We start from the raw sequence: 55,615 nt of genomic DNA on the forward strand, positions 1-55,615 counted from the left end.
GTAGAGTATAAAGGCAAAAGCGCGCTTGACTGCGAGACAGACACGTCGAGCAGGTACGAAAGTAGGTCTTAGTGATCCGGTGGTTCTGTATGGAAGGGCCATCGCTCAACGGATAAAAGGTACTCCGGGGATAACAGGCTGATACCGCCCAAGAGTTCATATCGACGGCGGTGTTTGGCACCTCGATGTCGGCTCATCACATCCTGGGGCTGAAGCCGGTCCCAAGGGTATGGCTGTTCGCCATTTAAAGTGGTACGCGAGCTGGGTTTAGAACGTCGTGAGACAGTTCGGTCCCTATCTGCCGTGGACGTTTGAGATTTGAGAGGGGCTGCTCCTAGTACGAGAGGACCGGAGTGGACGAACCTCTGGTGTTCCGGTTGTCACGCCAGTGGCATTGCCGGGTAGCTATGTTCGGAATAGATAACCGCTGAAAGCATCTAAGCGGGAAACTAGCCTCAAGATGAGATCTCACTGGGACCTTGAGTCCCCTGAAGGGCCGTCGAAGACTACGACGTTGATAGGTTGGGTGTGTAAGCGCTGTGAGGCGTTGAGCTAACCAATACTAATTGCCCGTGAGGCTTGACCATATAACACCCAAGCAATTTGCTGACCTGAGAAGGCACCAGATTGCGGTGTGTGAAGACGACACAAGTCGAAAATTCGAAACGAAACACACAAATCTATCGCATACCCATTCGCTGGAGCGTGAACCTGAAAAGGCCCACGACCTGGCTACCGAATTTCTTGACGACCATAGAGCATTGGAACCACCTGATCCCATCCCGAACTCAGTAGTGAAACGATGCATCGCCGATGGTAGTGTGGGGTTTCCCCATGTGAGAGTAGGTCATCGTCAAGATTAAATTCCGAAACCCCTATCTGCGTATGCAGGTAGGGGTTTTGTTTTGTCCGTAGGAAAGTGGCTTTCAGTTAAAGCACAAATTTGCACAGTTATTTTCGATCCATGACACTAGAATAGGTCCAACTTTTTCGGAGCCAGAGCCTTTATGCCAGATCCGGTTGACGCCCCAGGGCTGTCAGAATTACCGCTGGACGACTTGGTAGCGTGTCATGAGTGCGACTTGCTGATGCGCAAGCCCGAACTCGCCCATGGCGAGAAAGCCCTCTGTCCGCGTTGCGGCTACGAGCTCTACGCCCATCGCCATAACGTCGTACAGCGCAGTCTCGCCTTGGTTCTCGCCGCACTGTTGTTGTATATCCCTGCGAACTTTTTACCCATCATGCAGCTCCATCTACTCGGGCAGTCGTCGGATGACACTGTCTGGACTGGTGTTGTTGGCCTGTTCGATACCGGAATGCAGGGCGTTGCAGTCGTGGTGTTTCTCTGCAGCATGGGAATCCCGCTGCTCAAGTTGCTCTGCCAACTGGTTGTGCTGCTGAGTATTCGTTTTGATATCGGACGCAGTTACGGCCTGTTGCTCTACCGCATTTATCACCATTTACGCGATTGGGGGATGCTCGAGGTCTACCTCATGGGCGTACTGGTGGCGATCGTCAAACTGGCAGATATGGCAGCAATTACCGTCGGACTTGGCCTGGCGTGCTTTATCGGTTTGTTGTTGGTTCAGGTCTGGTTGGAGGTTGTGATGTCGCCCCATCAGATCTGGCAGGCTTTATCAGGAGAAGATGCCCATGCGGGCGATTGATGCAGGCATTCTGATTTGCGCCGAATGCCATGAATTGAACAAGCAGGAAGCCGACACCGATGAGCAGGTCTGCACCCGTTGCGGTGCGCTGGTTCACGCCCGTCGTCCGAACAGTGTGATGCGTACCTGGGCGCTGCTGGTGACCGCCGCGGTTCTCTACATCCCGGCCAACGTGTTGCCGATCATGACCGTCAGTTCACTGGGGCAGGGCGATCCCAGCACGATCATGTCCGGTGTGATCCAACTGGTTCAACACGGCATGATCCCCATCGCCGCCGTGGTTTTTATCGCCAGTATTCTGGTACCAACGTTCAAATTGGTGGGCATCGGACTGCTGCTGTTTTCTGTGCAGCGCCGCCAGCCACTGTCGGCTCGCCAACGTATTTGGATGTATCGCTTTATTGAGTTCATTGGCCGCTGGTCGATGCTCGATATCTTTGTGATCGCCATCCTGGTGGCGGTTGTGAATTTTGGACGGCTTGCCAGCGTCGAAGCCAATCTTGGCGCCATCGCTTTCGCCAGTGTGGTGATTCTGACAATGCTTGCCGCAGTAACTTTCGATCCCCGACTGATTTGGGATAACACGGAGTCGGACGACGACCATGACTGATTTGCCTACAGCGAAAACCCGACCGGCCTCGAACTGGTCTGCTATCTGGGTACTGCCCCTGATCGCCCTGATCATCGGTGGCTGGCTTGGCTGGCGTGCCTACAACGAGACCGGCATCGAGATTCAGGTGCGTTTCGAAAGTGGTGAAGGCATTCAGGCCAACAAGACCGAAGTCGTCTACAAAGGCATGTCGGTGGGTAAGGTGAAGACCCTCAAGCTCGATGACGAAGGCAACTCTAAAGGCGTGATCGCCACCGTCGAGATGAATAAGGACGTGGAGCCATACCTGCGGACCAGCACCCGTTTCTGGCTGGTCAAGCCGAGCGTGACGCTGGCCGGCATCACGGGCCTGGAGACGCTGGTCTCGGGTAATTACGTGGCGATAAGCCCGGGCGAGGGTGAGCCGACTCGCAAGTTCAAAGCCTTGGCCGAAGAGCCGCCGCTGTCGGACGCCCAGCCCGGTCTACACCTGACCATCAAGGCAGATCGTCTCGGTTCACTCAATCGCGGTAGCCCGGTGTTCTATAAGCAGATCAAGGTCGGCCAGATCAAAAGTTATCTGCTGTCAGAAGACCAAAGCACCGTCGAACTGAAAGTTTTCATCGAGCCCACCTACGCCAAACTGGTGCGCAAACACACGCGTTTCTGGAACGCTAGCGGCATCAGCATCGACGCCAACCTGTCAGGTGTGAAAGTGCGCAGCGAGTCCCTGGCCAGCATCGTCGCTGGCGGTATCGCGTTTGCCACGCCGGAGAACCGCAAGGACAGCCCGCCCACCGACCCGAGTCTGCCGTTTCGTCTCTACGAAGATTTCGATGCAGCCGCCGCCGGTATTCGGGTCAAGGTCAAGCTCAGCGACTTCGAAGGAATGCAGGCGGGTCGCACACCGGTTATGTACAAAGGCATCCAGGTCGGCAATCTGAAAGCGCTCAAGATCGATCCAGATCTATCCAGTGCCACCGCCGAATTGACCCTCGATCCTCTGGCTGAAGATTACCTGGTCGAAGGCACCCAGTTCTGGGTAGTCAAACCGTCGATCTCGCTTGCCGGTATCACCGGGCTCGAAGCGTTGGTCAAAGGTAACTACATCGCCGTGCGTCCGGGAGACAAAGGCGCCGCACCGCAGCGCGAGTTTGTCGCACGGCCGAAGGCACCGCCGCTCGACTTGCGTGCGCCAGGATTGCACCTGGTGCTGTTCACTGAAAACCTCGGTTCACTGGAGGTCGGCAGCCCGATTCTCTACAAACAGGTCAAGGTTGGTTCGGTCCAGAGCTATCAGTTCTCACGCACCAAAAAGCAGTTGGTGATTGGTGTTCACATCGAGAAGGAATACGAAGGTCTGGTCAACGCCTCGACACGGTTCTGGAATGCCAGCGGCATTACGCTCACGGGTGGTCTGACGGGTGGAATCCAGGTCAAAAGTGAGTCGCTGCAAAGCCTGATGGCTGGCGGCATTGCCTTCGAAACCCCGGAAGCCAAGGCACCGTTGCAGAAGCGGATTCCGCGTTTCCGTTTGTTCGCCAGTCATGATGAGGCGACGCAAAAAGGTGCCGTGGTAACGATCAGGGTTGATCGCGCCGACGGGCTGCGCAGTGGCACGCCGATTCGATTCAAAGGGCTGGATGTCGGCAAGATTGAAGACGTCGACCTCAGCGATGACCTGCAATCGGTGCTGCTGACTGCACGAATCACCGAAGTGCCGGAGCGTATCGCTCGGGTCGGCAGTCAGTTCTGGGTCGTCAAACCTGAACTGGGTCTGATCAAGACGTCCAACCTCGAAACGCTGGTCACTGGTCAATACATCGAAGTGCAACCGGCCGCGAAAAACCTCGGCCCGCAGAAAAACTTCGTGGCCCTGACCAGTCCGCCGGAAACCGCTAAACAAGAGGCCGGATTGAGTCTGGTGTTGAGCGCTGCCCGGCGTGGTTCGCTGAAAACAGGTGTGCCGGTCACTTATCGCGAAATCACCGTGGGCAAGGTGACAGGCTATGAACTCGGCCAGACGGCGGATCGTGTGTTGGTGCACATCCTGATCGAGCCGAAGTACGCACCGTTGGTGCGCAGCGGCACGCGTTTCTGGAACTCCAGTGGTTTTGGCTTTGATTACGGCTTGTTCAAAGGGGCGACGATGCGAACCGAATCGCTTGAGACGCTGATTCAGGGCGGCATCGCTTTCGCCACGCCGGACGGCGAGCGCATGGGCAGTCCGGCGCGAGCTGAGCAAACGTTCCCGCTGTTCGATAAGTTCGAAGACGAATGGCTGACCTGGGCACCGAAGATTTCAATCGGTAAATAGCGGGAAATTATTTGGGTGTCTGTGATGGCGCTTTCGCGAGCAGGCTCGCTCCCACAGGGATGTGCTGTGAACGCAGAATGTGTGTCTGGCACTTATCCAATGTGGGAGCGAGCCTGCTCGCGAAGAGGCCCTCAAATTCACTGAAAGGCACCCATGAAAAAGGCCGCGATCCATTGGATCGCGGCCTTTTTTATGGCTGTCGATTAACGCAGATCAGACCGCATCCAGCTCCGGTTCATCTGCGGCAACGGTAACGGCAGCCTTCACTTCATCGTGACGACGAATGTACTTCCAGTCCGCCTCGTCGATGTAGATCCCGTTCGGCCCGCTGCCGCCTTCCAGGTCGATGGCGACACTGGCGCAGACCTGCGGCTTCACACTCGCCAGGATCGGTACGAAGCCCAGTTGCAGGCTGGTTTCCAGCAACGCTGCCTGGTTCTTCTCGTCGATGTCCGCTGCTTCGTCGAGGTAGTACGGCAGGCGCACGCGACCGGCCTGGTCACGGTCCATCAAGTGCAGCAACAAGTACATGTTGGTCAGCGCCTTGATGGTCATGGTGGTGCCGTTGGATGCCGCGCCGTCGATGTCGGTGTGAATCACCGGCTGGCCGTTGACCTTGGTGATCTCGAACGCCAACTCGAACAAGTCCTTGAGGCCGAGCTGGTTGTGGTTAGCCGCCACCAGACGCGCCAGGTATTCCTTGGCTTCTTCGTTCTTGTTGTCCTGATCGGCGCTTTGGCTCAGGTCGAACACGGAGAGGGTTTCACCTTCTTCGTACTGACCGGCGCTGTGGATGATCTGGTCGATGTGCTTGAGCGCTTCCTTGTTCGGCGCCAGCACGATGCGGAAGCTTTGCAGGTTGGAGACCTGACGTTTGTTGATCTCGCGGTTGAACAGCGCCAGTTGATGCTCAAGGCTGTCGTAGTCGCTGCGGATGTTGCGCAGGGTCCGGGCGATGTCGGTAACGGCCGCACGACGGGCCTTGCCAAGGGTCAGGGCTTCGTCGGTACGGTGCGCGTACGCGTTGATCAGCAGTTGCAGGCGACGCTCCATGTCGTCTTCGCTGTCGAACTTGGCCACACCCTTGAGGCGCACCTGCGCATACAGCGCCTCGATCTGACCGTCGCTGCGCTGCAAACCCTGCCAGCTGTCCTGATAGTCATTGAGCAGCGGCAGCAGGTTGTCCATGGAATCGTCGATCGGGTCCATGAACGGCGTACCGAACGGCAGGTCTGCGGGCAACAGCTGACGGCGACGCAGGGCGTCGTCGAGGGTGCGTTGCTTGGCTTCCATGTCGCCGATCTGCCGGCCGACCAGTTGCAGCTTGGCCGACAGCTGCTGGACGCGTTCGGTGAAAGCGTCGCTGGAGCGCTTCAACTCGTCCTGCGCCGCTTCCATCTGCGCCAGTTGTTCCAGCTTGTCGCCTTCCTCGGCGCTCAGGGTTTGCGCGCGGCGGAAATCTTCCAGCGCTTTCTGCGCATCCAGCACTTGCTGGTACAGCGCTTCGGTCTGGGTCTTGCTCGCGGCGCGGTCGGCGGCCACGGCTTGTTGGGTTTTCAGTTGCTTGAGTTCTTTGTCCAGACGCTCTTTCTGATCGCGCAATGCCGCGCGGTCAGCCAGGGCTTGCAGGGCCGGCGGCTCGATGTGCGAGATGTCGATGGACAGGCCCGGCACTTCGAAGCGCTCACCCTTGAAGCCGTCGAGAATCAGTTCCATGGATTTGACCCACTGACCGTCCTCGTCCAGCGTAATGCCGTGTTCACCCAACGGCAGGCTGAACAATGCGCTGTTGAACAAACGCATCAGGCGCTCGACATCCTGTTGCGAGAATTCCTCGCGCAGACGGGCGTAGCTGTTGTTGTCGGCGTGATCGAGTTGCTGCTTCACCGACTTCAGGCGTTTTTCCAGATCCCGCAGACGCTCTTCCAGATCTTCGGCGCTGAACTGCCGCGACTGCGCCAGCGCACCGGCCAGTTCATCGTGCGCGTCCTTGGCTGCGAGCAGTTGTTGCTCAAGGACTTTGACGTCAGTGACCAACGCGAAGCGATGCTTGAGCACCGACAATTCGCCGAGCCAGCGCTGGATGCCAGTGATTTCCCGCTCCAGACGCATCAGCTCTTGAGTGCCGCCACGCTGATCGTTTTGCAGCGCGTCTTGCTCGTTGCGGTAGTGTTCGGCCTGAATCGTCAGCTCTTCCTTGCGCGCACTGGCGTAGTCCGACCAGGTGCCGAGCAGGGAGTCGAGCAGCGGCGAGATCCGGTGCAGTTTGCCGCGCAGGATATTGCGCTGAGTCACGCCTGCCGCAAGGGCTTCGACCAATGGGCCGGCAGTGACCAGCGAGTTGTAGTCCTGCTCCATGCGTCGTACATCGCGGAACGCTTCTTCGCACGCGGCGATGTAGTCGACGCTACCGGAGCGCAGGCTGTGTTCGAAGGCATCGAGGAACAATTGCTTGAGCTTGGCTGCGGTGATTTCGCGCATGTGCAGCAGGTTGATGAACAGTGCGCGGAAGGTCTTCAGGCTCTGCTCGCTGGTGGAACGCAGCGGGATCAGCGTCAGGTCCAGCGGAATCGACGTGTGACCGCCCACCAGCAAACGACGCAGTTCATCCGGCTTGAGTTCGTAGGCTTTCAGGCCTTCACGCTCAAGGTTCGTGAACAATTCTTTCTGGCGCAGGCAGGTGTCGTTTTTCTGGTAATGGGCCAGATCCAGTTTGCCGGCGTAGGCAAAGAACTGGTGACCGAAGCCACCGCCCGGGCCGCGACCGACCACACCAATCACATGTGGACCGTGAGGCAGCGAGACTTCGACCAGGATGTAACTGGTGTCAGAGGCGAAGTAGAAACGACGGGATTGTTCCAGGCTGTACTTGCCGAAACTCATGTCCGACATGCGCGCCAGGATCGGGAACTGCAAGGCGTTAATCGATGCGGATTTGCCGAGGTTGTTCGCGCCGTAAACCGACAACGGTTCTTCCAGCGGGAACAGGCCGAGGCTGTATCCGGCGGTGTTCAAAAGGGCAAAGCGGCGAATGCCGTAGCGTTCCTTGCTCATGCGTCGGTCTCCTGTTCTTCGGCAATGGCGCGGGCCATGGCGTCTTCTTCGCTTTCTTCAGCGAAGTCGCTGAGATCGAGCGGGTCATCGGTTTCCAAAAGCTTTTCGTCGCTGTCGTCATCGATCAGCACGGGCACCGGCAATGGCAACACGCTGTGCAGGCTGGCGGCCAGGTCACGGTCTTGCTGGACCGACAGGCAGACATCGAGGAAGCGGTGCATCGGCGGCAGGAAACGGTAGATGCCGTTTTCTTCACCGGCAAAACCGAGCTGGGTCATGCGGCGCATGATTTTTTCTTCGAGTTCTTCGACGGTCTGCACTTCGGCCTGGATAAACAGGTCGCGGTATTTCTCCAAAAGCGATGGCAATTCATCGCGGCCGAGGCTGCCACCGTCGAGCACGGCGACCGGGTCACGGCCCTGATCGGCCAGGTGCTCGACGAGGATGAAGGTGAACAGTGCCAGACGTTGCGCGGTCTTGTTCACCGCCGCCGCCGCGAGGTCCGGCACGAAGTAGTAGAAACCACGGGTGTCGCAGACCAGTTCAAAGCCTAGTGCCTTGAACAGCGTGCGGTACTGGTCCTGGAAGTTCGACAGTTGCGCGTACAGCTCCGGGTCGCGGCGGCTGACGTGGTAGCCCTTGAACAGCTCGCGAAAGATCGGCGCCAGCTGGGACAGTTCGTGTAGATCAAGATGCATGTGGGGTGCTCGCAGAATCCTCGGCGGTGTCGCGGGCCGAGAGCAGGGCGAAAGAGCGCAGGCTGACCTGGTGCTCGTGAGTGTGGTAGTCGCGGCGTTCCAGACGTTCGCGTGTGAAGCGCTTTTCCCGCGACAGGCGCGAGAACCAATAAAGCAATTCGTCGGTAGCGCCGTCCGGCTCCTGCTCCAGCAGCCAGGTCATCAGGTCCGGCATCGGCAGGGCGTCTTCGCAACGTTCGAGCATTTCCCGAACCGTGCGTGGCGCGCGTGGCGCTTCGCCTTTCTGCGTTTTGTGGGCCTTGGGGAAGCGCGCCGGTTTCGGCTCGAAACGGGCCAACGCGTAAACGTAGGCTTCGACCTGACTGGCACTGCCGAGGAAGGTGCTTTGCGGCCGGGTGAACATCGGCATCGCCGCTTGTGGCACCGCATCGATACCTTTACGACGAATGGCCGACAAGGCCAGCGCAGCGCCACGGGTCACGGCGTTGTGACGACGGGCTTCTTCACGCAGCGGCAACAGCAGTTCGCGGGCATGGCGCAGCGTCAGCTGGGCGCTGGTCTGCATTTCGAGGATGCGCGCGTGGGTGCGCAGCAGCATGTCGTCGTCGACCAGATGGCCGAGGCGCTGCTGCTCAGTGAGCATTTTCAGCAGAACGTTCTCGACCTTGCGCACGCCTTGTTCGAAGGCGCCGTCGGCGTTCACCAGCTGAATCATTGGCTCGACGTATTCGTCCCAGGTCGCCAGCACTTCAGCGTAACGCTGACGCAGTGGAATCTGCCGGTCGCTGGTTTTGGCGCGCTCGGCGACGGCCACCAAGGCCTGTTCGTCGTTGGCGAGTTTCTTCAATACGTCCCGTACGCGCATATCGAGCAGGCGCAACTGGCGCGCCAGGTCGTGGCCGTCGCGGATGTCGAAGGCGTCCTGGATATAACCGGCCAGGCGTTCGAGGTGGCGCAAATAGGCTTCGATCTCCAGGCACAGGCCCAGACGGTGCTCACGGCGCAGGTAGGCGAGGAAGTCGTGGATCTGCGCATTGAGCTCGAAACGGTTCGGGCTTTTCGCCACGGGAACCAGAATGTCGAGGCGGATCCACACGTCCAGCAGGCTGGTGATGTCCTGCGGCGTACTGTCCAGTTGCTGGGCGGCCAACTGTGAACGCAGTTCGTTGAGGCTCAAGGTGCCTTGGTCGAAGTGCTCGCACAGTGGCTCCAGAAGTGCCCAGTGTTCAGCGAGGGCGCGCAAGACGCGCTTGGGTTCGATCATCGGAATGGCCGGCTGGTTGGCGATTAAAAGTCGCGATTGTACTGCATCACGCCCGTTGCGATTCACTCTCGGGACGGACAGTTGGCTTTCTATCGATCAAGCGTGGGCGATCTTGAGCGAAGGGCGGTAGAATCACCGCACTTTAGTTATCCACAAGTGGCCGACCTTTGCTTATCGAGTCCCGTCGTCGCGCTTATTTGACCGCCATGCAGGTGGTCAACTGGCTGCCGCGCACCGAATTGCCCTTTGCTGCGCCCTCGCGCCCTGAGTTGCTGGAGATGCCCGAGCCGTTGGTCGTCGCGCCGGTTGCTCCGGTTGCTCCCGCGCCTGTGGCTGATTCGCCCGTGCAACCACTGGTCAAACCGGCCGAACGGGTGAAAATCGAGGTGCCACGGCCATCGCTGGCCAGCACGCGCACGAATGCCAAGGTTGAGGAAGAGGCCGCGCCGGTCGTCGCCAAGGCTGTGCAAGTGCCGCCACCGCGTTTTTCCCTGCAATTGCTGCGCGCTGGCCGATGCCTGCTGCTGGTGGAGTTACCCACAGGCGAACCGTTCCAGACCCGCGATCCTGCCTATCTGCTGCTCAAGGACATGCTGCGCGCCGCCGGTCTGCCTGACGCTCCGCAGATCATCGGCGAGCCGGTGCGCTGGCCGCTGTTGTCTCGGGGCACCATGGATCAAGGCCCAGAAGCGGCTCGCGACTTCGTGCAAGGTTTTCTCTCGGCCCGGCTGGAGGACGCACCGTGTGTCTGCGTGTGGCTGATCGGCCTGCCGGCGGTGCGTTTCGCCGGTGAGGCGAACGCCGAATCCTTCAACCGTGAACTCCAGGTCGAAGGCCTGGGCTCGGTCTGGGCCCTGCCGGGTCTGGAATTATTAATGGAAGAGCCACAGCGTAAGGCTGATGTCTGGCAAGCCATGCGTCGGCTAATGGCGCGCTGGAAAGAATCGAATGAGTGACGCTGTATCGTTCCGCCCGATGATCGAGGCGGACATGGACGCTGTACTGAAAATCGAATACGCGGCTTACAGCCACCCCTGGACTCGCGGGATTTTTCTCGATGGGCTGGGTAAATATCAGATATGGCTGATGTTTGAAGGCCAGCAGCAGGTCGGCCACGGGGTGGTGCAGATCATCCTTGATGAAGCGCATCTGCTGAACATTACCGTCAAACCGGAGAACCAGGGCCGTGGCCTGGGCTTGACTTTGCTGGAGCATTTAATGTCCCGAGCATATGACGCCAAGGCGCGCGAGTGTTTCCTTGAAGTGCGTGACAGCAACCGTGGCGCGTTCAAGTTGTATGAGCGTTATGGGTTTAACGAGATTGGTCGGCGGCGCGATTACTACCCAGCGGTGGGTGGGCGTGAAGATGCCGTTGTAATGGCCTGCACCCTGGTCGACTGAGCCTTTTTAAAAGCTTCGCGAGCAGGCTCGCTTCCACAGTGGATTCTTTTTTAGTACACAAATTATGTGTCTGACATAAATCCTGTGGGAGCGAGCCTGCTCGCGAATACGGACTTTCATACACTAGCGATCAACGATTACCGTCCATCGGATCCTGCTGCGCCAGTTCCTCTTCATCCAGCCCATTACCCCCGCCGATATCGTCTTCATCGACAATGCTCAAATCCCAATCGGCCTGGCCACCTTCACCCGCTTCGTGGCCGTCCCGTGCGCCGTCTTCATGGATCAGGGTTTCCGGGCTCATGTCGTCGTCGGTGGACTCATGGTCATCGGTCGAGGCACCGGTCATGCCGGCTTCACGTACGCGCTCCCGAGGCATCAGGCGTTCACGCTCCGTTTGCGGCAGCTCGTCGCCGATTTTGCCGCTGGGTGTTTCCTCGTCAAAATCCAGCTCATGCATCGAGCCCATGCGGTCTTCGTTGTCATCGATGGGCTCGGGTTGAGTCGCATCGAACGGACGTCGTGAATCAGTCATGGCAATTCCTCATACTGTAGGCCTTACTAGGGTGGACCCCCTGGGCTGCTGAGAATTCCTCCGGCATGGAAAACCGGGTATCTGCATCTGGCGCGTGACCCCGACAGATGGTTGTCTGTCATAGAAGCGCATCATTCTCGAGGCTTCATTGCATGAACGAATTACAAGATCTGATTGATAACAACGAGCGCTGGGCTGACGCGATCACCAAAGAAGATCCTGATTTCTTCGCCAAGCTGGCCCGTCAGCAAACCCCGGAATACCTGTGGATCGGTTGCTCCGACGCCCGGGTGCCGGCGAACGAGATCGTCGGCATGCTGCCCGGCGATCTGTTTGTACACCGTAATGTGGCCAACGTAGTCCTGCACACCGACCTCAACTGCCTGTCGGTGATTCAGTACGCGGTCGACGTGCTGAAGGTCAAACACATCCTCGTTACCGGCCACTATGGCTGCGGCGGCGTCCGCGCCTCAATGCAGGACCGTCAGCTGGGCCTGATCGACGGCTGGCTGCGCTCGATTCGCGATCTCTATTATGAAAAACGCGAAGAGCTCGCCAAATTGCCCACTGAAGAAGAGCGGGTCGACCGCCTCTGCGAATACAACGTGATCCAGCAAGTGGCCAACGTCGGGCACACCAGCATTGTGCAAAACGCCTGGCACCGCGGGCAGAGCCTGTCTGTTCACGGCTGCATCTATGGCATCAAGGACGGTCGCTGGAAAAGCCTGAACGCCACCATCAGCGGTTTCGAGCAATTGCCGCCGCAATACCGTCTGCGTCCGGTCGAGGCGTTGTAACGCCCTTCAGCATAGACTTCGCCGACGCCAGTGCTGCAGAAACAACTGGCCGTCGGCGTTCGGCGATTCATCGTAGCCGGTGATCCAGCCACGGCAGTCGAACGAGCCACACTGGCAGGCGAACTGACGCATGAGTTTGTCTTCGGTGGTGGCGTAGTCCATCGTCAGTCGGTCGCCTTTTTTGATGTCCTTCAGCGCCCACAACCACAGCTCGCTCATGTCGAGAAATACGTTTGGGTCGCAGGAGTGTCGCAGCAGCCCGCAGAAGCGCGGGTCGTAGACATGGATGCCACGGGCCAGTTGCCGGGTATGCCGACACCGATAAGGCAGTAGATGCCCCGAAGCCCGACAAATTCGGCTGATACGAGGGAAGTCCCGAAGTGCGGCGACGGCTGCCGCCGATCCGTTGGTGTTGTCGATAATCTCGAAGTCGGCCCTGGAGGGGAATCCAAGGCGAACGGGCAGCTCCGCAAATGGATAAATCCCATCGGGAGGTTGTGCAAGCGTCTCGTGCAGGGCGTGGGTTTTCATAACGATCCTTGTTGGCTGGGTGCTGCGACCTCCATCAGCTGACGATCCTGTCAGCTCTGCAGCACATGGGTACGGTTCAAGCCTCTCGCAAATGAAACGGCGGGTCTACTGTCATAATTGACAGTAGACCCGCCGTTCATCGTTTTACAGGGCCGGGGCAGGGATCGCGGTCGCGGGTACCGGGGCTTTCAGCTGTTTGAGCTGAGATTTGATCGGTGCCGTCGCGCACTTGGCCACGGCTTTTTCGGGCGTCAGGTTGCGAATTGAGGTGTAGAACAGCTCGCAGGTTTTTTCTGCCTGGGCCACTTGCCAGGTTTGGGTGCAGCTTCTCAATTCAATGTCGGGATTACTGTCCGGTTGGCGGCCCATGGCGGCCTGCCAGCACGCGGCACTCAAATCCTGGCCCATGACTTTAAGGCCCGCCGCGTCGGCCTTGGCCTGGGCATCGTTGCCGGTATAGCTTTCCGGGTCGGCGGCGTACCAAATGTAGCTTGGGTGGTTGGAACCCAGCACTGGCACTTTCACCCCGTCGCTCGGACTGATGCTGACCAGGCCCAGCACGTTCACGGTCGGCCCGTATTGCTGCTTGATCCAGTTACGCACTGGCGCGCCGAAGGCGACCATCGGCAACGCCGCACCACTGGCGTTCTGACTGAGTTGCTTGACCATCGTGGTCTGGTAGTCCTTGAAGTAGTCGTAGACGCCTTCCAGATCCTTGCCCGCGTTGGACGGTGCGGCAATCGGTGCAATGTCGATGATGGTCTGGTAGCCCGGCGTCTGGTCGGCCGGAATTCCGTTGTCAGTCAGCAGTGTGGCCCAGCGATCGGTGGTGGCGGATCGCAGGTAATCCTGAGCCTGGGTCAACGAATAGTCGGGTGGGAAGTGCAACAGTTCAACGCTTTTGCGGTTTTCCAGGGCCATGCCCAGTGGCAGGAACAGATACCAGCTGTAAGCCCACTTGCCGTCGGCATTCAGCTTGCTGGCGCCGGTGTAGGCCAGATCACCGGCATCGAGCAATGCCGCCAACGGTTTTTCATAGCCACGGGGTACGCCGCTGATTTCAGCGTAGAGCTGATTGTTATCGGTTTTGACCCGTACCTTCGCCGCGCTGTAACCATCGCGTTGCACGCTCTGGGACAGGTAATGCTCGACCGTTTGCTCCAGCGTCCAGTTGCGAAAGCAGATCACGTTGCAGTTATTGGGGTAAGCGAACAGGCGGGTGACGCGTTCGGTACTGCCCAGCTTCAGGTCGGTATCGGCATGGGCGGCGGCACTCAGGGTGAGGGCCGCGAGGGTGAGTCCTGCGATTTTGAACATGCTCAGATCCTTTTCAGCGTGATCCCGTTGATTGGGTACGCGCCATACTGGATCAGCGGCGTTACACAGAATAGTGTTTGCGTGTAGTTTTTTTGCGTAGAGCCTGCGGTGTGTATGCCAGGAACTCTCGGTTATGGAGTCCGGCCCGGGCTTAATGTCTATGGGCCGGACGGAGGTTGAAGCGTTACAACAGCTTTAGTGCCAGATGAGTACCGGCGCGCAAGTACTCGACCTGTGCAAATACGGCATCCTTGACGATGGCCTCTCCTGTATCGGTCAGTTTGGCTTTTTTGGCATCAATGATGGACGTTTGCGTTAATTGCATGACTACATCCATCGCTTTTTGAAGGGCGGTCAAATTGTTGTGCTGGCCGAACTCGCGGACGACAGCGTCCATACGGCGATCTGCATCATCACGCAGCTTTTTATATTCAACGACTGAAACCCTACCGTCCTGGTAAATCTCGTTAATCATCTCTTCCAGCGTTTTCGATATTAAAGACATGTGCTTGTTCATCCTTGGTCAGTGCTGTCTTGCTTTAAAAAGTTTGTGAGCTGTCGGAGTTTACTCAGCGATTTATAGGTTGGAGATAAGAACTCTCCGGGTTTCATGTCAGGCGCAATCGAGCCTGTTTGTAGGATAAATCTAGGCGTTTGTTACATGTTCAAACCGAGTGAACTGATTGCACCTGCCCGCAGCAGGTGCAATCACTTACGTGTTACGGCATGACCGGTGCCGTATACGTCAGCGTCGTCCCCAGCGCCCACAGCAGAAACAGCACCAGCGGCGTGTGCACCAGCAGTTGCACGAACGAAAACCCGATCAAGTCCCGCGCCTTCAACCCGAGCACACCCAGCAGCGGCAGCATGTAGAACGGGTTGATCAGGTTCGGCAGGGCTTCGGCGGCGTTGTAGATCTGCACGGCCCAGCCCAGGTGGTAGTTCAGGTCGGTGGCGACTTGCATGACGTACGGCGCTTCGATGATCCATTTGCCGCCACCGGACGGGATGAAGAAACCGAGGATCGCCGAGTACACGCCCATCAGCAGCGCGTAGGTGTCGTGGGACGCGATTTGTACGAAAAAGGTCGAGATGTGGTGAGCCAGCGTCTGAGCGTCAGTCCCTTTGACGGTGGTCATCAGCGCGGCAATCGAGCCGTACAACGGGAACTGAATCAGTACGCCAGTGGTGGTCGGTACCGCGCGGGACACCGCGTCAAGGAAGCTGCGCGGGCGCCAGTGCAGCAGGGCTCCGAGCATGATGAACAGGAAGTTGTAGGTGTTCAGCCCGGAAATCGCACTGATCGCCGGTTTGGTCGAGAACTCGTGGAACAGCCATCCGGCCGCCAGCAGCACCAGCAAAATCGTCAGCAGCGGGCTGTGCTCCAGCCATTCGCCGGGGCGGGTGCGCGGTTGCAATGGCGGCAGGTTAAAGCTCGGATCGATGCCGCAGGCTTTGGCATCACGGGCCGAGTTCGGGCCAGGTGCAGTGGCGTAGGCAATGATCAGCGAGATCACGATCAGCGCCAGCAACATCACGCCGGACTGCCAGAGAAAGATCGTTTGCGTGAAAGGAATCACCCCGGTGATCGACAGAATCGATGGCGGCAGGCTGGCCGGGTTGGCCTGCAGTTGCGCGGCGGACGAGGACAAGCCCAAGGCCCACACCGCGCCGAGACCCAGATAGGCGGCAGCACCGGCGGCACGGTAGTCCATTTTCAGATCGGTACGGCGGGCGAGGGCGCGCACCAGCAAACCGCCAAACACCAGCGACAGCCCCCAGTTCAGCAGCGAAGCGACCATGGAGATCAACGCAACCCAGGCGACGGCCGAGCGGCCGTTTTTCGGGATCCGCGCCAGCCGGTCGATCAGTTTCACTGCCGGTGGCGAGCTGGCGACGACATAACCGCCGATCACCACGAAAGCCATCTGCATGGTGAACGGGATCAGGCTCCAGAAGCCGTCACCGAAGGCCATGGCGGCGTCGGTGGGTTTGGCGCCCATGAACAGGGTGGCCACGGCGACGATAATCACTGCCAGTGCGGCAAACACCCAGGAGTCGGGGAACCAGCGTTCGGCAAAACTTGAGCAGCGCAGGGCAAAGCGGGCAGAGCGGGTATCTTCGATATCAGCGGCCACGGGTGTACCTCGAATTTTTATGTTTGTTGTGGTCTTTGGGGCCGCAAAGGCCCGTCCAGACAGGTGCCAACAGTAAAACAATCGGTACTATTTTGTGACGAAGTTTTACGCGTCTAGGACTTTGGTCTAACGGGTTGTCCGCTGGCGCGTTTGCGTAGACCATGGGCGCCTTGGTTTTTTGCCTATGCCAGAGTGCTTTTCATGACCGCCAATACCGATTCGCGCCCGGCGCCGTTCACCCGCTCGGATTACAAGACCCTCGGCCTTGCGGCCCTTGGCGGCGCGCTGGAAATCTACGATTTCATCATTTTCGTATTTTTCGCCCTGACCCTCAGCCAGCTATTCTTCCCGCCGGAAATGCCCGAGTGGCTGCGACTGCTGCAAAGCTTCGGGATCTTCGTGACCGGTTATCTGGCGCGGCCGTTGGGCGGGATTTTGATGGCGCATTTCGCCGACAAATTGGGGCGCAAGAAGGTCTTCAGCCTGAGCATCCTGATGATGGCGCTGCCGTGCCTGCTGATCGGCATCATGCCGACCTACGCCCAAATTGGTTATTTCGCACCGCTGCTGCTGTTGGCCCTGCGAATCCTCCAGGGCGCGGCGGTGGGCGGTGAAGTGCCGAGCGCCTGGGTATTCGTCGCCGAGCATGCACCCGTTGGGCATCGCGGTTATGCCCTCGGTTTCCTGCAGGCCGGGTTGACGTTTGGTTACCTGATCGGTGCCCTGACGGCGACGTTTCTGGCACAGGCGTTCACCCCGGCAGAAATCCTTGATTACGCCTGGCGTTACCCGTTCCTGCTGGGCGGCGTGTTCGGCGTGATCGGCGTCTGGCTACGCCGCTGGCTCAGCGAAACCCCGGTGTTCATGGCCATGCAGGCTCAACGTGATGCGGCCGTCGAACTGCCACTGCGCACGGTATTGCGTGAGCATCGCCTGGCCATGCTGCCGGCGATGATCCTCACCTGCGTACTGACCTCGGCGGTGGTGGTGTTTGTGGTTATCACCCCGACCATGATGCAGAAAACCTTCGGTATGACCGCCAGCCACACCTTCGCCCTGAGTGCCTTGGGCATTGTCTTTCTGAATATTGGCTGCGTACTCGCCGGGCTGCTGGTCGACCGCATTGGCGCCTGGCGTACGGTGATGCTCTATAGCCTGCTGCTGCCATTGGGCATCGGCGTGCTCTATACCTGCCTGATCATTGGTGGCAACTGGATCGGTCTGGCGTATGCGGTGGCCGGCCTTGGTTGCGGGGTGGTCGGCGCGGTGCCGTCGGTGATGGTCAGCCTGTTCCCGGCGCGGATTCGTGTCTCGGGGATTTCCTTCACCTACAACATTGCCTACGCCGTCTGGGCGAGTATCACACCGTTGTTGCTGATCGGTCTGATGCCGCGGAGCCCATGGATCTGCGTGATCTTCTGCGCGGTGATGGGGGCTGTAGGGGTCAGCAGCGCAGCATATTTCGGCGCTCGCATGCCCAACGTTGGTCGCCGCAGGGTGGCTCCCTGCGCTCAGTGACTGCCAGCTGATCAGGCAGTCACCCTTCAACTATTTTTGTAGGACAACCCTGAAACACTCTTCAGAAAATATCCCCAAGGCCGATGGTTAGGCTGCATGCCGCTTTTTATCCCTGTCCATCGGTGTATCCCCCATGTTCAACAAACGCTTGAAGCAGGAGCTGTCGGCTCTTCGCGAAGAACTCTCCAGCCTCCAGCAAGTGAAGGAAAGTCTGGAAAGCGAGATGCTGGTCCTGACCCTCGATGCCGATGGGCGGATTCAATCGGTCAACCAGAACTTCATCGGCGAGATGCTCTACAAAAGCAGCGACCTGATAGGGCGACACATCGAAGACATCGTCCCGGCCCATGTGAAGTCGGACGAATTCCACCGCCGCTTCAAGACCGCGCTGACCCGTGGCGAGCACTTTGCCGGCACGGTGCGTTTGTTGCGCGGCAATGGCCAGGAAGCCTGGCTGCGTTCGATCGTGCAGCCGGTTCGGTCCGCGGACGGCCGGATCAAACACTTCTCGATTTACTCCAGTGACCTGACCCGCACCATCGAGGCGTCTCGTGAGCATGAGAACCTGATCGGCGCCCTCGTGCGTTCCACGGCAGTGATCGAGTTCGATCTCAATGGCAACGTGTTGGCGGCCAACGAACGGTTTCTCAGCGGCATGGGTTACAGCCTGGCGCAGATCAAGGGCAAACATCACCGCACTTTCTGCGAACCGGAGGACTACAACAGCACCGCGTACCAGGACTTTTGGCGCCGCTTGAATGCAGGCGAGTTCGTCGCCGCCCGTTTCAAGCGCATCGATAGCCACGGTCGCGTGGTCTGGCTGGAGGCTTCCTATAACCCGGTGGTCGACGCCAACAACAAGCTCTACAAAGTGGTGAAGTTCGCCACGGTGATTACCGATCAGGTCAATCAGGAGCAAGCCGTCGCCGAAGCGGCCAACATTGCCTACAGCACCTCGCAGCAAACCGACAGCAGCGCGCAACGCGGTAACTCCGTAGTGACTCAGGCGGTCAACGTGATGCGTGACCTTGCCAAGCACATGCAGACCGCCGGCGAAGGCATCGAAGCGCTGAACGAGCAGTCGCTGGTGATCGGCACCATCGTCAAAACCATTAGCGGGATTGCCGAACAGACCAACCTGCTGGCGCTCAACGCCGCCATCGAAGCGGCTCGGGCCGGGGAACAGGGGCGGGGGTTTGCGGTAGTGGCGGATGAGGTCCGGCAATTGGCTTCGCGCACCAGCCAGGCAACCGATGAGATTGTCGGCGTAGTGCGTCAGAACCAGGACATGGCACGCAACGCCGTGGCGCTGATGACCGAGGGCAAACTCCAGGCTGAACAAGGGCTGGCGCTGGCGGCAGAGGCGGGGACGGTGATTGTCGAGATTCAGGACGGCGCACAGAAAGTGGTGAACGCGGTCGGCCAGTTTGCCAATCAGTTGGCGACTTGATGCCTGCCATCGCGGCGTAAATCGCTACAATCGGCGTTTTCCCCAGGAGTCGCCATCATGAGCGTTTCTCACCGCCGTCCGGTTCCCTTGACCAAGGCTTATCGTCTGCTCAATCACGGCCCGACCGTGTTGGTCAGCGCGGCCCATGACGGCCAGCGCAACATCATGGCGGCGGCCTGGGCCATGCCGCTGGATTTCGAGCCGCCGAAAATTGCCGTGGTGCTGGACAAGTCCACCTGGACCCGGCAATTGCTGGAGGCTTCGGGCACGTTTGTGCTCAATGTTCCCTGCGCCGCCCAGGCCGATATCGTCCAGACCGTGGGTTCGACGTCCGGCCTGGAATTGACCCGGGACCAAGGCCGGGACAAATTCCAGGTCTATGGTTTGCCGACTTTCAGCGCTGAATTGATCGATGCGCCAATGCTCGAAGGCTGCGTCGCCTGGCTGGAATGCCGACTGCTGCCGGAGCCCGGCAATCACCAGCAGTACGATCTGTTCCTGGCCGAAGTGATTGCCGCACAGGCAGACGAGCGCGTGTTCAGTGACGGTCGCTGGCACTTCGAAGGGCAAGACGCGTTGCGCACCTTGCACCATGTGGCGGGCGGGCATTTCCTGAAAATCGGCGATCCAGTGGACGGCAAAACCTTGCAGCCGTAAGCAGCCGGCCTTTCACACCCAGACGTCATTCTGCGCCGTGCGCTCGCCACCTTCGTTACCCGTGTTCAGCACACCCTTGGGCTCGATCAGCAGGAGTTTCACCTCCTGCTCGGCGAACGGTTTGTGTTCGACACCTTTTGACACCACATACATTTCGCCAGCGTTCACCAGCACGTGGCCATCGCGAAAATCGATGCGCAATTGCCCTTCGAGGACGATGAAGGTTTCGTCGGTATCCAGGTGATCGTGCCAGATGAAATCCCCCAGCAGTTTCACCACCTTGAACTGGTAGTCGTTCATTTCGGCGATGACCCTGGGCGTCCAGTACGGGCCGATCCTGGAGATTTTTTCAGCGAAGTTCAGGCTTTCGTAAGCTTTCATGAAGCAGCTCTCGTGGTTGATCGTAAATCCACGATAGCCCACGCATCAGTGTGCTTCTTGAACGATTGTGCGTGGCTCAGCGGCGGTGCATTTTCATCCAGCGGGCCGGCGACAAGCCGTAGGTTTTGCTGAACTGCCGGGTCATGTGGCTCTGATCGGTGAAGCCGGCGATCAGCGCGGCGCTGACCAGTGACTGGCCCTGAATCAGCAGTGAGCGGACCAGGTCCAGGCGGCGCATGGTCAGGTATCGATAAGGGCTGGTACCGAACAACAGGCGAAAATCCCGCGACAGACTCCAGCGATCGCGACCGCTGTGTTGCGCCAGTTCTTCCAGCGTCACGGTGCGATCCAGCGCGCTGTGGATGAGTTCCCGCGCGCGTTCGGCGGCCACGTAATCGAAGCTCTGGCGGGTGGCAGACACTCCGGAAACGCTGTTCAAGGCTTGCGCCAGATCGAACAGCGCATCCTGCTCTTCCAGAGGCTCGAGGGGGCAATCGAGGCTTCGCAGCAGCACGGCGGTGGCGGCGAACAAACGTGGATCGGCTGACAGGCCGGTCTTGATAAACGGCAACGGCTGGCCGCCGAGCATCTGCTGGATCAGCGCCGGTTCGATGTACATCATTCGGTACTGGAACCCGGTCTCGGTGCCGGCTTCGCCATCGTGAACTTCGTCCGGGTGCAGCACCATGGTCCCGCCCGGCAGACTGTGGCGCCAGCCACCACGGTACTGAAAACTCTGCACACCGGCCAGCGTGTGGCCGATGGCGTAGGTGTCGTGGCGGTGAAGGTCGTAGCCGTGGCCTGCAAAAAACGCCTCGAAACGCTGAAGCCCGCCGACGTCGGGCGCGCGGTGGAACCAGTCGTGGTGAATGATTTTTTTGCCCATCCGTGGATGCTCGAGTGCATTGAAGCGGTGAGTGGAACATTACCCTAAGGGGGATTTAATGTGTACGGAAGCGTTTCTATATATGTATTGCAGTAATAAATTATTGTTTAACGATAATTTGTAGTTTAGCTTTTGCTCACATTCATTCCCTGTGAGGTATTGCCGTGACTTCCAATCGTCTCGCTCAACTGAGCCAGCGCATGGCTGCTGTGACTCTTTTTCTTATCGTCGCAATGCTGGCGATCAATGTTGTGCTTTGGCTCTTTCCTTTCCTGGCTGCGAAGGATGGATGGGGGCTCGGGTTTGCGCTTACCGATCGCCAACTTTCGCATATCACCGATAAAGCAATGTTGTTCCCGTGGTGGCAAATACTAGGCGGTATTGTGCTGTCGAGCGTGCCATTGCTGGCACTGGCATACGGCTTGGGAAATTTGCGTCGACTGTTCCAGAACTATTCGCGCGGTGAGTATTTCTCCAGTGAGTCGGCTGTTCATTTAGGTCTGGTCGGAAGGGCCGTGGCGCTCTGGGTATTACTCGATTTCCTGTGTGAGCCAGTGCTCAGTTTCTGGGTGACGATGAATGGCCGATCGGTGAACGGCTGATTACCCTCAGTGTCACGGCTCCCACCTTTGTCGCGTTGTTCCTGGCTGCGTGTATATCGATCATTGCGCGTATTCTCAGGCAGGCCAGTGAAGTGGACTCTGAATACCGCACCTTTGTTTGAGATTTTTATGTCAATTGTCATTCAGCTGGACGTGATGCTCGCACTACGTAAAGTCAAATCCAAAGACCTCGCCGCCGCTATCGGCATTACCGAAGCGAACCTGTCGCTGTTGAAGCAGGGCAAGGTCAAGGGGCTGCGCCTGGCGACGCTGGACGCGATTTGCAAACATTTGAATTGTCAGCCGGGTGACCTGTTGATCCATGTGCCTGACGTCGAGTAAAAGTAAGCGCTCCATTGCGCCTGCTTGTTGTGCTGCGTCCACATTTTAACGCCTCGGCGGTGTGTTGCTGGCAGCGGCTAACGACTGTTCGGCAAGCATCTGGTGGTCAATCGTTGAGGAATTCTGAATGAGTAAATTGCGGGTAGGCATTATTTTTGGTGGTCGTTCGGCTGAACACGAAGTGTCGCTGCAATCGGCGAAAAACATCGTCGATGCATTAGATCGGTCGCGCTTCGAACCGGTGCTGATCGGCATCGACAAGCAAGGCCACTGGCATCTGAACGACCCTTCGAATTTCCTGCTCAACCAGGAAAACCCGGCGCTGATTGCCCTTAACCAGTCCAACCGAGAACTGGCCGTCGTGCCGGGCAAGGCCAGTCAGCAATTGGTCGAAACCTCCGGTCAGGAAATGCTGGGGCACGTCGATGTGATCTTTCCGATCGTCCACGGCACCCTGGGCGAAGACGGTTGTCTGCAAGGCTTGCTGCGCATGGCCGATCTGCCGTTTGTCGGCTCCGATGTACTCGGTTCGGCCGTCTGCATGGACAAAGACATCAGCAAGCGCCTGCTGCGTGACGCCGGGTTGGCGGTTACGCCGTTCGTCACCCTGACCCGCGCCACCGCAGCGCGCACCGGATTCGCCGAGGTGCAAGGCAAGCTCGGTCTGCCGCTGTTCGTCAAACCGGCAAACCAGGGATCTTCCGTGGGCGTCAGCAAGGTGAATGACGAAGCCGAGTACACGGCAGCAGTGGAACTGGCCCTGGGTTTCGATGAGAAAGTCCTGGTCGAGTCCGCCGTCCGTGGCCGCGAGATTGAATGTGCCGTGCTCGGCAACGAAGACGCCATCGCCAGCGGTTGCGGCGAGATCGTGGTACGCAGCGGGTTCTATTCCTACGACAGCAAATATATCGACGCTCAAGCGGCTGAAGTCGTGGTGCCGGCAAACATCAGCCTAGAGGCCAGTGAACGCATCCGTGCCCTGGCCGTCGAGGCGTTTCAGGTGCTGGGCTGTTCCGGGCTGGCGCGGGTCGATGTGTTCCTGACCGAGAGTGGCGAAGTGCTGATCAATGAGATCAACTCGTTGCCCGGCTTCACCCGCATCAGCATGTACCCCAAGTTATGGCAGGCCACCGGTATGACGTACAGCGAGCTGGTCAGTCGTTTGATCGAGCTGGCGCTGGAGAAGCATCAGGCGCGACAGGCGCTGAAGATCTCTCGCTAGGTTGAATCAGGCGCGCCGCCGTGAACTCCGAAGTCGTCATCCAGCTCGATGGCGACGCTCACGGCGTCTCATATCTTTTTGGATGTGTCGGCCTGATTCGTCTGCTGACACAGATCAAGCCTGCTTTACCGGCTTGATCAGGCTTTGCACGGATATCCCGAACAAATCGTGAAGTTTCCAGATCATCGGAAGTGTCAACGCACGTTTGCCATTGAGCACTTCATAAACCCGGTTTGTGCGGCCAATGGCGGGTGCGAGGTCAGCAGCAGACAGTCCGGACTGCTCCATACGAAACTTGATTGCATCGATCGGATTGGGCAAGTCCACCGGGAACTGCTTCGATTCATAGGCTTCGATCAGCGTGATCATAATGTCGAAGTAATCACCCTCAGGAGTGCCAGGCTCTGGTTCGTTGTCGAACAGCGCTGACACGTTCTTGAGGGCTGCACGATAGTCCTCGTCGGTGTGAATGGGGCGAATGTTCATGAGTTACTCCATCTCGACGGTATCAGCGTCGATTGTGTCGTACTGTTTGTGAGTGCCGACTCTACCCAAGATGCAGTCACTTGCGGGTAGGAAAAGGCTGCGTGAAGTGGCTGATCAGGATTTATCAGGTGTAAAAAAGGGCCTACCTCCCGGTAAGCCCTCTCTCATTTCCCGCGTATGACTCAATCCCCCAACGCCGCCCCCTCACGACGCGGATCAGCCCCACCCGCCAACGACGTTTTCCCTTGCGCATCCTTCACCCGGACAATTGCCTGGGTCCCGCTGGTCATGTCGATCTCGTTCACACTGTGCCCTTTGTCCTTCAGCGCCTGAATCAGCACCGGGCTGAACTGCCCCTGTTCCAGTTCCGTCGGGCCGTTGCGGCTGCCAAAGTTGGGCAGGCTGATGGCGGCTTGTGGGTCGAGGTTCCAGTCGAGCAGGCCGATGGTGGATTTGGCGACGTACTCGATGATCTGCGAGCCGCCGGGGGAGCCGATGGTGGCGAGGAATTCGCCGCTCTGACGGTCGAAAATCAGGGTCGGTGCCATGGACGAGCGTGGGCGTTTGCCGGGTTCGACCCGGTTGGCAACCTTCTGGCCATTCTCTTCGGGGATGAACGAGAAGTCGGTCATCTGGTTGTTAAGCAGGAAACCCTGAACCATCAGGTGCGAGCCAAACGCGGACTCCACGGTAGTGGTCATGGACACGGCGCCGCCTTCGTCATCCACCGCCACCACTTGCGAGGTGGAGATGCGCAGCGGCGAACGGTCCGGTGCGTAGGCGACCTGAATGCCCGGCGGGGTGCCGGGTTTGGCCATGCCCATGCTGCGATCGCCGATCAGGGCCGCGCGGCCGGCCAGATACCCAGGGTCCACCAGACCTTTGACGGGCACGGGCACGAAATCTGCGTCAGCCACGTACTGTGCGCGGTCGGCGTAGGCCAGGCGTTCGGCCTCCGAAATCAGGTGCACGGCTTCTGGCGCCGGTTCGGTGCCAGCGGGTTTGTTTGTCTTGACCGGTTTGAGCGGCGCCAGGGCAAAACGCGGGTCACGGGTTTCCAGGGCCTGCAAGGTGCCGAGGATCTGTGCCACGGCGATCCCGCCTGACGACGGTGGTGGCATGCCGCAGACCTGCCAGCGTTTGTAGTCGGTGCACAGCGGCGCTCGCTCCTTGGCGCTGTAGCCGTTGAGGTCGTTCAGCGACAGGCTGCCGGGGTTGGCGTGGCCCTGAACTTTGGCGACGATCTCCTGTGCGACGGGGCCTTTGTACAGCGCATCCGGTCCTTCCTTGGCAATGCGTTTGAACACGGCTGCCAGCGCCGGATTTTTCAGTTGCGTGCCTGCGGTTTTCGGGCTGCCATCGGCATTCAGGAAGTAGGCCGCCATGTCCGACGAGCGTCGAATGGACGAGTCCGAGGCGATCAACTGATGAAGGCGTGGCGAGATGGCGAAGCCTTGTTCCGCGAGTTTGATCGCCGGTTCGAACAGCTGCGCCCACGGCAGACGACCGTGTTTCTGATGGGCCAATTCAAGCGCTCGTAACACGCCCGGTGTCCCCACCGAACGGCCGCCGATCTGCGCCTGGGTGAACGGCATCGGTTTGCCGTCGGCTTGCAGGAACAGTTTCTCGGTGGCGCCGGCCGGAGCGGTTTCGCGACCGTCATAAGTACGTACAGCCTTGCCATCCCAGAGCACGATCAACGCGCCACCGCCAATGCCCGAGGATTGCGGCTCGACCAGGGTCAGCACGGCCTGCATCGCAATCGCGGCATCGATTGCGGAACCGCCCCGACGCAACATCTCCCGCCCGGCCTCGGCCGCCAGCGGATTGGCCGCGGCCGCCATGTGTTTTGAGGCGTGTTGGGTTTGCAGGTCGGTGCGATATCCCGACGCGACTTCCGGCGCAACCGGCAACGTCGAAGAGGTCGGGGCGCTACAGGCTGTGAGGGTTAAAGCAGCGGCGATCAGCGAAAAGGCTGACAGGCGATAGTGGCTCAAGTGGAAGGTTGAGAACACGCGGGGCACTCCGTCCGTGGGAAAGATCAGGGGACTTTATCGGCGGACAGGGAGTGACGCAAACCAAGGCTCATAGCAAGATGTTTTTGCCCTTCATGAGTCGACGGATTTTCTGTAGGGTCGAGGGCAACAGACTGGCCAGAAGATCAACAAGAGGCAGACATGCAGAACGAATTCCCGACCCAACCCAGTTACCGCACCCAGCGTGATCAATTCCTGGCCGCCGCGACCGGGGCCGGTGCGACGCTGACCGAGTACCCGCACCCACTCAAAGGGCCGTTCGGTGAGTCGCTGAGCACCGATGTGGCCGTGCTGGGTGACCCGGGCGCGAAGCGGCTGCTGATTGCACTCAGCGGTACCCATGGGGTCGAGGGCTTCTATGGTTCGGGATGTCAGATCAAGTGGTTGCAGGAATTGGGCAAGCGTTCGCTGCCGACCGATGTCGCGGTGGTGATGATCCACCTGATCAACCCGTGGGGCACTGCGTGGCTGCGTCGGGTCAACGAAGACAACATCGACTTGAACCGCAATCACCTGAACTTCGGGCGTCCACTGCCAGATAATCAGGCCTACGAAGCGCTGCATGAAATCTATGCCTGCACGCAGTTGCAGGGCCCGGAGCGTGATCGCGCCGATGCCTTGCTCGAGGCGCAGATCAGCGAGCACGGTTGGCCAGCGGTAATGTCGATTGTCGAGGGTGGCCAGCACCGTCATCCCGATGGTTTGTTCTACGGCGGACTGGCACCGAGCTGGTCGAACCGCACGTTGCATCAGATCATTCAAAAGCATGTTTCCCATGCCGAAGTGGCCATGTGTTTCGACTTGCACACCGGCGCGGGGGAATACGGTCATCCGATGTTGCTGACCATTACCGAGTCGGCGTATCCAGCACTTGCGGATGCGCAGGCCATCTATGGTCCCTGGCTCTATACCTTGCACACGGGCGCCGACACACTGAGCGAAACCGGCGTTGCAGCCACCGCCACCGGCTACACCTCACAAGCGTTGATCAACGCGCTGCCGCACGTGCGGTTGATGCCCTTTGTGATCGAGTGCGGGACATATCCCGGCGCCGAGGTTCATCGTCATCTGCGCGATGATCACTGGCTGCATCTGCATGGCAATCCGAGTGATGCAGTGGGGCGCGGGATCAAACTGAATCTGGTTGAGCAGTTCTATCCGGCCGACAGCGACTGGCAGGCGATGGTCTGGCTGCGCACCTGGCAGATTTGGGAACGGGCGCTGTCGGCGTTGCCAGCGATTCGTTTCTGACGCGACCTGCGGGGGAGGTGGGTTCTTGTTGCCGGAACTTATGCGGTTCAACTCTTATTGAACCGCAGCATGCTTTCTTCGTCGTAGGCACTTTTCTCGAGGCATAAAAAAACGGCCTACCTTTCGGTAAGCCGTTTTTAGTACTTGGTGGCTACACAGGGACTTGAACCCCGGACCCCAGCATTATGAATGCTATGCTCTAACCAACTGAGCTATGTAGCCAAGTGGCGCGCATTATTGGCTCGTAACAGAGATGTGTCAAGCGTAAATCTAAAATATTTCTCTACGCTTTCAACCGCTTATCCGCCTGACCCGAAAAAACGGGCCAGGGGAGGGTATCAACTGAGCTGAAATCTCCCGGTATTGGCACTCAAGGCCTTGCTGCCCTGGCTCAAGGTGTCCGCTGCCAGGTTCACCGCCCGCGCGCCTTCGAGCAAGCGTACCGCCGCCTGATCAACCTGCTGGATGTTGCCGCTGACCTCGTCGGCGGTGGTCGCTTGCTCGTCGACCGCTGTGGCGATCTGCGCCAGGGTGTCGGTGACGCTCTGCACGGCACTGGCGATTTCCCCCAGGCGTTCGCCGAGGCCAGTGACGGCCTGGGCGTCGGACTGAGCCTGGCCGCAAGCGGCTTCCATCAGGCTCACCGCTTCGTTTACGGTGCTGCGCAGGCTGTCGACAGTGCCGGCAATCTGCGCAGTGGAGGATTGGGTGCGTTGCGACAGGCTGCGCACTTCATCGGCCACTACCGCAAAGCCACGACCTTGCTCACCCGCGCGAGCGGCCTCGATGGCGGCATTAAGTGCCAACAGATTCGTCTGCTCGGCAACCCCGCGAATGGTGTCCACCACCAACTGAATCTGCTGCCCTTGCTCACTGACCCGGCCCAGTGCCGCAGCGGTGTCGTTCAAGCGCTGATTGAGTTGCTGAATGCTCGCCGTCGTGCGCTGGCTGTCACGGCTGCTGTCGGCGGCGATGCGCTGGGTGTGCTGAGCGCTGCCGGAGGCCTGTTCGCAACTCTGGGCGACCCCTTGCGAGGTCGCGGCCAATTGCGTGGCCGCCGCCGCGATCTGGCTGATCTGTAACTGCTGGGCTTCGACTTCTCCAAGGGCTCCACTGGAGTGATGGTTGAGGGTGCGCACCGCGTTACTCAGCTGCAAAGTTTCATGATCGACCCCCAGCAGGCTGTTGCGCAGTTGCACCACCGCGACGTTGAGGGCGGTGCTGATAGCGGCCAGTTCGTCGCGGCCTTCCACCGGTACTTGCAAGCTAAGATTGCCGTCGCGCAAGGCTTCGGCCAGCAGGGTAATGCCGCTGGCGCTGCGACGGATCGAGGCCTGCAAGCAGATGAACAAATACAGCGCGGCCAAGAGCAGGCAGCCAAAAATGGTCGCTACCAGGATGAACTGGCGGATGGCAGAACCGTGGTAATAGTCCAGACGTTGATCCAGCGACACCAACGACTGCTGGCGCAGCGAAGCGAGGTCGGAGAGCAGGGTGTCGAGGCTGCGTTCGAACTCTTCCGGCTTGAGCTTGATGCTGCCGCCGAACACGCCGTCATCAAGGACTTTCAATTCGGCGTCCAGGTGCTTGAGGCTGTCATGGTATTGCCCGGCCCAGGCTTGCAACGCGCTGGGCAGTCGCGCTTCCAGCAGGCTTGCGGTTTTGACCAGCTGCTCCCGGGCATCGCCGATGCGGCTGCGCAAGTCGCGCAGTTGCAGACGGCTTTGCAGGGTGAACTGTCCGGATACTACTGACGCCTGGCCGACGCTGGCGAGACGGCCGACTCGTTCAATCAGGTCTGGCGCGTGCTGCGTGGAGATCTGGGTCAGCAGATAGGTTTCCAGCCACGGCGCCAACGTCAGGCGATTATCCATGGCGATCTGCTCGCGCAAGGCTTGCAGAGCACTCAAGGCATTGGTGAAACGATCGTAACCGTCCGGCCACCAACCGACGCTGCTCAGGCTTTTCGAATCCAGGCCATTGAGGGCGGTTTGCAGGGCTTGATAACGGGTCAGGGTTTCGCCCTCGGCGCCTTCTATTTGCAGTGCGTTGCCGAGGTCCGAGGTGGCTTGGGCGACGGCTGGCTGAACCGTATCGAAAGCAGCCATCGCCGCGATCGTCGCGGGTGTCGGCTGGCGATTGGTTTCCGTGGCGCGCCAGCGAGCCGCGCGGTCACGCTGGGCGGCGAGCAGGTTATCGAGAGCATCCAGGGCGAGCAGTTGCCGAACCCCGGCACGTTCGCCGGAGATCAGGTTCAGTTTGTCGCGATAGTCCTGACCGATCATCCACAGACTGCCCGTCAGCGGCAGGATAAACAGCAGAAACAACAGCTGAAATTTGCGTGCGAAGCCAAAACGCCCCAGCAACCCGATCCCCGGTGATAAAAAAGCCTGCATGCCCCATGACTCCTCTGGACACCACGCGCCATTGGCGTGCGTCGCAACCGTTGCGGTCGCGACCTGTGCCCTTTTAAAAGGCCTCGAAAGTTCACCCTCGTCAGCTCTGTAGGCCGACTCTGTGGTGAAACTTCCCATTCTCGGTCCCCTTTGTAAGGGGCCGCGTTGAAGCGGATTACCAAGGCAAGATTCAGACCATGGCGTTGCGCTATCACCTTTTCAGCGATGAAATCGAGGTCGTTAGCAGGCTAAGGGGATGGCGCTGCTGCACCGAAAAATGGCACATTGACGCACCTGCCTGTGTGCACCCATCTGTTGTACGGAAACTCTTATGGCTATCAGCAATGTCCAGACCGGCGCGCAGCCGGCATCCGCGACTTCACAAAGCAGCCCTTTGGTCATGCGCATCATCGGCGCCGTGGCGCTGGCGCATTTGATCAACGACTTGATCCAGTCGGTGCTGCCGTCGATCTATCCGATGCTCAAGGCCAACTATGGCCTGACCTTTACCCAGGTGGGCTTGATCACTTTGACGTTCCAGCTGACGGCTTCGCTGTTGCAGCCGTGGGTCGGTTACTACACTGATCGGCACCCCAAACCCTGGCTGCTACCCGCCGGGACGGTTTGCACATTGATCGGTATTTTGATGATGTCGGTGGTCGGCAGTTTTCCGATGATTTTGCTGGCAGCAGGATTGATCGGTATCGGCTCCTCGACCTTTCACCCGGAAGCTTCTCGCGTGGCGCGACTGGCCTCGGGCGGGCGATTTGGCCTGGCGCAATCGACCTTTCAGGTGGGTGGTAATGCGGGCTCGGCCTTTGGGCCGTTACTGGCAGCGGCGATCATCATTCCATACGGTCAGGGCCATGTAGCCTGGTTCGGATTGTTCGCGGTGTTTGCGCTGTTCGTGCTCTATCGGATCAGCCGCTGGTACGCCAACCACTTGAGCCTGTTCAAACTCAAGCAAGGCCAGGCGGCGACGCATGGCTTGTCGAAGAACCGCGTGATCAGTGCACTGGTGGTACTCGGGCTGCTGGTGTTCTCCAAGTATTTCTACATGGCCAGCTTCACCAGTTACTTCACCTTTTACCTGATCGAGAAATTCGACCTGTCGGTGGCCAGTTCGCAGTTGCACCTGTTCCTGTTTCTCGGAGCGGTAGCGGCGGGGACCTTCTTCGGTGGGCCGATCGGCGACAAGATCGGGCGTAAGGCGGTGATCTGGTTCTCAATCCTCGGCGTAGCGCCGTTCACCCTGATCCTGCCTCATGTCGACCTGTTCTGGACCAGCATCCTCAGCGTCGTGATCGGCTTCATCCTGGCGTCAGCTTTCTCGGCGATCGTGGTGTATGCCCAGGAGCTGGTGCCGGGCAATGTCGGGATGATTGCCGGGGTGTTCTTCGGATTGATGTTCGGCTTTGGCGGGATTGGTGCGGCGTTGCTTGGGCATCTGGCGGATGTTCACGGTATCGAATACGTGTACTTGCTGTGTTCGTTCTTGCCGTTGTTCGGTGTGCTGGCGATCTTCCTGCCAAGAACCAAAAAGGCCTGATCCCCACAAATCCCCCCTGTGGGAGCGAGCCTGCTCGCGAAGGCGTCGGCACATCCAACATCAATGTGCCTGACACATCGCTTTCGCGAGCAGGCTCGCTCCCACATTGGTTTTGTGGTGTGTAGATGATTATTACAGGCACAAAAAAGCCGCGTATCAAACGCGGCTTTTTCTTGGGCGGGTGCTTCGTTCTGAATAAAGTTACACGTTGAAACGGAAGTGCATCACATCGCCGTCTTTAACAATGTAGTCCTTGCCTTCCAAACGCCATTTACCGGCTTCTTTAGTGCCGGCTTCGCCCTTGTACTGGATGAAGTCGTCATAGGCGATGACTTCGGCGCGGATGAAGCCTTTTTCGAAGTCGGTGTGGATCACACCAGCGGCTTGCGGTGCTGTAGCACCGACGCGGACGGTCCAGGCGCGGACTTCTTCGACACCGGCGGTGAAGTAGGTCTGCAGGTGCAGCATTTCGTAGCCGGCGCGGATTACGCGGTTCAGGCCAGGTTCTTCGAGGCCCAGGGCTTCGAGGAACATGTCTTTCTCTTCGCCGTCATCCAGCTCGGCGATTTCGGCTTCGATCTTGTTGCAGACCGGAACCACCATGGCGCCTTCTTCTTCGGCGATGGCTTTGACGATGTCCAGCAGCGGGTTGTTCTCGAAACCGTCTTCAGCGACGTTGGCGATGTACATGACCGGCTTGGTGGTCAGCAGGTGGAAACCACGAATCACCGCTTTGTCGTCGGCGCCCATGGTCTTCATCAGCGTACGAGCAGGCTTGCCGAGGGTGAAGTGAGCGATCAATTGCTCCAGCAGGCCTTTCTGGACCACGGCGTCCTTGTCACCACCCTTGGCATTGCGGGCGACTTTCTGCAGTTGCTTCTCGCAGCTGTCGAGGTCGGCGAAGATCAGTTCCAGGTCGATGATTTCGATGTCGCGTTTCGGGTCGACGCTGTTGGAGACGTGAATCACGTTCTCGTCTTCGAAGCAGCGGACTACGTGCGCGATGGCATCGGTCTCGCGGATGTTGGCGAGGAACTTGTTGCCCAGGCCTTCACCTTTCGAGGCGCCGGCTACCAGGCCTGCGATGTCGACGAATTCCATGGTGGTCGGCAAGATGCGCTTTGGATTGACGATGGCCGCCAGGGCTTCCAGACGCGAATCCGGCATCGGCACGATACCGGTGTTCGGTTCGATGGTGCAGAAGGGGAAGTTCTCGGCCGCGATCCCGGATTTGGTCAGGGCGTTGAATAGGGTGGACTTGCCGACGTTAGGCAGGCCGACGATGCCGCAATTGAATCCCATGGTGTTTTCCCCGAGGAGTGAGTCAGGCCTTCTGGCTGTGCAGGTTTTTCATCGCGCGGTTCCATTCCCCGGCGAGGATATCCGGCAGCACGCCGAGGGCAAAGTCGATGCTGGCATCGAGTTTTTCCTGTTCGGCGCGTGGCGCACGACCCAGGACGAAATTTGAAACCATACTGGCAACGCCCGGGTGGCCAATGCCAAGCCGCAAGCGGTGAAAGGTATTCTGATTGCCCAGTTGCGCGATGATGTCGCGCAACCCGTTGTGACCGCCATGGCCGCCGCCCTGTTTGAGCTTGGCAACGCCCGGTGGCAGGTCGAGTTCGTCATGCGCCACCAGGATTTCTTCAGGCTTGATGCGGAAGAAGCCGGCAAGTGCCGCGACGGCCTGGCCGCTGCGGTTCATGTAGGTGGTGGGAATCAGCAGGCGAACATCCTGACCCTGATGCGAATAGCGCCCGGTCAGGCCGAAATATTTGCGATCCGCCACAAGGTTTACGCCTTGTGCGTTCGCGATGCGCTCAACAAAAAGGGCCCCTGCGTTATGCCGGGTCTGTTCGTATTCAGCGCCTGGATTTCCCAGGCCAACGATCAGTTTGATGGCAGTCACGATAGGGGCCCTTCCTTGGAGTGGTGGATAACATCGCCGCCTTCAGGGAGTGCGGCGAAAGTGGACGACAAGTGCTCATTTACCATTATGTAAACTCCGCGTTCTCGCCCGCTTTCTCGCTACGCTCTAGTCCGCGATGTTTCCGGTCACTCCGGCGAACAGAGTGAAATTACTCTGCTGCGCCTTCTTCAGTAGTAGCTTCTGGAGCAACACGTGGAGCGTGGACGTTGGCAACAGCCTTGTCATCACCGTGTGCCAGAGCAACAAACTCAACGCCTTTAGGGGCTTTGAGGTCAGACAGGTGAATGATCGAACCGATTTCGGCGTTAGCCAGGTCGACTTCGATGAATTCAGGCAGGTCTTTCGGCAGGCACGAAATTTCGATTTCAGCGACAACGTGCGAAACTTCGCCGCCTTTCTTGATCGGCGCTTCTTCACCAACAAAGTGTACAGGCACGGTAGCGGTCAGTTTCTGGCCAGCTACAACGCGTACGAAGTCAGCGTGCAACACGTGGCCTTTGGCCGGGTGACGCTGCAGAGCTTTGATGATTACGTTTTGCTTGGTGCCGCCAACGTTCAGCTCGATGATGTGGCTGTAAGCCGCTTCGTTTTCGAGCAGTTTGGCAACTTCTTTAGCCAGCATGCTGATGGATTCAGGGGCTTTTTCGCCACCGTAAACTACAGCAGGTACCAGGCTTGCGAGACGACGCAGGCGGCGGCTCGCACCTTTCCCCAGGTCGGAACGCACTTCAGCATTCAGAGTAAATTCGTTCATGTTGTATCTCCAAAATAACCACATTCGCCCCAGCGTTTGCGACCAGCGCTAAAGGCGATATGGGCAAAAAAGCCCCGCCCCGACAGGAATGCCGGGGCGGGGCGCTTTTCGTCAACGAGATATTCGAGAAGGGCAGGGCCCTTAACGGAACATCGCGCTGATCGATTCTTCGTTGCTGATGCGGCGAACCGCTTCGGCAACTACCGGCGCGATATCCAGTTGACGGATACGCGAGCAGGCTTGAGCAGCAGCGGACAACGGGATGGTGTTAGTCACCACCAGTTCGTCCAGCATGGAATTTTCGATGTTTTCGATCGCCCGACCGGACAGCACAGGGTGTGTACAGTAGGCGAAAACCTTGGCAGCGCCATGCTCTTTCAGGGCCTTGGCCGCGTGGCACAGAGTGCCGGCGGTATCGACCATGTCATCGACCAGAATACAGGTACGCCCTTCGACATCACCGATGATATGCATCACTTCAGAGTGATTGGCTTTCTCACGGCGTTTGTCGATGATCCCGAGATCCACGCCCAGGGATTTGGCAACAGCACGTGCACGCACGACGCCGCCAATGTCCGGGGACACGATCATCAGGTTTTCGAAGCGCTGATCTTCAATGTCATCCACCAATACTGGGGAGCCGTAGATGTTATCTACCGGAATATCGAAGAAACCCTGGATTTGGTCAGCATGCAGATCAACCGTGAGAACACGGTCGATGCCGACTACGGTAAGCATGTCAGCAACGACTTTCGCGCTGATAGCCACACGTGCGGAACGCGGACGGCGATCCTGACGGGCATAACCAAAGTAAGGAATAACAGCAGTGATACGAGTAGCCGAGGAGCGGCGGAAGGCATCAGCCATCACTACCAGTTCCATCAGGTTATCGTTGGTCGGAGCGCAAGTCGGCTGAATAATGAAGACATCTTTACCGCGGACGTTTTCATTGATCTCGGCAGTAATTTCGCCGTCGGAGAACTTACCGACAGAGATGTCACCGAGAGGGATATGCAGCTGACGTACAACACGCCGAGCCAGATCGGGGTTAGCGTTCCCCGTAAAGACCATCATCTTGGACACGCGCAGTACCTAGAGGCTGAGGGTAACCTGGATGAGTATAGAAAATGGCAGGGGCGGCTGGATTCGAACCAACGCATGGCAGGATCAAAACCTGCTGCCTTACCGCTTGGCGACGCCCCTGTATCTGTTGCAACGAGTACCCAGTACTCGGTTCCTTTTAGAGCAGACTTTGCAGCTTGCGATGCAACATCGAAACGTTGCTTCCCTTTGCTACAAACCCTGTAAGGGTCTCTGTAAGAAGGGCCGAGACTTTATCAGCTTCAGCTTTGCTTGGGAAGCCCCCAAACACACAACTTCCAGTTCCGGTGAGTTTTGCTTCGGTAAATTTACCTAACAAATTCAATGCGTTACGTACATCTGGGTAACGCCTTGCTACCACCGGTAAGCAGTCATTTCGACTGTTTCCCTTGGGAACGGGGCGCACTTTAATGGGAGAAGAGTTACGTGTCAACAACGGATCTGAAAAAATTTCTGCTGTACTTACAGAGACTTGCGGCACAAGCACGAGATACCACGGTTCTTCGGGGTCTACAGGGGTCAGTTTCTCCCCCACGCCTTCGGCAAAAGCCGCGTGCCCACGCACGAAAACCGGGACGTCCGCGCCAAGCGTCAGGCCCAGCACGGCCAGTCGATCCTCATCCCAACCCAATTGCCAAAGATGATTGAGGCCGAGCAAAGTGGTCGCGGCATTTGAACTGCCACCACCGATGCCACCGCCCATGGGCAGAATTTTTTCGATCCAGATGTCGATACCGAGCGAACAACCGGATTGCTCCTGAAGTTTTTTTGCAGCTCGAACAATCAGATTGCTGTCGTGAGGAACGCCATCGAATTCGGTGTGCAATCGAATCACACCGTCATCACGAACAGCGAACGTGATTTCATCGCCGTAATCGAGAAACTGAAAAATAGTCTGCAACTCGTGATAACCGTCTTCACGGCGACCGAGGATGTGCAGCATCAGATTGAGTTTGGCCGGGGAGGGCAGCGTCAAGCGCGGAGCGGTCATGTTCACTGCCCCAGTTTGCGAGGTTGCCATTCCTTGATCACCAGCGTGACGTCAAGGTCGGTGCCGTGCAGTTTGATCCGCTCGGGCAGCCAAAAGCCGTTTTGCTCGGCATAGCTGAGATATTCGACTTGCCAGCCATCCTGCTCAAGATTGGAAAGGCGGCTGTCGGCATCCAGCGTCAGACGGCTTTTGCTGTCCGGGGCCGGGAGCCCGCGAACCCACCAGGCCAGATTCGACACCGGTAACTTCCAGCCCAGCTGTTCTTCAACCAGTACTTCAGGCGTCGGCGCTTCATAGCGGCCCTGGTTGGCGACTTCCAGCGAGACTTTGCCGGGGCGGCCGGTCAGGCGTGCTGCGCCGCGACCCAGGGGGCCGGAGAGGCGAATGTCGTAGTAATCCTGTCGCTGCAGCCAGAACAACGTGCCGCTGCCCGAGTCTTTCGGGGCGCGAATGCCGATCTTGCCGTTGATCTGCCAGCCGTCGAGGCTGGTCAGTTGCTGTTTGTAAACGCGCCATTGGGCCGGGTTGCCTTGACCCTGGACTGATTCGCGGGCACCGAAGCCCGCGCAACCGGCGAGCAGGGCGATGAAACTGAAAACAATGAGGTGGCGCAAAAACATAATCTTAAAGAGTCTCTGATCCGGTCACGCGCTTGATGGTGCTGCGCAGGAGGGGGCTATCGGGCTGTTCCTTGAGGAATTTGCTCCAGATTTTTTTGGCTTCCCGTTGCTTGCCATTGGCCCACAGGACTTCGCCCAGGTGCGCGGCGACTTCCTGATCGGGGAAGCGCTCCAGCGCCTGGCGCAGCAGGCGTTCGGCTTCGTCGAGATTGCCCATGCGGAAGTTCACCCAGCCGAGACTGTCGAGTACCGCCGGGTCTTCCGGATTGATTCGGTGCGCCTGTTCGATCAAGGCCTTGGCTTCGGCGTAGCGCGTCGTACGGTCGGACAGGGTGTAGCCGAGGGCGTTCAACGCCATTGCGTTGTCCGGGTCGCGCTTGATGATCAGTCGCAGGTCTTTTTCCATCTGCGCCAGGTCATTGCGTTTTTCCGCCAGCATGGCACGGGTGTACAGCAGATTCAGATCGTCCGGGTATTGCTGCAAGGCTTGCTGCAATACCTTCCAGGCCTGGTCGGGCTTCTTATTGGCGGACAAGGTTTCGGCTTCGATCAAATACAACTGAATCGCGTAATCGGGCTGCTCGTCGCGCTCCGCCGCCAGACGGCTTTGGGCTTCGGCAGTCTTGCCGTTGTTCATCAGGATATCGGCCTGGCGCAATTGCGCCGGCAGGTAATCGTTGCCCGGACCGACCTGGGCGTACTCGATCAGCGCGCCTTGCGGGTCGTTGCGCTCTTCTGCGATACGACCGAGGTTCAGGTGCGCCGAATCGACGTGGCTTTCCCGGGCGATCAAGTCTTCCAGATAGCCCTTGGCCTCATTCCAGGCCTTGGCTTCCAGGCAGACCAGCGCGAGGGAGTAACGCAGCTCGTCGTCTTCCGGGTATTGCTGAACCAGGCTCGAAAACTCGACTTTGGCATCGTCCATGCGGTTCTGTTCAACCAGCATGCGCGCGTAAGTCAGGCGCAGGCGTTTGTCGTCCGGGTATTTCTTGATGCTTTTTTGCAGCAGCGGCAATGCTTCATCGCCACGACTGAGGGTTTGCAGCAGGCGCGCGCGCAGCAGAATGGGCGCTATTTCGCCTTCGTCCGGAGGATTGTCTTCCAGCAGGCCCAGCGCACCCTTGGCGTCACCGTCCTGTTGCAACAGCAAGGCTTTGCCGAAAATCAGCTGACTGTTGTTCGGGTGGCGCTGCAATAAACGGTCAAAACTTTTCATCAAGCCGTTGCGCGTGTCCTGGTCGGTATCGGCCGCAGACAGGGCGAGGAAGTCGAAATGTGTGTCGCCCTTGCCTTGCAGGACTTTCTCCATATAGACCATGGAGTCGTCATAACGCCCGGCACGAGCCAGTTGCACGGCAGCGGCCCGTTGCGCCTCAAGGTCTTGAGGGGCGTTTTTCGCCCAGATCAAAGCGGTGTCCAGGGCCGCCTGATCGGCGCCCAGGTATTCGGCGATACGGAATGCCCGCTCGGAGATGCCCGGATCCTGAGTATTGATCGCCTGGGTCACGTAGTTGTCCAGGGCAATGTCGAAACGATTGCGCTGGCCAGCCAGTTCGGCGCTCAACAGACTGAAGATGGTTTCTTCACTGAATGAGCTGTAAACCTTGGGCTTTTCAGGGGCCGGAGTGCTGTCTTCGACCGGCGGCGTACCGTCCGACGGAACGGGTGCCAAGGCCTGGCAGCCGCTGAGGAAGACAAAAGCGAGGAGCAACGCGGAAGATCTATTCATATAGGAAGAGGACGACTAACCTGCGGTCGGATCATCATGACACAAGCCTTCGGCCAAACATAACCGAGTCTCAATTGGCACCTTTATAGAGGCAGGTCATTGGGGCAATAGTCAGCGGTAGTTGTTCTGGCTCTGTCGAAGTAGGACAATTGCCGGCTTCACGTCACTATCAGCGACCTTGAATGGCCTTCCTTGCACTCGGTATTAACCACAAGACTGCTTCAGTAGACGTCCGCGAGCGCGTGGCCTTTACCCCTGAGCAGCTGGTGGAGGCCTTGCAGCAGCTCTGCCGACTCACCGACAGCCGCGAAGCTGCGATCCTCTCCACCTGCAATCGCAGTGAACTCTATATAGAACAGGATCACCTTTCGGCTGACGTTATCTTGCGCTGGCTGGCCGATTATCACCATTTGAGCCTCGAAGAGCTGCGCGCGAGTGCTTATGTGCACGAAGATGATGCGGCAGTTCGTCACATGATGCGGGTGGCCTCCGGGCTCGATTCGCTGGTGTTGGGCGAACCGCAGATTCTCGGTCAGATGAAATCAGCCTACGCCGTGGCCCGCGAGGCCGGCACCATCGGTCCGTTGCTCGGGCGGCTGTTCCAGGCCACCTTCAATGCGGCCAAACAGGTGCGCACCGACACCGCCATCGGCGAGAACCCGGTGTCCGTGGCGTTTGCCGCGGTCAGTCTGGCGAAACAGATTTTCAGCGACCTGCAACGTAGCCAGGCCTTGCTGATCGGTGCCGGCGAGACCATCACCCTGGTCGCCCGCCATCTGCACGAATTGGGTGTAAAGCGCATCGTCGTCGCCAACCGCACCCTGGAACGCGCGAGCATTCTGGCCGAGCAGTTCGGCGCCCATGCAGTGTTGCTTTCGGACATCCCGGCGGAACTGGTGCGCAGCGACATCGTTATCAGTTCCACCGCCAGCCAGTTGCCGATCCTGGGCAAGGGCGCGGTGGAAAGCGCCTTGAAACTGCGCAAGCACAAGCCGATCTTCATGGTAGACATCGCCGTCCCTCGGGATATCGAGCCGGAAGTCGGCGAACTGGACGACGTTTACCTGTATAGCGTCGACGATCTCCACGAAGTGGTCGCCGAGAACCTCAAGAGTCGTCAGGGCGCAGCCCAGGCGGCGGAAGAGATGGTCTCGGTCGGTGCCGAAGATTTCATGGTCCGCCTGCGTGAACTGGCGGCGGTGGATGTGCTCAAGGCCTATCGCCAACAAAGCGAGCGCATGCGCGACGAAGAATTGCAGAAGGCCCAGCGCATGCTGGCCAACGGCAGCAGCGCCGAAGACGTGCTGGTGCAACTGGCGCGGGGCCTGACCAACAAACTCTTGCACGCACCGAGCGTGCAGTTGAAAAAGCTCTCTGCCGAAGGCCGCCTCGATGCGCTGGCCATGGCCCAGGAACTCTTTGCCCTGAATGAGGGCTCATCGGATAGCTTTTCGGATAAAAAACCGCAATGAAAGCGTCACTGCTCAATAAGCTGGACATCCTCCAGGACCGTTTCGAGGAATTGACCGCCTTGCTTGGCGACGGCGAAGTCATTTCCGATCAGAACAAATTCCGCACCTATTCCAAGGAATACGCGGAAGTCGAACCGATTGTCGAAACCTATAAACAGTTGCTCAAGGTACAAAGCGATCTCGAGGGTGCTCAGGCGCTGCTCAAGGACAGCGACCCGGACATGCGCGAAATGGCCGTGGAAGAAGTCCGCGAAGCCAAAGAGCAATTGATCGACATCGAAGCCAGCCTGCAACGCATGCTGCTGCCCAAGGATCCGAACGATGGGCGTAACGTGTTCCTCGAAATCCGCGCCGGCACAGGCGGTGACGAGGCGGCGATTTTCTCCGGCGACCTGTTCCGCATGTATTCACGTTACGCCGAGCGTCGTGGCTGGCGGGTGGAAATCCTGTCCGAGAACATTGGTGAGCACGGCGGCTTTAAAGAAGTCATCGCCCGAGTCGAAGGCGACAACGTCTATGGCAAGCTGAAATTCGAATCCGGTGCCCACCGCGTACAACGGGTTCCCGCTACCGAATCCCAGGGTCGCATCCACACCTCGGCTTGCACCGTAGCCGTGTTGCCCGAGCCGGACGAGCAGGAAGCGATCGAGATCAACCCCTCGGATTTGCGCATCGATACCTACAAATCCTCCGGTGCCGGTGGTCAGCACGTTAACAAAACGGACTCGGCGATCCGCATCACGCACTTGCCGTCCGGTATTGTCGTCGAATGCCAGGAAGAGCGTTCCCAGCACAAGAACCGCGCCCGGGCGATGTCCTGGCTGTCGGCCAAGCTCAACGATCAGCAGACCAGCGCCGCCGCGAACGCTATCGCTAGTGAGCGTAAATTGCTGGTCGGTTCGGGCGATCGCTCGGAGCGGATCCGCACGTATAACTTTGCCCAGGGGCGGGTCACCGACCACCGGGTCAACCTGACGCTGTATTCCCTCGACGAAATCCTCGCGGGTGGCGTCGATGCGGTGATCGAGCCGTTGCTGGCCGAATACCAGGCCGACCAATTGGCAGCGATAGGTGAGTAAATGACGATCATTGCCAGTTTGTTACGCGCCGCCGACCTGCCAGATTCGCCCACCGCGCGCCTGGATGCCGAATTGTTGCTGGCCGCGGCGTTGGGCAAGTCCCGCAGTTTTCTGCACACCTGGCCCGAGCGCATCGTTCCGAGCGAAGCGGCGCTTAAATTTGCCGAGTACTTGCAGCGCCGTCGTGGCGGTGAGCCAGTGGCCTACATCCTCGGTCAACAAGGTTTCTGGAAGCTTGATCTGGAAGTGGCGCCGCATACGCTGATCCCGCGCCCGGACACCGAGCTATTGGTGGAAGCGGCGCTTGAACTCCTGCCAGCCACACCTGCCAAGGTCCTCGATCTCGGCACCGGCAGTGGCGCCATTGCGTTGGCCTTGGCCAGCGAGCGTCCGGCCTGGAAGGTTACCGCCGTGGATCGCGTGCTCGAAGCCGTGGCCCTGGCCGAGCGCAATCGCCAGCGACTTCACCTGAATAACGCCACCGTGCTGAGCAGTCATTGGTTCAGTGCGCTGGAAGGTCAGCGTTTTCAGCTGATCATCAGCAACCCGCCTTACATCGCCTCCGCCGACCCGCATCTGGTGGAAGGCGATGTGCGCTTCGAACCGGCCAGTGCCTTGGTGGCCGGCGTCGACGGGTTCGACGATCTGCGTCTGATCGTCGCCCAGGCGCCGGATTATCTGGAGGCGGGCGGCTGGTTGATGCTTGAACACGGTTACGATCAAGCCACTGCGGTACGCGATTTGCTGCTGACCCGCGGCTTTGAAGAAGTCCACAGCCGCACCGATCTGGGCGGTCACGAACGTATCAGCCTGGGGCGCCTGCCGTGCTGAATGATCAGGAATTGTTGCGCTACAGTCGGCAGATTCTGTTGCAACACGTCGACATCGACGGCCAGTTGCGACTGAAAGAAAGCCGCGTGTTGATCGTCGGTCTTGGCGGTCTCGGCTCGCCGGTTGCGCTGTATCTGGCCGCCGCCGGCGTCGGTGAGTTGCATCTGGCGGACTTCGACACTGTCGACCTGACCAACCTGCAACGCCAGATTGTCCACGACACCGACAGCGTCGGCCTGAGCAAGGTCGATTCGGCTATACGCCGACTAAGTGCGATCAATCCCGAGATTCAGTTAATCGCCCATCGCACCGCGCTGGACGAAGACTCCCTGGCTGCCGCCGTGGCTGCGGTGGATCTGGTGCTGGACTGTTCCGACAATTTCTCCACCCGCGAAGCGGTCAACGCTGCGTGTGTCGCCGCCTGCAAACCGCTGGTCAGTGGCGCTGCGATTCGGCTGGAAGGGCAGTTGTCGGTATTCGACCCGCGTCGCCCGGAGAGTCCGTGCTATCACTGTTTATATGGTCACGGCAGCGAAGCCGAACTGACCTGCAGCGAAGCCGGCGTCGTGGGGCCTTTGGTTGGCCTGGTGGGCAGTCTTCAGGCGCTGGAAGCCATGAAGTTGCTGGTGGGCTTCGGCGAGCCGATGGTGGGGCGCCTGTTGTTGATCGATGCCTTGGGCTCGCGCTTTCGCGAATTGCGGGTCAAGCGTGATCCGGGCTGCAGCGTCTGTGGTTCGAAGCATGCGTGAAGCGCCGATTGGCGTGTTCGACTCCGGCGTCGGTGGGCTTTCGGTGCTGGCCGAGATCCAGCGTTTGCTGCCCAACGAGTCACTGTTGTACGTCGCCGATTGCGGGAATATTCCCTACGGCGAGAAAACCCCGGAATTCATCCGTCATCGCTGCAGCGTGATGGCCGGTTTTTTTCAACAGCAGGGCGCCAAGGCCTTGGTGCTGGCCTGCAACACGGCGACGGTCGCTGGCGTTGCCGACTTGCGACGCGATTATCCCGAGTGGCCCATCGTCGGCATGGAGCCTGCGGTCAAACCGGCCGCTGCCGCTACCCGCAGCGGTGTGGTCGGTGTGCTCGCCACCACCGGGACCTTGCAGAGTGCCAGGTTCGCGGCGTTACTCGACCGTTTCGCCACCGATGTGCAAGTCATCACCCAGCCGTGCCCCGGCCTGGTGGAGCTGATTGAAAACGGTGATCTGCACAGCCCGGCCCTGCGCCAGTTGTTGGCCAGGTATGTCGAACCACTACTCGGCGCCGGGTGCGACACGATAATTCTTGGCTGCACGCATTACCCCTTCCTAAAGCCTTTGCTTAAGCAGATGATCCCCGATGACATCAGCTTGATCGACACCGGGGCCGCTGTAGCGCGGCAACTTCAGCGTTTGTTGGCCGAGCGTGAATTGCTCGCCGAGGGGCCTGCACGTGCTGCGCAGTTCTGGACGAGTTCCGATCCGGAGCATTTCAGAAATATCTTGCCGATACTGTGGAATACCACTGGCGTTGTGCGAAGCTTCAAGGAGTAAACAAAACTCGGGGCAAGCGAGTAATTGGGGTGAACTTCTGATTAATCGTCGACTTCTATAGCGTTAAGCAACAAAAAAACCATACGAAATCGTTCGGAAAAGGATGTTTCTAATGAAGCGACTATTCTGCTTGGCCGCGATTGCGGCCGCACTGATGGGGCACAGTTTTACCGCACAGGCGGCAGGCGTGGAGTTCGCGGTCGGCCAGACCAGCGAGTCGACCATGACCTATCGACTGGGTATGCAATTCGATTGGGACAAGAGCTGGTTGCAGAGTGATATCGGTCGTTTGACCGGTTACTGGAGCGGTGCGTACACCTATTGGGAAGGCGACAAGACCTCCAGCAACCACAGCCTGTCGTTCTCGCCAGTGTTTGTTTACGAGTTTGCCGGTCAGAACGTCAAACCGTACCTGGAGGCCGGGATTGGCGTGGCGTTGTTCTCTCATACCGAACTTGAAAACAACAACCTCGGTGGTGCTTTTCAGTTCGAAGACCGATTCGGCTTTGGTCTGCGCTTTGCGGGCGGACATGAAGTCGGGATTCGTGCGACGCACTACTCCAATGCCGGTCTTAACAGTTACAACGACGGTGTAGAAAGCTACTCGCTGCATTACACGATGCCGTTGTAAGCGCTTTTAATGTGGGAGCGAGCAGGCTCGCTCCCACATTAGATCCTCATTCAGATTCATCGATACGCCGTGGTAATCCCTTGGCGTTCGTCGATGCATTCCGGTGCGCCCATCTCGAACTCCCGGCAGATCAACGGGCGTTTTTCGTAGATGGTGCACATCATCGTGTTGCGATCCAGCGCGGCGCACCAGCCGTCATCCAGACGCAGCATGACTTCCCCTCCCCAGTCATCGGTATCGATAAAACGTTCGGGCACGCCCGTGTCCGTGATCAGCATGACTTCGAGCTGACAACAGCAAGCTGCGCAGGTCGAGCATGTGACCGCAGGCTCGTCGATTTGCGTGTGGGGAATGGTTTTCATGGCGCCCAGTGTAAGGCAGTGGGCCGGTGCTGTGTGAAAGGCCTGACGGACGCTTGGTCGATGGGTTCGAACAGGGTGATCTCATGGCTGCGATCCAGCAGCCAGGTGCGATCAGCCCCGAGATGCGGGTGATTTTACAGCTGATCCTTGATCGGCGGATTGCTGCGTACCATGCGTTTGCCGATCGCGAGTTTCCCCCGGTTGGGTATTTTCGACAATGGCCAGAGGTCGGCCATGAACAACGCTGGAAAGGCCATCTCCAGCGGACGATTCTTGAGTTCGGCGAAGATGTAGCGTGCGGACTTGTCCACCGGCCAACTGAGTGGCATGGGGGCGTTTTCCGCCGACAGCGGCGTCTCGACAAACCCCGGGCTGATCACGGTGACTTCGATGCCTTCCGGTGCAAGATCAATACGCAGCGATTCAAACAGGTATCGCAGCCCGGGTTTTGAGGCACCATGGGCCTCGCTCCGGGGCAGCGGCAGGTAGGTGACCGAGCTGGCGACGCCCACCAGATGCGGCGCGGTGCCGGCGCGCAAGAGTGGCAGGGCGGCTTCGATGCAATAGCTGCTGGCAAGCAGGTTGGTGCGCACTACGTGCTCGACGATCGACGAATCGAACTGCTGAACGTCGACGTATTCGCAAGTGCCGGCGTTGAGGATGACCGTGTCCAGAGCTCCCCACTCCCCGGCAATCTGCTCGCCGATTTCTCGCACGGTCTGGCTGTTGGTCAGGTCACCGGCCACCACCAGCACTTGCCCCGGATAACGCTGGGACAAGACTTTGAGTGGCGCCACCGAGCGAGCGCTCACCGCGAGGTGAGCTCCGGTTTTCAGTATTTCCTCGGCCAGCGAGGCACCAATGCCGTTGCTGGCACCTGTCAGCCAGTAGCGTCGTGGAGGTGTAAAACGCATCCCATTCTCCTTTTTAACCAGGCAATCGCCCGTCATTTTGTCGTGATGGCAGGTTCTTGAATGCGGCCAGCGCCCGTTGGCGAGAGCTGCTCAGATTGACGATCGGCGACGGATAATCCGCCACACCGAACAGGCCGCCGAGGTTCGCCGGGTTGTGCACATCTTTCTTGTTCAGTCTGGCCAGTTCCGGCAGCCAGTGCTTGATGAACAGCCCCTCGCTGTCGAATTTCTCCGACTGGCTCAGCGGGTTGAAAATCCGGAAGTAGGGCGCCGAATCGGTGCCAGTGGACGAGCTCCACTGCCAGCCACCGTTGTTCGCCGCCAAGTCGCCATCAATCAGATGCCGCATGAAAAAACGTTCGCCTTCACGCCAGTCGATCAGCAGGTTCTTGGTCAGGAACATCGCCACCACCATGCGCAGGCGGTTGTGCATCCAGCCGGTTTCAAGCAACTGGCGCATGGCCGCGTCGATGATCGGCAGGCCGGTACGGGCCTCTTGCCAGGCCAGGAGTTCATCGGGGGCATCGCGCCAGGCGAGGGCTTCGGTTTCCGGGCGGAAGGCGCGATGACGCGAGACCCGTGGGTAGCCCACCAGAATGTGCTTGTAGAATTCGCGCCACAGCAATTCGTTGATCCAGGTGACGGCGCCGACCTTGCCACTTTCGAACTCGCCCTGATTGCTTTGCAGCGCGGCGTGCAGACACTGACGGGGGGAAACTACCCCGGCGGCGAGATAGGCCGACAGCTGACTGGTGCCCGGTTTGGCCGGGAAATCGCGTTCGTTTTTGTAGTCGTCGATCTGGGCGTCGGCGAAGGTGTCAAGGCGGCGGTGGGCTTCGGCTTCACCGGCAGGCCAAAGACTGCGCAAGCTGTCGCTGGGCGTTGCGAAGCCTTCAACGGTTGATGGGATCTTGTCGCTGCCGATCGCCAGCGGCGCCTGTACGGCAGGTGCTGAGACCCGCTTCGGTAACGACCCGCGCAGGCGGTCGTAACACGCCTTGCGGAATTGGCTGAACACCTGAAAGTAAGTGCCCGTTTTGGTCAGTACGGTGCCCGGTTTTAACAACAGTTGATCAAGGTAGCTATAAAAGCCGATGGCATTGGCTTTCAGTGTTTCGGCCACCGCTGCGTCACGACGGCTTTCATGAATGCCGTACTCCTCGTTGACGTGCACCGCATCGATTTCCAACTGCTTGCAAAGATCGAGCAGGACCTTGGGCGCGTCCTGCCAGCGAGATGCCTTGCGGATCAACAAGGGAATGTTCAGCTCATCCAGCGCGCTGCGTAACTCACTCAGGTTGCGCAGCCAGAAATCCACTTTGCACGACGCATCATCGTGTTCCAGCCATTGCTCCGGGCTCAGCAGATACACCGCCACAGTCGGGCCGCGGGCTGCGGCGGCCGAGAGGGCGGTGTTGTCATGTAAGCGCAAGTCGCTGCGCAACCAGATCAATTGCAGGGTAGTGTCCGCACGATTCATTAAAAATTCGCCATTAAATGAGCCCACGCTGAACCAGGCCCTGGTGCGCCGCTAACGGATCTTCAGCCAGGAACAAATCAGTGATCTTGTACGTTCGTGCGGACAACTCGGCGTGGTGGATGCATACCGTGGGTCCGGCAATCATTTTTGGGCAACTGACACCATTCAAAAGTTTCGGCAGCTGCGAAAGATTCATCGCTTTGCTGGAATACAGCAGTACGCCGCGGGCTTGCAGGTGATCGATCGCCAGTGCGAGTTCGCCGGCGGGGAGTGGCCAGTCGAACACTTCCACCGGGCAATCGGCGCTGCTGATCAACCAGGCGGTCAGCCACAGGTGAGGTTCCAGTGGCAGGTCCGAGTGATTGATCAACAACAGTGGCGCGGTGCGTAGCTGACGGTTGTTATGGTAGATGCGTGCGCCAAATTTGCTGCGTAACCAGGAGTAAAAAAACACTCGCTCCATCTGCGCGCCGAACTGGCCTTGCCAGTGTTGCTCCAGTTCAGCCAGCAACGGCATCAGCAGTTGTGCGCACAAGGTCCGTGGTGGATACAGCGCCATGGCCTGATTGACAGTGTCATCGAGGGTGCGTTCGTTCAGTTGAGTGACCGCTTGCAGCAGCGTATGGCGCAGCACTTGCCAATCGTTTTCGACGGATTGGGCAAAGGCCTGCGGGGTGTCGAGCAGTGGCTTGACCTGGCTGACGGCCACGCCGCGGTTGAGCCAGGTGAGGATCGTCAGGATGCGTTGAACGTGTTCGGCAGAGAAAAGCCGATGCCCCTTGGGCGTGCGTTGCGGCACGATCAGGCCATAACGCCGCTCCCAGGCCCGCAGGGTGACGGCGTTGACGCCGGTCTGCCGCGCGACCTCGCGGATCGGCAGCCAGCCTTCGTCGAGGGCTTTCTTGAAGTCGGCGCCCAGGTCTTCGCTGGCGCTGGTGTCGAGTGGGCTTTTCATTAGATCGCGTTTCGCAGGCTGAGATTTTCCGGATGCGGTTGCAGGTAAACCTGTTGCGCAATGTATGGATCCGGGTGTTGACGGAAGTAGTGTTTGAGCAGCGTCAACGGCACCACCAACGGCACGATGCCGTGGCGGTACTGACCGATGACGTGCTGCACTTCCTGTTTGTCTTCAGCGCTGATGGCCTGTTTGAGATAGCCACTGATGTGTTGCAGGACGTTGGTGTGGGTGCGGCGTGTGGCGCATTTTTTCAAGGCCGCCATCAGCTCGCTGAAATAGCGTGGACCGAGTTCATTCGGATGGGTCTGGCCCATGCTACCCAGCAGGTTACCCAAGGTTTTGTATTGCACCGGATTGTGGGCCATCAGCAGGTATTTGTAGCGCGAGTGAAAGTCCGTGAGGCCACGGCGAGTGAGGCCTTCGCACAGCAATTGCTGCCAGGCGCTATAGGCGAATACGCGGGTGAGGAAGTTTTCTCGCAGCACCGGGTCGTTGAGTCGGCCGTCTTCTTCCACCGGTAAATCCGGATGCCGCGCGCAGAACGCCTGGGCATAGATGCCACGACCACCACCGTCCACCGGCGCACCGTTGGCGTGGTAGACCTTGACCCGATCCAGGCCGCATGACGGGGATTTCTGCATGAAGATGTAGCCGCAGATGTCGCCCAGTTCCGCGGCCATTTTCTGACCGTACTCGGCGAGCCGCCGGGTGACATTGAGTGTTGGGTTAACGGTACCGATGGCTTCTGGACGCTGTGGATCGCCCACCAGACGAATCGGTTCACGGGGAATGCCGAGACCGATGGCGACTTCGGGGCAAACCGGGACAAAATCGAAATAGTCAGTGAGAGTGCGACTGCACAGCTGCGACGCCTTGTGCCCGCCGTTAAAACGCACTTCTGCGCCCATCAGGCAGGCGCTGATGGCGATCTTTGGTTTCATGGTGACGTGGGGCATCGGAGCACCTCGAATCTAAACCTGTACAGACTGTTCGATCTGTACAACATAACTCCATCATAGATTCAAAGGTGTACAAGTCAAATTGTTTGTATAAGTTTTACGATCGCTCCCTTAGGAGCAGCCTTCGGCAGCTCCTACCTGATTGAGGCGATTCACTGCAGATGCGCATGCAAGCGGCGGGCGGCTTCCTGGCCGCTTAGCCAAGCACCTTCGACACGACCGGACAAGCACCAGTCGCCACACACATACAGACCCAGATCGGCATCGGCCAGGGCGCCCCATTCATGGCTGCTGGCGGGTCGGGCGTAAAGCCAGCGGTGGGCGAGGCTGAAGGTCGGGGCGGGCATGGCGCTGTGCAGCAGCTCGGCAAATGCGCCGTGCAATTGCTCGATCACCGCTTCCTTGGACAGGTCGATATGTTGCCGGCTCCAGGCACTGGTCGCATGCAGCACCCACGTATCGAGGGTGTTATCGCGCCCGGGTTTGCTGCGGTTGCGAGCCAGCCAGTCGAGTGGACTGTCCTGTACGAAGCAGCCTTCCATGGGCGTATCCAGCGGTGTCTCGAACGCCAGCGCGACAGCCCAGGTCGGGTCCATTTTCACCCCGGCGGCGGCACCGGCGAGTTTCGGCGCGGAGGCCAGCAGTGCAGTCGCCTGAGGCGCCGGCGTGGCGATAATCACATGACTGAACGGGCCGTGGGTAAAGCCTTCGGCGTCCTGCAGATGCCAGTGCTCCTCGCCGCGATAGACCTCGGTAATGCGGCAGGCGAAATGCACTTCCAGGTCGCCGAGCAGGCCACGGGTGATGGCGCTCATGCGCGGCGTACCGACCCAGCGCGTCTGTTCGTCCGGCGACAGGTTGAGCTGGCCGCCATGGTAGGTGTAGAGCTGCGGCATCCATTCAGCGACCCAGCCGTTGCCTTGCCAGCGCTGGACTTCAGTGACGAAGCGGCGATCGCGGGCGGTGAAATATTGCGCGCCCATGTCCAGAGCACCCGCATCGCTGCGCTTGCTTGACATGCGTCCGCCACTGCCGCGGCTTTTATCGAAAAGTTGAACGACATGCCCGACCTCTGTCAGGGCTTGGGCGGCGGAGAGCCCGGCGATGCCGGTGCCGATGATTGCGATAGGTACAGTCATAGGGGCCTCGTTTACCTTTCTGTACAGACTACGCCGTGGATGAAACCTGTACAATATTGTTTTTTGGTATAACTTTTAGCGTTCTCGTTCTGACAGCTTGGCCTATTGTTAAACACAGAGCCTGCCCGATACCAAAGATCCCTGCTTATAAAAATAGACTAGTGATCAAGGTAAAACGCCACGCGAGGAAGAAGTCATGCACATATTGCTGACCGGCGGTACTGGTTTGATAGGACGTCAGCTCTGCGCACGCTGGTTGAGTCAGGGACATCGCCTGACGGTCTGGAGTCGCAAGCCTGAAAAAGTCGCGAAAATATGCGGTGCCCAAGTGCACGGTGTGGCCCGTCTCGAGGACATCGGGCAGGAACCGGTGGATGCGATTATCAACCTCGCGGGGGCACCGATTGCCGATCGACCTTGGACAACTCGACGCAAAGCGCTGTTGTGGAGCAGCCGCATCACCCTGACCGAAACCCTGCTGGCTTGGCTCGAAACCTGTGAACAAAAACCGCAGGTGTTGATTTCAGGGTCTGCGGTCGGTTGGTATGGTGATGGGGGCGAACGGGAATTGACCGAGAAGTCTCCACCGGTCATCGATGATTTCGCCAGCCAATTGTGCATCGCCTGGGAAGAAACCGCCCAGCGTGCCGAAGGCTTGGGCATTCGTGTGATCTTCATTCGTACCGGGTTGGTGTTGTCGGCCGAGGGCGGCTTTTTGTCGCGGCTGTTGCTGCCGTTCAAAGTGGGGCTGGGCGGGCCTATCGGCAGTGGTCGGCAGTGGATGCCGTGGATTCATATCAACGATCAAATCGCCCTGATTGATTTTCTTCTGCGCCAGGAAGACGCCAGTGGTCCTTATAATGCCTGCGCACCCAAGCCGGTGCGCAACCGCGAGTTTGCCAAGACGTTGGGCAGCGTGCTGCACCGCCCGACGTTCATGCCCATGCCGGCCTTGGCGTTGAAGGTGTGTCTGGGCGAGTTGTCATTGCTGTTGCTGGGCGGCCAGAAGGCCGTACCGGCTCGCTTGCTGGAAGCGGGTTTCACTTTCCAGTTCACTGATTTGCGCGCGGCTCTGGACAACCTTTCCAGCCGCCTTTGAAATAGGACGTTGCATGACCGATCACGCATTGCTTCTGGTCAATCTGGGCTCACCGGCCTCCACTTCGGTGGCGGATGTGCGCAGTTACCTCAATCAATTTCTGATGGACCCGTATGTGATCGACCTGCCATGGCCGGTGCGACGTTTGCTGGTGTCGCTGATCCTGTTCAAGCGCCCGGAGCAGTCTGCCCACGCCTACGCCTCGATCTGGTGGGAGGAGGGCTCGCCGTTGGTGGTGCTCAGCCGTCGCCTGCAACAGGCCATGACGGCCCAGTGGACCCACGGTCCGGTGGAACTGGCGATGCGTTATGGCGAACCGTCAATTGAATCGATGTTGGTGCGCCTGGCGGCCCAGGGTCACAAGAGGGTCACGCTCGCGCCGCTCTATCCACAGTTCGCCGACAGCACCGTGACCACGGTGATCGAGGAGGCCAAGCGGGTGGTGCGCGAGAAGCAGTTGGATGTGCAGTTTTCAATTCTCCAGCCGTTCTACGATCAACCGGAATACCTCAATGCGTTGGTGGCCAGCGCCAAGCCGTATTTGCTGCAGGATTACGATCACCTGCTGCTGAGCTTCCACGGTTTGCCGGAGCGGCACCTGACGAAGATCGACCCTACCGGTCACCATTGCTTTAAAAGCGACAATTGCTGTCTGAACGCTTCACCAGAAGTTCTGGCGACCTGCTACCGCGCCCAATGCCTGCGTACTGCCTCCGAGTTTGCCAAGCGGCTGGGGCTGCCGGACGGCAAGTGGTCGGTGTCGTTCCAGTCGCGTTTGGGTCGAGCAAAATGGATCGAACCCTACACCGAAGCGCGCCTCGATGAATTGGCCGGAATGGGCGTGAAGAAGGTGCTGGTGATGTGCCCGGCGTTTGTTGCCGATTGCATCGAGACCCTGGAAGAGATCGGTGATCGCGGCAAAGAGCTGTTCCGCGAGGCGGGGGGAGAGGAGTTGGTGCTGGTGCCGTGTCTTAACGACGATCCGCAGTGGGCGCGGGCGTTGAGCACCTTGTGCGAAAGAGCGCCGTTGGCCCTTTGATGATCGTTCCCACGCTCTGCGTGGGAATGCCTCTAGGGACGCGGAGCGTCCAGTGACGCGGAGCGTCACGGGCCGCAGAGCGTGGGAACGATCAGTTCACTCAGAGTAACGACTCATTCGCCTTCTTGTGCTTCCAGCTGTCATTGCCCGGCAGCAACAGGTTCAGCGCAATCGCCGTCACCGCGCACAGCGCAATGCCTTTGAGGCCGAAGTCGTCCGGCCCTGTGCCGGTGCCGACCAGTACGCCGCCGATCCCGAACACCAGGGTCACTGAGACAATCACCAGATTGCGCGCTTCGCTCAGGTCGATCTTGTGGCGAATCAGCGTGTTCATGCCCACCGCCGCGATCGAACCGAACAACAGGCACAGAATCCCGCCCATCACCGGCACTGGAATGCTTTGCAGCAGCGCGCCGAACTTGCCGACGAACGCCAGGCTGATGGCGAAAATCGCCGCCCAGGTCATGATCTTCGGGTTGTAGTTCTTGGTCAGCATCACCGCGCCCGTCACTTCGGCATAGGTGGTGTTGGGTGGACCGCCAAACAGGCCGGCGGCGGTGGTAGCAATGCCATCGCCGAGCAGGGTGCGGTGCAGGCCGGGTTTTTTCAGGTAATCGCGACCGGTCACGCTACCGACGGCGATCACGCCGCCGATGTGCTCGATGGCCGGAGCCAGGGCCACCGGAACGATGAACAGAATCGCCTGCCAGTTGAATTCCGGCGCGGTGAAGTGCGGGATCGCAAACCACGGTGCAGCAGCAATTTTCGCGGTATCAACGACGCCGAAGTAGAACGCCATCGCAAAACCCACCAGCACGCCAGAGATGATCGGTACCAGGCGGAAAATGCCTTTGCCGAACACGGCGACGATCAGGGTGGTCAGCAGCGCTGGCATCGAGATCAGCATGGCCGTCTGATAATGAATCAGTTCGGTGCCGTCGCCAGCCTTGCCCATCGCCATGTTGGCGGCGATCGGTGCCATGGCCAGGCCGATGGAGATGATCACCGGACCAATCACCACCGGTGGCAGCAAACGGTCAATGAAACCGGTGCCTTTGATCTTCACCGCGAGGCCGAGGAAGGTGTAGACGAAACCGGCCGCCATCACGCCGCCCATGGTCGCCGCGAGGCCGAACTGGCCCTTGGCGAGAATGATCGGGGTGATGAAGGCAAAGCTCGACGCCAGGAACACCGGCACCTGACGCCCGGTGACGATCTGGAACAGAATCGTCCCCAAGCCTGCGGTGAACAGCGCCACGTTCGGGTCGAGGCCGGTAATCAGCGGCATTAACACCAGAGCGCCGAAGGCCACGAACAGCATCTGCGCACCCGACAGCACCGTGCGCCAGAGCGGATCGTTGAACTCTTGCTGCATGCTCAAGCGTCCTTCTGCTTGGTACCGAAGATCTTGTCACCGGCATCGCCCAGGCCTGGGATGATGTAACCGTGTTCGTTCAGCTTCTCGTCAATGGAAGCGGTGTAGATGGTCACGTCCGGGTGAGCTTTCTCTACGGCGGCAATACCTTCAGGGGCAGCCACCAGCACCATCGCGCGGATATCCCGGCAACCGGCCTTTTTCAGCAGGTCGATAGTCGCGACCATGGAGCTGCCGGTAGCGAGCATCGGGTCGATGATCATCGCCAGGCGTTCGTTGATTTCCGGAACCAGTTTTTCCAGGTAGGTGTGGGCCTGCAGGGTTTGTTCGTTGCGGGCCACGCCGACGGCGCTGACTTTGGCGCCAGGGATCAGGCTCAGCACGCCTTCGAGCATACCGATGCCAGCGCGCAGGATCGGTACTACAGTAATTTTCTTGCCGGCGATTTTCTCGACCGACACTGTGCCGCACCAGCCTTCGATGTCGTAGCTTTCCAGCGGCAGGTCTTTGGTGGCTTCATAGGTCAGCAGGGCACCGACTTCCTGAGCGAGCTCACGGAAATTCTTCGTGCTGATGTCGGCGCGGCGCATAAGGCCGAGTTTATGGCGGATCAGCGGATGGCGGATCTCGAGGATGGGCATGGGAAAGGCTCCGGCGGCGGGCAAAAAAACCGGCCTAGATTAATCTATCCGAGGGTGTTGTCCTATAGACATACAGAACGTTAGTCCACAAACGCTTGATCTGGCCTCGCTTGATGCGTACCTTTGCCCGCTTTTCCTGAACCGCCACCCCCCTGGAGAACGCCATGTCCGCTGATCTCGAGCATATCCGTCAAATCATGCGAGAGGCTGACTGCCTGTACACCGAAGCTGAAGTCGAGGCGGCCATCGCCCGCGTCGGTGCACAAATCAACGACCAGCTGGCTGAAAGCAATCCAGTGGTGTTCTGCGTGATGAACGGCGGGCTGATTTTCTCCGGCAAGCTGCTGACCCATCTGAACTTCCCGCTGGAAGCGTCCTACCTGCATGCCACCCGTTATCGCAACGAAACCAGCGGCGGCGATCTGTTCTGGAAAGCCAAGCCGGAAGTCTCGTTCCTCGACCGCGACGTGCTGATCATCGACGACATCCTCGATGAAGGTCACACCCTGGGCGCGATCATCGACTACTGCAAACATGCTGGCGCCCGCGCTGTGCACACCGCCGTGCTGATCGACAAGGACCACGACCGCAAGGCTCGCCCGGACCTGAAAGCCGATTTCGTCGGCCTGCCATGCATCGACCGTTACATCTTCGGTTACGGCATGGACTACAAAGGCTACTGGCGTAACGCCAACGGGATTTTTGCTGTTAAAGGCATGTAATAGATGACTACGCTGAGCTTTCTGGATCAAACACTGTTCGCTGAATTGGCCGAGAAAGCAGCGGCTAACCCTCGCGGGCGCCAGCATCACAACTTCCATCAGATGGAAGATGCCTGCCACCGAATGGCGGTGGGCTTGCAGCCGAGCACCTATGTCCCGCCACATCGCCACCTGGGCGACAACAAGGCGGAAACCTTGCTGGTACTGCGAGGCCGTCTCGGTGTGCTTATTTTTGACGAGTCGGGTCAGGTCACCGATAAGCGCGTCCTGCAGGCCGATGGCGATTGCCTGGGTGTGGACCTTCCTGCGGGCGTCTATCACGGCCTCGTGGTGCTGGAGGCGGACAGCCTGATGTTCGAGTGCAAGGCCGGCCCCTATCGCCCGGTCGGTGACGGAGAGCTTGCTCACTGGGCGCCGCGTGAAGGTGAGGCGGGTGTGGCTGAGTATCAGGCGTGGATGCGAGCGCAGTTCACCTGAGCGGCGCGCTCAGTTCCCCCCGGCCAGCCAGCGTTCACTTTTGAGGCGAGCCTGTTCCAGGCTGTTCACGTAGGCCAATTGGCGCTGTTCCCGATGAATGCCCGCGCGCCTGAGTTTCAGGCGCACGCGTGGTGCGGTCGCCACCAGAATCAGGCCGATGCCGTCCGTGCGGTAATCCCTCAGGATATTGTCGAAGGCTGCCAGCGCGGTCATGTCCAGCATGGGCACGGCGCTCATCTCGACGATCACTACTTTGACCTCTGGACTGAATTTGCGTAGCACCCCCAGGGCTTTTTCGGCAGCCCCGAAGAACAGCGGCCCGCGTATCGCATAGCAACGAACATGCGCCGGCATGTCCTTCAAGGCTTGATGGAAGCCGCGGGGCAGTTCGGCGGTGTCCGTGAGATCGCTCATGCGCTTGATAAACAACCCGGCGGCCAACAGCAGGCCGACGGCGACGGCCATCACCATGTCGAACAACACCGTCAGGCTCAGGCAGGTCAGCAAGACCAGCACATCGCTGCGGGGCGCGATGCGCAAGGTATGCAGCACGTGCCGGGCCTCGCTCATGTTCCACGCCACCATGACCAGCAACGCGGCCAGTGCCGCCATCGGCAAGTAGCTGAAAAGCGGGGCGAGGACGAGTATCGCCATCAGCACCACCGCGCTGTGGATAATCGCGGCCAAGGGCGAAA

Annotated in this window: 52 protein-coding genes, 2 tRNA genes, 2 rRNA genes and 2 pseudogenes (2 of these 58 running past the window's edge); 27 read left to right on the forward strand and 31 right to left on the reverse strand. The window is 59.0% G+C overall.

Annotated features, from left to right (window positions below; translation table 11 throughout):
• From JFU47_RS21990 to JFU47_RS22010, 5 genes are all read left to right on the forward strand, one after another.
• Positions 1-587: ribosomal RNA gene (locus tag JFU47_RS21990) — 23S ribosomal RNA — on the forward strand (it extends 2,305 nt beyond the left edge of the window).
• 156 nt (positions 588-743) lie between these two features.
• Positions 744-859 (forward strand): 5S ribosomal RNA (gene rrf, locus JFU47_RS21995).
• Positions 860-1,007: 148 nt separating this feature from the next.
• Positions 1,008-1,667 (forward strand): paraquat-inducible protein A, encoded by a 660-nt coding sequence (locus tag JFU47_RS22000; protein WP_201185643.1) that lies wholly within the window; start codon positions 1,008-1,010, stop codon positions 1,665-1,667.
• Positions 1,654-2,277, forward strand: a complete 624-nt coding sequence (locus tag JFU47_RS22005) for a paraquat-inducible protein A (protein WP_123365609.1) — start codon at positions 1,654-1,656, stop codon at positions 2,275-2,277. The genes JFU47_RS22000 and JFU47_RS22005 overlap by 14 nt, the downstream gene beginning before the upstream one ends.
• Positions 2,270-4,573 carry a PqiB family protein gene (locus JFU47_RS22010; RefSeq protein WP_201185650.1) on the forward strand — a complete coding sequence of 768 codons (2,304 nt, stop codon included), beginning with the start codon at positions 2,270-2,272 and terminating at the stop codon, positions 4,571-4,573. Before JFU47_RS22005 ends, JFU47_RS22010 begins: the two co-directional genes overlap by 8 nt.
• 213 nt (positions 4,574-4,786) lie before the next feature.
• On the opposite strand, the gene mksF is transcribed toward JFU47_RS22010, so the two are convergent.
• The 3 genes from mksF to mksB are packed head-to-tail and all read right to left on the reverse strand — an operon-like array spanning position 4,787 to position 9,589.
• Positions 4,787-7,627, reverse strand: a complete 2,841-nt coding sequence (gene mksF / locus JFU47_RS22015) for an Mks condensin complex protein MksF (protein WP_201185652.1) — start codon at positions 7,625-7,627, stop codon at positions 4,787-4,789.
• Entirely contained in the window at positions 7,624-8,325 is a 702-nt protein-coding gene (mksE, locus tag JFU47_RS22020; protein ID WP_201185653.1) for an Mks condensin complex protein MksE, read from the reverse strand. Before mksE ends, mksF begins: the two co-directional genes overlap by 4 nt.
• Positions 8,315-9,589 (reverse strand): Mks condensin complex protein MksB, encoded by a 1,275-nt coding sequence (gene mksB / locus JFU47_RS22025; protein ID WP_201185654.1) that lies wholly within the window; start codon positions 9,587-9,589, stop codon positions 8,315-8,317. Before mksB ends, mksE begins: the two co-directional genes overlap by 11 nt.
• Before the next feature lie 206 nt (positions 9,590-9,795).
• Between mksB and JFU47_RS22030 the strand changes: the two genes are divergently transcribed.
• Both JFU47_RS22030 and rimI read left to right on the forward strand, forming a co-directional pair.
• On the forward strand, positions 9,796-10,545 hold the full coding sequence (locus JFU47_RS22030) for an energy transducer TonB (protein ID WP_201187310.1): 750 nt from the start codon (positions 9,796-9,798) through the stop codon (positions 10,543-10,545).
• Positions 10,538-10,990, forward strand: coding sequence for a ribosomal protein S18-alanine N-acetyltransferase (rimI, locus tag JFU47_RS22035; RefSeq protein ID WP_201185659.1), 453 nt, complete (start codon positions 10,538-10,540; stop codon positions 10,988-10,990). The genes JFU47_RS22030 and rimI overlap by 8 nt, the downstream gene beginning before the upstream one ends.
• A gap of 130 nt (positions 10,991-11,120) precedes the next feature.
• Here the strand turns inward: rimI and JFU47_RS22040 are convergent, their stop codons facing one another.
• Positions 11,121-11,525 (reverse strand): serine kinase/phosphatase, encoded by a 405-nt coding sequence (locus JFU47_RS22040; RefSeq protein ID WP_201185667.1) that lies wholly within the window; start codon positions 11,523-11,525, stop codon positions 11,121-11,123.
• 152 nt (positions 11,526-11,677) lie between these two features.
• Between JFU47_RS22040 and can the strand changes: the two genes are divergently transcribed.
• Positions 11,678-12,322: a carbonate dehydratase gene (gene can, locus JFU47_RS22045; RefSeq protein ID WP_008145531.1), complete on the forward strand. Its 645-nt coding sequence runs from the start codon at positions 11,678-11,680 to the stop codon at positions 12,320-12,322.
• A gap of 6 nt (positions 12,323-12,328) precedes the next feature.
• Here the strand turns inward: can and JFU47_RS22050 are convergent, their stop codons facing one another.
• From JFU47_RS22050 to JFU47_RS22065, 4 genes are all read right to left on the reverse strand, one after another.
• Entirely contained in the window at positions 12,329-12,853 is a 525-nt protein-coding gene (locus JFU47_RS22050; RefSeq protein ID WP_201185675.1) for an SET domain-containing protein-lysine N-methyltransferase, read from the reverse strand.
• A 144-nt stretch (positions 12,854-12,997) separates the two neighbouring features.
• Positions 12,998-14,170, reverse strand: a complete 1,173-nt coding sequence (locus JFU47_RS22055; protein ID WP_201185677.1) for a hypothetical protein — start codon at positions 14,168-14,170, stop codon at positions 12,998-13,000.
• 184 nt (positions 14,171-14,354) lie between these two features.
• On the reverse strand, positions 14,355-14,675 hold the full coding sequence (locus JFU47_RS22060; RefSeq protein WP_008153466.1) for a hypothetical protein: 321 nt from the start codon (positions 14,673-14,675) through the stop codon (positions 14,355-14,357).
• Positions 14,676-14,889: 214 nt separating this feature from the next.
• The gene (locus JFU47_RS22065) at positions 14,890-16,308 is read right to left on the reverse strand and encodes a short-chain fatty acid transporter (protein WP_033061219.1); all 1,419 of its coding nucleotides are present in this window, start codon (positions 16,306-16,308) and stop codon (positions 14,890-14,892) included.
• A 201-nt stretch (positions 16,309-16,509) separates the two neighbouring features.
• On the opposite strand from JFU47_RS22065, the gene JFU47_RS22070 reads away from it, so the two are divergent.
• From JFU47_RS22070 to JFU47_RS22080, 4 genes and pseudogenes are all read left to right on the forward strand, one after another.
• Positions 16,510-17,826, forward strand: a complete 1,317-nt coding sequence (locus JFU47_RS22070) for an MFS transporter (protein WP_201185679.1) — start codon at positions 16,510-16,512, stop codon at positions 17,824-17,826.
• Positions 17,827-18,049: 223 nt separating this feature from the next.
• Positions 18,050-18,688 (forward strand): annotated as a pseudogene (locus JFU47_RS33660) (PAS domain-containing protein); the annotation flags it as partial.
• Positions 18,689-18,838: 150 nt separating this feature from the next.
• Positions 18,839-19,276, forward strand: a pseudogene (locus JFU47_RS33665) (methyl-accepting chemotaxis protein); the annotation flags it as partial.
• Between the two features lie 57 nt (positions 19,277-19,333).
• Complete coding sequence (locus JFU47_RS22080; RefSeq protein WP_201185684.1) at positions 19,334-19,933, forward strand: flavin reductase family protein; 600 nt, start codon at positions 19,334-19,336, stop codon at positions 19,931-19,933.
• Between the two features lie 12 nt (positions 19,934-19,945).
• Here the strand turns inward: JFU47_RS22080 and JFU47_RS22085 are convergent, their stop codons facing one another.
• Together JFU47_RS22085 and JFU47_RS22090 are read right to left on the reverse strand one after the other, a co-directional pair.
• Positions 19,946-20,314, reverse strand: coding sequence for a cupin domain-containing protein (locus tag JFU47_RS22085; RefSeq protein ID WP_201185686.1), 369 nt, complete (start codon positions 20,312-20,314; stop codon positions 19,946-19,948).
• Positions 20,315-20,390: 76 nt separating this feature from the next.
• A complete protein-coding gene (locus JFU47_RS22090; protein WP_201185688.1) occupies positions 20,391-21,200 on the reverse strand; it encodes an AraC family transcriptional regulator in 810 nt (269 codons plus the stop codon).
• A gap of 164 nt (positions 21,201-21,364) precedes the next feature.
• On the opposite strand from JFU47_RS22090, the gene JFU47_RS22095 reads away from it, so the two are divergent.
• The 3 genes from JFU47_RS22095 to ddlA all read left to right on the forward strand — a co-directional run bounded on the left by JFU47_RS22095 (position 21,365) and on the right by ddlA (position 23,366).
• On the forward strand, positions 21,365-21,802 hold the full coding sequence (locus JFU47_RS22095; RefSeq protein WP_446739643.1) for a DUF2975 domain-containing protein: 438 nt from the start codon (positions 21,365-21,367) through the stop codon (positions 21,800-21,802).
• A gap of 129 nt (positions 21,803-21,931) precedes the next feature.
• Entirely contained in the window at positions 21,932-22,144 is a 213-nt protein-coding gene (locus tag JFU47_RS22100) for a helix-turn-helix domain-containing protein (RefSeq protein ID WP_123365625.1), read from the forward strand.
• Positions 22,145-22,271: 127 nt separating this feature from the next.
• Positions 22,272-23,366, forward strand: coding sequence for a D-alanine--D-alanine ligase (gene ddlA, locus JFU47_RS22105; protein ID WP_201185690.1), 1,095 nt, complete (start codon positions 22,272-22,274; stop codon positions 23,364-23,366).
• Positions 23,367-23,480: 114 nt separating this feature from the next.
• Here ddlA and JFU47_RS22110 read toward each other — a convergent pair whose 3' ends face one another.
• Complete coding sequence (locus JFU47_RS22110; RefSeq protein WP_201185692.1) at positions 23,481-23,852, reverse strand: helix-turn-helix domain-containing protein; 372 nt, start codon at positions 23,850-23,852, stop codon at positions 23,481-23,483.
• A gap of 182 nt (positions 23,853-24,034) precedes the next feature.
• Positions 24,035-25,867, reverse strand: a complete 1,833-nt coding sequence (gene ggt, locus JFU47_RS22115; RefSeq protein ID WP_201185694.1) for a gamma-glutamyltransferase — start codon at positions 25,865-25,867, stop codon at positions 24,035-24,037.
• 162 nt (positions 25,868-26,029) lie between these two features.
• Between ggt and JFU47_RS22120 the strand changes: the two genes are divergently transcribed.
• Positions 26,030-27,139 (forward strand): DUF2817 domain-containing protein, encoded by a 1,110-nt coding sequence (locus JFU47_RS22120; protein ID WP_201185696.1) that lies wholly within the window; start codon positions 26,030-26,032, stop codon positions 27,137-27,139.
• Between the two features lie 145 nt (positions 27,140-27,284).
• On the opposite strand, the gene JFU47_RS22125 is transcribed toward JFU47_RS22120, so the two are convergent.
• A tRNA-Met gene (locus tag JFU47_RS22125) sits at positions 27,285-27,361 on the reverse strand.
• Positions 27,362-27,477: 116 nt separating this feature from the next.
• On the reverse strand, positions 27,478-29,535 hold the full coding sequence (locus tag JFU47_RS22130) for a methyl-accepting chemotaxis protein (protein WP_201185698.1): 2,058 nt from the start codon (positions 29,533-29,535) through the stop codon (positions 27,478-27,480).
• A 331-nt stretch (positions 29,536-29,866) separates the two neighbouring features.
• Between JFU47_RS22130 and JFU47_RS22135 the strand changes: the two genes are divergently transcribed.
• Entirely contained in the window at positions 29,867-31,084 is a 1,218-nt protein-coding gene (locus JFU47_RS22135; protein WP_140677912.1) for an MFS transporter, read from the forward strand.
• Between the two features lie 201 nt (positions 31,085-31,285).
• On the opposite strand, the gene ychF is transcribed toward JFU47_RS22135, so the two are convergent.
• The 8 genes from ychF to JFU47_RS22175 form a co-directional block, all read right to left on the reverse strand.
• The gene (gene ychF / locus JFU47_RS22140; protein WP_134419017.1) at positions 31,286-32,386 is read right to left on the reverse strand and encodes a redox-regulated ATPase YchF; all 1,101 of its coding nucleotides are present in this window, start codon (positions 32,384-32,386) and stop codon (positions 31,286-31,288) included.
• Between the two features lie 22 nt (positions 32,387-32,408).
• Positions 32,409-32,993, reverse strand: coding sequence for an aminoacyl-tRNA hydrolase (pth, locus tag JFU47_RS22145; protein ID WP_046030136.1), 585 nt, complete (start codon positions 32,991-32,993; stop codon positions 32,409-32,411).
• Between the two features lie 169 nt (positions 32,994-33,162).
• Positions 33,163-33,768, reverse strand: coding sequence for a 50S ribosomal protein L25/general stress protein Ctc (locus JFU47_RS22150; RefSeq protein ID WP_201185700.1), 606 nt, complete (start codon positions 33,766-33,768; stop codon positions 33,163-33,165).
• A gap of 141 nt (positions 33,769-33,909) precedes the next feature.
• A complete protein-coding gene (locus tag JFU47_RS22155) occupies positions 33,910-34,851 on the reverse strand; it encodes a ribose-phosphate pyrophosphokinase (protein WP_003208392.1) in 942 nt (313 codons plus the stop codon).
• A 45-nt stretch (positions 34,852-34,896) separates the two neighbouring features.
• Positions 34,897-34,971, reverse strand: a tRNA-Gln gene (locus tag JFU47_RS22160).
• Positions 34,972-35,008: 37 nt separating this feature from the next.
• The gene (gene ispE / locus JFU47_RS22165; RefSeq protein ID WP_046053453.1) at positions 35,009-35,860 is read right to left on the reverse strand and encodes a 4-(cytidine 5'-diphospho)-2-C-methyl-D-erythritol kinase; all 852 of its coding nucleotides are present in this window, start codon (positions 35,858-35,860) and stop codon (positions 35,009-35,011) included.
• Positions 35,861-35,862: 2 nt separating this feature from the next.
• Positions 35,863-36,480 (reverse strand): lipoprotein insertase outer membrane protein LolB, encoded by a 618-nt coding sequence (gene lolB / locus JFU47_RS22170; RefSeq protein WP_201185702.1) that lies wholly within the window; start codon positions 36,478-36,480, stop codon positions 35,863-35,865.
• Between the two features lie 4 nt (positions 36,481-36,484).
• Complete coding sequence (locus JFU47_RS22175) at positions 36,485-38,209, reverse strand: tetratricopeptide repeat protein (RefSeq protein ID WP_140892727.1); 1,725 nt, start codon at positions 38,207-38,209, stop codon at positions 36,485-36,487.
• A gap of 182 nt (positions 38,210-38,391) precedes the next feature.
• On the opposite strand from JFU47_RS22175, the gene hemA reads away from it, so the two are divergent.
• The 6 genes from hemA to JFU47_RS22205 all read left to right on the forward strand — a co-directional run bounded on the left by hemA (position 38,392) and on the right by JFU47_RS22205 (position 43,755).
• Complete coding sequence (gene hemA, locus JFU47_RS22180) at positions 38,392-39,681, forward strand: glutamyl-tRNA reductase (protein WP_123365637.1); 1,290 nt, start codon at positions 38,392-38,394, stop codon at positions 39,679-39,681.
• On the forward strand, positions 39,678-40,760 hold the full coding sequence (gene prfA / locus JFU47_RS22185) for a peptide chain release factor 1 (protein ID WP_046048306.1): 1,083 nt from the start codon (positions 39,678-39,680) through the stop codon (positions 40,758-40,760). Before hemA ends, prfA begins: the two co-directional genes overlap by 4 nt.
• Entirely contained in the window at positions 40,761-41,591 is an 831-nt protein-coding gene (prmC, locus tag JFU47_RS22190; RefSeq protein WP_201185704.1) for a peptide chain release factor N(5)-glutamine methyltransferase, read from the forward strand.
• A complete protein-coding gene (locus JFU47_RS22195) occupies positions 41,585-42,340 on the forward strand; it encodes a molybdopterin-synthase adenylyltransferase MoeB (RefSeq protein ID WP_140677905.1) in 756 nt (251 codons plus the stop codon). Before prmC ends, JFU47_RS22195 begins: the two co-directional genes overlap by 7 nt.
• Positions 42,333-43,124 carry a glutamate racemase gene (gene murI / locus JFU47_RS22200; protein WP_201185706.1) on the forward strand — a complete coding sequence of 264 codons (792 nt, stop codon included), beginning with the start codon at positions 42,333-42,335 and terminating at the stop codon, positions 43,122-43,124. The genes JFU47_RS22195 and murI overlap by 8 nt, the downstream gene beginning before the upstream one ends.
• Before the next feature lie 112 nt (positions 43,125-43,236).
• Entirely contained in the window at positions 43,237-43,755 is a 519-nt protein-coding gene (locus JFU47_RS22205) for an acyloxyacyl hydrolase (protein WP_201185708.1), read from the forward strand.
• Positions 43,756-43,811: 56 nt separating this feature from the next.
• Here JFU47_RS22205 and JFU47_RS22210 read toward each other — a convergent pair whose 3' ends face one another.
• The 6 genes from JFU47_RS22210 to JFU47_RS22235 form a co-directional block, all read right to left on the reverse strand.
• A complete protein-coding gene (locus tag JFU47_RS22210; RefSeq protein WP_123365642.1) occupies positions 43,812-44,117 on the reverse strand; it encodes a YkgJ family cysteine cluster protein in 306 nt (101 codons plus the stop codon).
• A gap of 134 nt (positions 44,118-44,251) precedes the next feature.
• On the reverse strand, positions 44,252-45,031 hold the full coding sequence (locus JFU47_RS22215) for an SDR family NAD(P)-dependent oxidoreductase (RefSeq protein WP_201185710.1): 780 nt from the start codon (positions 45,029-45,031) through the stop codon (positions 44,252-44,254).
• Positions 45,032-45,044: 13 nt separating this feature from the next.
• Positions 45,045-46,490 (reverse strand): deoxyribodipyrimidine photo-lyase, encoded by a 1,446-nt coding sequence (gene phrB, locus JFU47_RS22220; RefSeq protein WP_201187313.1) that lies wholly within the window; start codon positions 46,488-46,490, stop codon positions 45,045-45,047.
• 34 nt (positions 46,491-46,524) lie between these two features.
• Entirely contained in the window at positions 46,525-47,466 is a 942-nt protein-coding gene (locus tag JFU47_RS22225; RefSeq protein ID WP_201185712.1) for a MerR family transcriptional regulator, read from the reverse strand.
• Entirely contained in the window at positions 47,466-48,425 is a 960-nt protein-coding gene (locus JFU47_RS22230) for a YbgA family protein (protein WP_201185714.1), read from the reverse strand. Before JFU47_RS22230 ends, JFU47_RS22225 begins: the two co-directional genes overlap by 1 nt.
• Before the next feature lie 155 nt (positions 48,426-48,580).
• Complete coding sequence (locus tag JFU47_RS22235) at positions 48,581-49,567, reverse strand: NAD(P)/FAD-dependent oxidoreductase (protein WP_123365646.1); 987 nt, start codon at positions 49,565-49,567, stop codon at positions 48,581-48,583.
• Between the two features lie 196 nt (positions 49,568-49,763).
• Here JFU47_RS22235 and JFU47_RS22240 point away from each other — a divergent pair, with 196 nt between their 5' ends.
• A complete protein-coding gene (locus tag JFU47_RS22240; RefSeq protein ID WP_201185716.1) occupies positions 49,764-50,666 on the forward strand; it encodes a TIGR01777 family oxidoreductase in 903 nt (300 codons plus the stop codon).
• A 13-nt stretch (positions 50,667-50,679) separates the two neighbouring features.
• Positions 50,680-51,705, forward strand: coding sequence for a ferrochelatase (hemH, locus tag JFU47_RS22245; RefSeq protein WP_140677894.1), 1,026 nt, complete (start codon positions 50,680-50,682; stop codon positions 51,703-51,705).
• A 100-nt stretch (positions 51,706-51,805) separates the two neighbouring features.
• On the opposite strand, the gene JFU47_RS22250 is transcribed toward hemH, so the two are convergent.
• Positions 51,806-53,080: a uracil-xanthine permease family protein gene (locus JFU47_RS22250; RefSeq protein ID WP_056740820.1), complete on the reverse strand. Its 1,275-nt coding sequence runs from the start codon at positions 53,078-53,080 to the stop codon at positions 51,806-51,808.
• A gap of 2 nt (positions 53,081-53,082) precedes the next feature.
• The gene (gene upp, locus JFU47_RS22255) at positions 53,083-53,721 is read right to left on the reverse strand and encodes a uracil phosphoribosyltransferase (protein ID WP_008025893.1); all 639 of its coding nucleotides are present in this window, start codon (positions 53,719-53,721) and stop codon (positions 53,083-53,085) included.
• Between the two features lie 164 nt (positions 53,722-53,885).
• On the opposite strand from upp, the gene JFU47_RS22260 reads away from it, so the two are divergent.
• The gene (locus tag JFU47_RS22260; RefSeq protein WP_008153401.1) at positions 53,886-54,443 is read left to right on the forward strand and encodes a hypoxanthine-guanine phosphoribosyltransferase; all 558 of its coding nucleotides are present in this window, start codon (positions 53,886-53,888) and stop codon (positions 54,441-54,443) included.
• A gap of 3 nt (positions 54,444-54,446) precedes the next feature.
• Positions 54,447-54,920, forward strand: coding sequence for a WbuC family cupin fold metalloprotein (locus JFU47_RS22265; protein ID WP_201185718.1), 474 nt, complete (start codon positions 54,447-54,449; stop codon positions 54,918-54,920).
• A 9-nt stretch (positions 54,921-54,929) separates the two neighbouring features.
• Here the strand turns inward: JFU47_RS22265 and dauA are convergent, their stop codons facing one another.
• Positions 54,930-55,615 carry the 3' portion of a C4-dicarboxylic acid transporter DauA gene (gene dauA / locus JFU47_RS22270; RefSeq protein ID WP_201185726.1) on the reverse strand. Its footprint extends 1,036 nt past the window's final position, so only the last 686 of its 1,722 coding nucleotides appear in the window; its start codon lies beyond the right edge, outside the window — the gene reads right to left on this strand; the stop codon is at positions 54,930-54,932.

Source organism: Pseudomonas sp. TH39(2020), assembly GCF_016650715.1.
Lineage (GTDB): Bacteria > Pseudomonadota > Gammaproteobacteria > Pseudomonadales > Pseudomonadaceae > Aquipseudomonas > Aquipseudomonas mandelii_C.

What these genes read in the sequence shown, in the direction of transcription:
- JFU47_RS22130 (WP_201185698.1), bottom strand. Translation starts at nt 29,535, where the DNA reads ATGCAGGCTTTTTTATCACCGGGGATCGGGTTGCTGGGGCGTTTTGGC.
- JFU47_RS22040 (WP_201185667.1), bottom strand. Translation starts at nt 11,525, where the DNA reads ATGACTGATTCACGACGTCCGTTCGATGCGACTCAACCCGAGCCCATC.
- JFU47_RS22150 (WP_201185700.1), bottom strand. Translation starts at nt 33,768, where the DNA reads ATGAACGAATTTACTCTGAATGCTGAAGTGCGTTCCGACCTGGGGAAA.
- JFU47_RS22050 (WP_201185675.1), bottom strand. Translation starts at nt 12,853, where the DNA reads ATGAAAACCCACGCCCTGCACGAGACGCTTGCACAACCTCCCGATGGG.
- JFU47_RS22265 (WP_201185718.1), top strand. Translation starts at nt 54,447, where the DNA reads ATGACTACGCTGAGCTTTCTGGATCAAACACTGTTCGCTGAATTGGCC.
- prmC (WP_201185704.1), top strand. Translation starts at nt 40,761, where the DNA reads ATGACGATCATTGCCAGTTTGTTACGCGCCGCCGACCTGCCAGATTCG.
- JFU47_RS22060 (WP_008153466.1), bottom strand. Translation starts at nt 14,675, where the DNA reads ATGTCTTTAATATCGAAAACGCTGGAAGAGATGATTAACGAGATTTAC.
- JFU47_RS22070 (WP_201185679.1), top strand. Translation starts at nt 16,510, where the DNA reads ATGACCGCCAATACCGATTCGCGCCCGGCGCCGTTCACCCGCTCGGAT.
- JFU47_RS22055 (WP_201185677.1), bottom strand. Translation starts at nt 14,170, where the DNA reads ATGTTCAAAATCGCAGGACTCACCCTCGCGGCCCTCACCCTGAGTGCC.
- JFU47_RS22010 (WP_201185650.1), top strand. Translation starts at nt 2,270, where the DNA reads ATGACTGATTTGCCTACAGCGAAAACCCGACCGGCCTCGAACTGGTCT.
- JFU47_RS22205 (WP_201185708.1), top strand. Translation starts at nt 43,237, where the DNA reads ATGAAGCGACTATTCTGCTTGGCCGCGATTGCGGCCGCACTGATGGGG.
- JFU47_RS22240 (WP_201185716.1), top strand. Translation starts at nt 49,764, where the DNA reads ATGCACATATTGCTGACCGGCGGTACTGGTTTGATAGGACGTCAGCTC.
- JFU47_RS22120 (WP_201185696.1), top strand. Translation starts at nt 26,030, where the DNA reads ATGCAGAACGAATTCCCGACCCAACCCAGTTACCGCACCCAGCGTGAT.
- JFU47_RS22225 (WP_201185712.1), bottom strand. Translation starts at nt 47,466, where the DNA reads ATGAAAAGCCCACTCGACACCAGCGCCAGCGAAGACCTGGGCGCCGAC.
- ychF (WP_134419017.1), bottom strand. Translation starts at nt 32,386, where the DNA reads ATGGGATTCAATTGCGGCATCGTCGGCCTGCCTAACGTCGGCAAGTCC.
- lolB (WP_201185702.1), bottom strand. Translation starts at nt 36,480, where the DNA reads ATGTTTTTGCGCCACCTCATTGTTTTCAGTTTCATCGCCCTGCTCGCC.
- JFU47_RS22005 (WP_123365609.1), top strand. Translation starts at nt 1,654, where the DNA reads ATGCGGGCGATTGATGCAGGCATTCTGATTTGCGCCGAATGCCATGAA.
- hemA (WP_123365637.1), top strand. Translation starts at nt 38,392, where the DNA reads ATGGCCTTCCTTGCACTCGGTATTAACCACAAGACTGCTTCAGTAGAC.
- can (WP_008145531.1), top strand. Translation starts at nt 11,678, where the DNA reads ATGAACGAATTACAAGATCTGATTGATAACAACGAGCGCTGGGCTGAC.
- JFU47_RS22210 (WP_123365642.1), bottom strand. Translation starts at nt 44,117, where the DNA reads ATGAAAACCATTCCCCACACGCAAATCGACGAGCCTGCGGTCACATGC.
- JFU47_RS22215 (WP_201185710.1), bottom strand. Translation starts at nt 45,031, where the DNA reads ATGCGTTTTACACCTCCACGACGCTACTGGCTGACAGGTGCCAGCAAC.
- ddlA (WP_201185690.1), top strand. Translation starts at nt 22,272, where the DNA reads ATGAGTAAATTGCGGGTAGGCATTATTTTTGGTGGTCGTTCGGCTGAA.
- JFU47_RS22090 (WP_201185688.1), bottom strand. Translation starts at nt 21,200, where the DNA reads ATGGGCAAAAAAATCATTCACCACGACTGGTTCCACCGCGCGCCCGAC.
- ispE (WP_046053453.1), bottom strand. Translation starts at nt 35,860, where the DNA reads ATGACCGCTCCGCGCTTGACGCTGCCCTCCCCGGCCAAACTCAATCTG.
- JFU47_RS22000 (WP_201185643.1), top strand. Translation starts at nt 1,008, where the DNA reads ATGCCAGATCCGGTTGACGCCCCAGGGCTGTCAGAATTACCGCTGGAC.
- JFU47_RS22260 (WP_008153401.1), top strand. Translation starts at nt 53,886, where the DNA reads ATGTCCGCTGATCTCGAGCATATCCGTCAAATCATGCGAGAGGCTGAC.
- hemH (WP_140677894.1), top strand. Translation starts at nt 50,680, where the DNA reads ATGACCGATCACGCATTGCTTCTGGTCAATCTGGGCTCACCGGCCTCC.
- mksF (WP_201185652.1), bottom strand. Translation starts at nt 7,627, where the DNA reads ATGAGCAAGGAACGCTACGGCATTCGCCGCTTTGCCCTTTTGAACACC.
- JFU47_RS22135 (WP_140677912.1), top strand. Translation starts at nt 29,867, where the DNA reads ATGGCTATCAGCAATGTCCAGACCGGCGCGCAGCCGGCATCCGCGACT.
- murI (WP_201185706.1), top strand. Translation starts at nt 42,333, where the DNA reads ATGCGTGAAGCGCCGATTGGCGTGTTCGACTCCGGCGTCGGTGGGCTT.
- JFU47_RS22085 (WP_201185686.1), bottom strand. Translation starts at nt 20,314, where the DNA reads ATGAAAGCTTACGAAAGCCTGAACTTCGCTGAAAAAATCTCCAGGATC.
- JFU47_RS22100 (WP_123365625.1), top strand. Translation starts at nt 21,932, where the DNA reads ATGTCAATTGTCATTCAGCTGGACGTGATGCTCGCACTACGTAAAGTC.
- JFU47_RS22250 (WP_056740820.1), bottom strand. Translation starts at nt 53,080, where the DNA reads ATGCAGCAAGAGTTCAACGATCCGCTCTGGCGCACGGTGCTGTCGGGT.
- rimI (WP_201185659.1), top strand. Translation starts at nt 10,538, where the DNA reads ATGAGTGACGCTGTATCGTTCCGCCCGATGATCGAGGCGGACATGGAC.
- JFU47_RS22235 (WP_123365646.1), bottom strand. Translation starts at nt 49,567, where the DNA reads ATGACTGTACCTATCGCAATCATCGGCACCGGCATCGCCGGGCTCTCC.
- JFU47_RS22030 (WP_201187310.1), top strand. Translation starts at nt 9,796, where the DNA reads ATGCAGGTGGTCAACTGGCTGCCGCGCACCGAATTGCCCTTTGCTGCG.
- mksB (WP_201185654.1), bottom strand. Translation starts at nt 9,589, where the DNA reads ATGATCGAACCCAAGCGCGTCTTGCGCGCCCTCGCTGAACACTGGGCA.
- mksE (WP_201185653.1), bottom strand. Translation starts at nt 8,325, where the DNA reads ATGCATCTTGATCTACACGAACTGTCCCAGCTGGCGCCGATCTTTCGC.
- upp (WP_008025893.1), bottom strand. Translation starts at nt 53,721, where the DNA reads ATGCCCATCCTCGAGATCCGCCATCCGCTGATCCGCCATAAACTCGGC.
- JFU47_RS22175 (WP_140892727.1), bottom strand. Translation starts at nt 38,209, where the DNA reads ATGAATAGATCTTCCGCGTTGCTCCTCGCTTTTGTCTTCCTCAGCGGC.
- JFU47_RS22230 (WP_201185714.1), bottom strand. Translation starts at nt 48,425, where the DNA reads ATGCCCCACGTCACCATGAAACCAAAGATCGCCATCAGCGCCTGCCTG.
- JFU47_RS22110 (WP_201185692.1), bottom strand. Translation starts at nt 23,852, where the DNA reads ATGAACATTCGCCCCATTCACACCGACGAGGACTATCGTGCAGCCCTC.
- JFU47_RS22080 (WP_201185684.1), top strand. Translation starts at nt 19,334, where the DNA reads ATGAGCGTTTCTCACCGCCGTCCGGTTCCCTTGACCAAGGCTTATCGT.
- prfA (WP_046048306.1), top strand. Translation starts at nt 39,678, where the DNA reads ATGAAAGCGTCACTGCTCAATAAGCTGGACATCCTCCAGGACCGTTTC.